Source organism: Paenibacillus borealis, assembly GCF_000758665.1.
Classification (GTDB): Bacteria; Bacillota; Bacilli; order Paenibacillales; family Paenibacillaceae; genus Paenibacillus_AQ; species Paenibacillus_AQ borealis.
In genome coordinates this window covers 5,132,568-5,190,238 of sequence record NZ_CP009285.1, presented here as the reverse complement: position 1 = coordinate 5,190,238, position 57,671 = coordinate 5,132,568, and the positions used below count along the sequence as shown (strand labels likewise).

55 protein-coding genes (2 of these 55 cut by a window edge) are annotated in these 57,671 nt (G+C 53.0%); 40 read left to right on the top strand and 15 right to left on the bottom strand.

Features of this window, described 5'->3' with window-relative positions; genetic code table 11:
* Both gyrA and PBOR_RS21985 read left to right on the top strand, forming a co-directional pair.
* Positions 1–514, top strand: the final stretch of a protein-coding gene (gene gyrA, locus PBOR_RS21995; RefSeq protein ID WP_042215379.1) for a DNA gyrase subunit A. Its footprint begins 1,928 nt before the window's first position; only the last 514 of its 2,442 coding nucleotides appear in the window; its start codon lies off the left edge, out of view; the stop codon is at positions 512–514.
* 334 nt (positions 515–848) lie between these two features.
* Complete coding sequence (locus PBOR_RS21985; protein WP_039309191.1) at positions 849–1,286, top strand: MarR family winged helix-turn-helix transcriptional regulator; 438 nt, start codon at positions 849–851, stop codon at positions 1,284–1,286.
* A gap of 57 nt (positions 1,287–1,343) precedes the next feature.
* Here the strand turns inward: PBOR_RS21985 and PBOR_RS21980 are convergent, their stop codons facing one another.
* Together PBOR_RS21980 and PBOR_RS21975 are read right to left on the bottom strand one after the other, a co-directional pair.
* Positions 1,344–2,090: an RluA family pseudouridine synthase gene (locus PBOR_RS21980; RefSeq protein WP_245647862.1), complete on the bottom strand. Its 747-nt coding sequence runs from the start codon at positions 2,088–2,090 to the stop codon at positions 1,344–1,346.
* Between the two features lie 3 nt (positions 2,091–2,093).
* Positions 2,094–2,957 carry a class I SAM-dependent methyltransferase gene (locus PBOR_RS21975; RefSeq protein ID WP_042215374.1) on the bottom strand — a complete coding sequence of 288 codons (864 nt, stop codon included), beginning with the start codon at positions 2,955–2,957 and terminating at the stop codon, positions 2,094–2,096.
* 418 nt (positions 2,958–3,375) lie between these two features.
* Between PBOR_RS21975 and PBOR_RS21970 the strand changes: the two genes are divergently transcribed.
* The 6 genes from PBOR_RS21970 to PBOR_RS21945 all read left to right on the top strand — a co-directional run bounded on the left by PBOR_RS21970 (position 3,376) and on the right by PBOR_RS21945 (position 7,083).
* Complete coding sequence (locus PBOR_RS21970) at positions 3,376–4,263, top strand: AraC family transcriptional regulator (RefSeq protein WP_042215370.1); 888 nt, start codon at positions 3,376–3,378, stop codon at positions 4,261–4,263.
* Positions 4,264–4,373: 110 nt separating this feature from the next.
* Entirely contained in the window at positions 4,374–4,748 is a 375-nt protein-coding gene (locus PBOR_RS21965) for a VOC family protein (RefSeq protein WP_042215367.1), read from the top strand.
* A gap of 3 nt (positions 4,749–4,751) precedes the next feature.
* Positions 4,752–5,147 carry a VOC family protein gene (locus PBOR_RS21960; protein WP_042215366.1) on the top strand — a complete coding sequence of 132 codons (396 nt, stop codon included), beginning with the start codon at positions 4,752–4,754 and terminating at the stop codon, positions 5,145–5,147.
* A 254-nt stretch (positions 5,148–5,401) separates the two neighbouring features.
* Positions 5,402–5,854 carry a flavodoxin gene (locus PBOR_RS21955; RefSeq protein WP_039309205.1) on the top strand — a complete coding sequence of 151 codons (453 nt, stop codon included), beginning with the start codon at positions 5,402–5,404 and terminating at the stop codon, positions 5,852–5,854.
* 2 nt (positions 5,855–5,856) lie between these two features.
* Complete coding sequence (locus PBOR_RS21950) at positions 5,857–6,636, top strand: hypothetical protein (RefSeq protein ID WP_052429596.1); 780 nt, start codon at positions 5,857–5,859, stop codon at positions 6,634–6,636.
* Between the two features lie 78 nt (positions 6,637–6,714).
* A complete protein-coding gene (locus PBOR_RS21945; RefSeq protein WP_042215362.1) occupies positions 6,715–7,083 on the top strand; it encodes a winged helix-turn-helix transcriptional regulator in 369 nt (122 codons plus the stop codon).
* Positions 7,084–7,127: 44 nt separating this feature from the next.
* Here PBOR_RS21945 and PBOR_RS21940 read toward each other — a convergent pair whose 3' ends face one another.
* From PBOR_RS21940 to PBOR_RS21930, 3 genes are all read right to left on the bottom strand, one after another.
* A complete protein-coding gene (locus PBOR_RS21940; protein WP_042215360.1) occupies positions 7,128–8,198 on the bottom strand; it encodes an SDR family oxidoreductase in 1,071 nt (356 codons plus the stop codon).
* A 221-nt stretch (positions 8,199–8,419) separates the two neighbouring features.
* Entirely contained in the window at positions 8,420–9,271 is an 852-nt protein-coding gene (locus PBOR_RS21935) for a GNAT family N-acetyltransferase (protein WP_042215357.1), read from the bottom strand.
* 12 nt (positions 9,272–9,283) lie between these two features.
* Positions 9,284–9,559 carry a GNAT family N-acetyltransferase gene (locus PBOR_RS21930; RefSeq protein ID WP_042215354.1) on the bottom strand — a complete coding sequence of 92 codons (276 nt, stop codon included), beginning with the start codon at positions 9,557–9,559 and terminating at the stop codon, positions 9,284–9,286.
* Positions 9,560–9,770: 211 nt separating this feature from the next.
* On the opposite strand from PBOR_RS21930, the gene PBOR_RS21925 reads away from it, so the two are divergent.
* From PBOR_RS21925 to PBOR_RS21885, 9 genes are all read left to right on the top strand, one after another.
* Entirely contained in the window at positions 9,771–10,673 is a 903-nt protein-coding gene (locus PBOR_RS21925; RefSeq protein ID WP_042215352.1) for an ArsR/SmtB family transcription factor, read from the top strand.
* Positions 10,674–10,892: 219 nt separating this feature from the next.
* Positions 10,893–12,662 carry an ABC transporter substrate-binding protein gene (locus PBOR_RS21920; protein WP_042215350.1) on the top strand — a complete coding sequence of 590 codons (1,770 nt, stop codon included), beginning with the start codon at positions 10,893–10,895 and terminating at the stop codon, positions 12,660–12,662.
* Positions 12,663–12,731: 69 nt separating this feature from the next.
* On the top strand, positions 12,732–13,685 hold the full coding sequence (locus PBOR_RS21915; protein WP_042219776.1) for an ABC transporter permease: 954 nt from the start codon (positions 12,732–12,734) through the stop codon (positions 13,683–13,685).
* Between the two features lie 15 nt (positions 13,686–13,700).
* Complete coding sequence (opp4C, locus tag PBOR_RS21910; protein ID WP_042215347.1) at positions 13,701–14,624, top strand: oligopeptide ABC transporter permease; 924 nt, start codon at positions 13,701–13,703, stop codon at positions 14,622–14,624.
* Between the two features lie 12 nt (positions 14,625–14,636).
* A complete protein-coding gene (locus PBOR_RS21905) occupies positions 14,637–15,620 on the top strand; it encodes an ABC transporter ATP-binding protein (protein ID WP_042215344.1) in 984 nt (327 codons plus the stop codon).
* A complete protein-coding gene (locus PBOR_RS21900) occupies positions 15,613–16,578 on the top strand; it encodes an ABC transporter ATP-binding protein (RefSeq protein ID WP_042215341.1) in 966 nt (321 codons plus the stop codon). Before PBOR_RS21905 ends, PBOR_RS21900 begins: the two co-directional genes overlap by 8 nt.
* Before the next feature lie 292 nt (positions 16,579–16,870).
* Entirely contained in the window at positions 16,871–17,485 is a 615-nt protein-coding gene (locus PBOR_RS21895; RefSeq protein ID WP_042215340.1) for a 50S ribosomal protein L25, read from the top strand.
* Between the two features lie 202 nt (positions 17,486–17,687).
* Positions 17,688–19,019, top strand: a complete 1,332-nt coding sequence (locus tag PBOR_RS21890; RefSeq protein ID WP_042215339.1) for a vWA domain-containing protein — start codon at positions 17,688–17,690, stop codon at positions 19,017–19,019.
* A gap of 312 nt (positions 19,020–19,331) precedes the next feature.
* Positions 19,332–21,170, top strand: coding sequence for a fibronectin type III domain-containing protein (locus tag PBOR_RS21885; RefSeq protein ID WP_047171602.1), 1,839 nt, complete (start codon positions 19,332–19,334; stop codon positions 21,168–21,170).
* A 374-nt stretch (positions 21,171–21,544) separates the two neighbouring features.
* Here the strand turns inward: PBOR_RS21885 and PBOR_RS38385 are convergent, their stop codons facing one another.
* A complete protein-coding gene (locus tag PBOR_RS38385; RefSeq protein ID WP_281191780.1) occupies positions 21,545–21,679 on the bottom strand; it encodes a hypothetical protein in 135 nt (44 codons plus the stop codon).
* A 361-nt stretch (positions 21,680–22,040) separates the two neighbouring features.
* Here PBOR_RS38385 and PBOR_RS21880 point away from each other — a divergent pair, with 361 nt between their 5' ends.
* The 3 genes from PBOR_RS21880 to PBOR_RS21870 are packed head-to-tail and all read left to right on the top strand — an operon-like array spanning position 22,041 to position 24,038.
* Positions 22,041–22,673: a YhbD family protein gene (locus tag PBOR_RS21880; RefSeq protein WP_042215338.1), complete on the top strand. Its 633-nt coding sequence runs from the start codon at positions 22,041–22,043 to the stop codon at positions 22,671–22,673.
* Positions 22,674–22,687: 14 nt separating this feature from the next.
* Entirely contained in the window at positions 22,688–23,374 is a 687-nt protein-coding gene (locus tag PBOR_RS21875; protein ID WP_042215336.1) for a hypothetical protein, read from the top strand.
* Positions 23,364–24,038, top strand: coding sequence for a hypothetical protein (locus PBOR_RS21870; protein ID WP_042215333.1), 675 nt, complete (start codon positions 23,364–23,366; stop codon positions 24,036–24,038). Before PBOR_RS21875 ends, PBOR_RS21870 begins: the two co-directional genes overlap by 11 nt.
* Before the next feature lie 10 nt (positions 24,039–24,048).
* On the opposite strand, the gene PBOR_RS21865 is transcribed toward PBOR_RS21870, so the two are convergent.
* Positions 24,049–24,675: a GyrI-like domain-containing protein gene (locus tag PBOR_RS21865; protein WP_042215330.1), complete on the bottom strand. Its 627-nt coding sequence runs from the start codon at positions 24,673–24,675 to the stop codon at positions 24,049–24,051.
* Between the two features lie 769 nt (positions 24,676–25,444).
* Here PBOR_RS21865 and PBOR_RS21860 point away from each other — a divergent pair.
* From PBOR_RS21860 to PBOR_RS21835, 6 genes are all read left to right on the top strand, one after another.
* Entirely contained in the window at positions 25,445–26,404 is a 960-nt protein-coding gene (locus PBOR_RS21860; RefSeq protein WP_042215328.1) for an ABC transporter permease, read from the top strand.
* A gap of 15 nt (positions 26,405–26,419) precedes the next feature.
* A complete protein-coding gene (locus PBOR_RS21855; RefSeq protein ID WP_042215325.1) occupies positions 26,420–27,313 on the top strand; it encodes a carbohydrate ABC transporter permease in 894 nt (297 codons plus the stop codon).
* A 30-nt stretch (positions 27,314–27,343) separates the two neighbouring features.
* Positions 27,344–29,185 (top strand): type 2 periplasmic-binding domain-containing protein, encoded by a 1,842-nt coding sequence (locus PBOR_RS21850; protein ID WP_042215322.1) that lies wholly within the window; start codon positions 27,344–27,346, stop codon positions 29,183–29,185.
* A 129-nt stretch (positions 29,186–29,314) separates the two neighbouring features.
* Positions 29,315–31,060 carry a sensor histidine kinase gene (locus PBOR_RS21845; RefSeq protein ID WP_042215319.1) on the top strand — a complete coding sequence of 582 codons (1,746 nt, stop codon included), beginning with the start codon at positions 29,315–29,317 and terminating at the stop codon, positions 31,058–31,060.
* Positions 31,053–32,465, top strand: a complete 1,413-nt coding sequence (locus PBOR_RS21840) for a response regulator transcription factor (RefSeq protein WP_042215317.1) — start codon at positions 31,053–31,055, stop codon at positions 32,463–32,465. Before PBOR_RS21845 ends, PBOR_RS21840 begins: the two co-directional genes overlap by 8 nt.
* Positions 32,462–34,171 carry an extracellular solute-binding protein gene (locus PBOR_RS21835; RefSeq protein ID WP_052429595.1) on the top strand — a complete coding sequence of 570 codons (1,710 nt, stop codon included), beginning with the start codon at positions 32,462–32,464 and terminating at the stop codon, positions 34,169–34,171. The genes PBOR_RS21840 and PBOR_RS21835 overlap by 4 nt, the downstream gene beginning before the upstream one ends.
* 145 nt (positions 34,172–34,316) lie before the next feature.
* On the opposite strand, the gene PBOR_RS21830 is transcribed toward PBOR_RS21835, so the two are convergent.
* A complete protein-coding gene (locus tag PBOR_RS21830) occupies positions 34,317–35,549 on the bottom strand; it encodes an MFS transporter (RefSeq protein ID WP_042215311.1) in 1,233 nt (410 codons plus the stop codon).
* A 2-nt stretch (positions 35,550–35,551) separates the two neighbouring features.
* A complete protein-coding gene (locus PBOR_RS21825) occupies positions 35,552–36,061 on the bottom strand; it encodes a YbaK/EbsC family protein (RefSeq protein ID WP_042215309.1) in 510 nt (169 codons plus the stop codon).
* A 156-nt stretch (positions 36,062–36,217) separates the two neighbouring features.
* Here PBOR_RS21825 and PBOR_RS21820 point away from each other — a divergent pair, with 156 nt between their 5' ends.
* The gene (locus PBOR_RS21820; RefSeq protein ID WP_042215304.1) at positions 36,218–36,862 is read left to right on the top strand and encodes a DUF1796 family putative cysteine peptidase; all 645 of its coding nucleotides are present in this window, start codon (positions 36,218–36,220) and stop codon (positions 36,860–36,862) included.
* Between the two features lie 105 nt (positions 36,863–36,967).
* Here PBOR_RS21820 and PBOR_RS38135 read toward each other — a convergent pair whose 3' ends face one another.
* Positions 36,968–37,411: a MarR family winged helix-turn-helix transcriptional regulator gene (locus PBOR_RS38135; protein ID WP_042215301.1), complete on the bottom strand. Its 444-nt coding sequence runs from the start codon at positions 37,409–37,411 to the stop codon at positions 36,968–36,970.
* A gap of 172 nt (positions 37,412–37,583) precedes the next feature.
* Here PBOR_RS38135 and PBOR_RS21810 point away from each other — a divergent pair, with 172 nt between their 5' ends.
* The 3 genes from PBOR_RS21810 to PBOR_RS21800 all read left to right on the top strand — a co-directional run bounded on the left by PBOR_RS21810 (position 37,584) and on the right by PBOR_RS21800 (position 40,610).
* Positions 37,584–39,038 carry an MFS transporter gene (locus PBOR_RS21810; protein ID WP_042215299.1) on the top strand — a complete coding sequence of 485 codons (1,455 nt, stop codon included), beginning with the start codon at positions 37,584–37,586 and terminating at the stop codon, positions 39,036–39,038.
* Positions 39,039–39,159: 121 nt separating this feature from the next.
* Complete coding sequence (locus tag PBOR_RS21805) at positions 39,160–39,606, top strand: carboxymuconolactone decarboxylase family protein (protein ID WP_042215297.1); 447 nt, start codon at positions 39,160–39,162, stop codon at positions 39,604–39,606.
* Positions 39,607–39,707: 101 nt separating this feature from the next.
* Complete coding sequence (locus PBOR_RS21800; RefSeq protein ID WP_081972399.1) at positions 39,708–40,610, top strand: sigma-70 family RNA polymerase sigma factor; 903 nt, start codon at positions 39,708–39,710, stop codon at positions 40,608–40,610.
* Between the two features lie 109 nt (positions 40,611–40,719).
* Here the strand turns inward: PBOR_RS21800 and PBOR_RS21795 are convergent, their stop codons facing one another.
* Both PBOR_RS21795 and PBOR_RS21790 read right to left on the bottom strand, forming a co-directional pair.
* A complete protein-coding gene (locus PBOR_RS21795) occupies positions 40,720–42,075 on the bottom strand; it encodes a PFL family protein (protein WP_245648288.1) in 1,356 nt (451 codons plus the stop codon).
* Positions 42,076–42,107: 32 nt separating this feature from the next.
* A complete protein-coding gene (locus PBOR_RS21790) occupies positions 42,108–42,377 on the bottom strand; it encodes an ACT domain-containing protein (protein WP_042215293.1) in 270 nt (89 codons plus the stop codon).
* Between the two features lie 228 nt (positions 42,378–42,605).
* Between PBOR_RS21790 and PBOR_RS21785 the strand changes: the two genes are divergently transcribed.
* The 4 genes from PBOR_RS21785 to PBOR_RS21770 all read left to right on the top strand — a co-directional run bounded on the left by PBOR_RS21785 (position 42,606) and on the right by PBOR_RS21770 (position 49,059).
* On the top strand, positions 42,606–44,240 hold the full coding sequence (locus tag PBOR_RS21785) for a GGDEF domain-containing response regulator (protein ID WP_042215290.1): 1,635 nt from the start codon (positions 42,606–42,608) through the stop codon (positions 44,238–44,240).
* Positions 44,241–44,287: 47 nt separating this feature from the next.
* The gene (locus tag PBOR_RS21780) at positions 44,288–44,659 is read left to right on the top strand and encodes a response regulator (RefSeq protein WP_042215287.1); all 372 of its coding nucleotides are present in this window, start codon (positions 44,288–44,290) and stop codon (positions 44,657–44,659) included.
* Complete coding sequence (locus PBOR_RS35635; RefSeq protein WP_052429594.1) at positions 44,646–47,909, top strand: ATP-binding protein; 3,264 nt, start codon at positions 44,646–44,648, stop codon at positions 47,907–47,909. The genes PBOR_RS21780 and PBOR_RS35635 overlap by 14 nt, the downstream gene beginning before the upstream one ends.
* A 175-nt stretch (positions 47,910–48,084) precedes the next feature.
* A complete protein-coding gene (locus PBOR_RS21770; RefSeq protein WP_042215285.1) occupies positions 48,085–49,059 on the top strand; it encodes an aldo/keto reductase in 975 nt (324 codons plus the stop codon).
* A gap of 123 nt (positions 49,060–49,182) precedes the next feature.
* Here PBOR_RS21770 and PBOR_RS21765 read toward each other — a convergent pair whose 3' ends face one another.
* On the bottom strand, positions 49,183–49,887 hold the full coding sequence (locus PBOR_RS21765) for a DUF421 domain-containing protein (protein WP_042215282.1): 705 nt from the start codon (positions 49,885–49,887) through the stop codon (positions 49,183–49,185).
* 202 nt (positions 49,888–50,089) lie between these two features.
* Between PBOR_RS21765 and lspA the strand changes: the two genes are divergently transcribed.
* The 4 genes from lspA (at position 50,090) to PBOR_RS21745 (ending at position 55,031) form a co-directional block, all read left to right on the top strand.
* Positions 50,090–50,545: a signal peptidase II gene (gene lspA, locus PBOR_RS21760; protein ID WP_042215280.1), complete on the top strand. Its 456-nt coding sequence runs from the start codon at positions 50,090–50,092 to the stop codon at positions 50,543–50,545.
* 259 nt (positions 50,546–50,804) lie between these two features.
* Positions 50,805–52,679 (top strand): assimilatory sulfite reductase (NADPH) flavoprotein subunit, encoded by a 1,875-nt coding sequence (locus PBOR_RS21755; RefSeq protein ID WP_042219769.1) that lies wholly within the window; start codon positions 50,805–50,807, stop codon positions 52,677–52,679.
* Positions 52,680–52,765: 86 nt separating this feature from the next.
* Entirely contained in the window at positions 52,766–54,481 is a 1,716-nt protein-coding gene (gene cysI / locus PBOR_RS21750) for an assimilatory sulfite reductase (NADPH) hemoprotein subunit (RefSeq protein ID WP_081972142.1), read from the top strand.
* A gap of 232 nt (positions 54,482–54,713) precedes the next feature.
* Positions 54,714–55,031, top strand: coding sequence for a hypothetical protein (locus tag PBOR_RS21745; protein ID WP_245647861.1), 318 nt, complete (start codon positions 54,714–54,716; stop codon positions 55,029–55,031).
* Between the two features lie 26 nt (positions 55,032–55,057).
* Here the strand turns inward: PBOR_RS21745 and PBOR_RS21740 are convergent, their stop codons facing one another.
* Both PBOR_RS21740 and PBOR_RS21735 read right to left on the bottom strand, forming a co-directional pair.
* Entirely contained in the window at positions 55,058–56,140 is a 1,083-nt protein-coding gene (locus PBOR_RS21740) for a glycosyltransferase WbsX family protein (protein ID WP_042215277.1), read from the bottom strand.
* Between the two features lie 60 nt (positions 56,141–56,200).
* The gene (locus PBOR_RS21735; protein WP_218918849.1) at positions 56,201–57,148 is read right to left on the bottom strand and encodes a glycosyltransferase family protein; all 948 of its coding nucleotides are present in this window, start codon (positions 57,146–57,148) and stop codon (positions 56,201–56,203) included.
* Positions 57,149–57,181: 33 nt separating this feature from the next.
* Here PBOR_RS21735 and PBOR_RS37750 point away from each other — a divergent pair, with 33 nt between their 5' ends.
* Together PBOR_RS37750 and map are read left to right on the top strand one after the other, a co-directional pair.
* Positions 57,182–57,349, top strand: a complete 168-nt coding sequence (locus PBOR_RS37750; protein WP_218918848.1) for a hypothetical protein — start codon at positions 57,182–57,184, stop codon at positions 57,347–57,349.
* 108 nt (positions 57,350–57,457) lie between these two features.
* Positions 57,458–57,671 carry the beginning of a type I methionyl aminopeptidase gene (map, locus tag PBOR_RS21730; RefSeq protein WP_042215272.1) on the top strand. It continues 533 nt past the right edge of the window, so the window shows 214 of its 747 coding nt (coding positions 1–214); it begins with the start codon at positions 57,458–57,460; its stop codon lies off the right edge, out of view.

The following is a 57,671-nucleotide window of genomic DNA, read 5'->3' as shown; positions in this document are numbered from 1 at the left end:
AGGCGATGAGATCATTACAGTGGCTCTGAGCAGCGGAGACAAGGACATCGTGCTTGTGACCCGCGAAGGGATGAGCATCCGTTTCCGTGAGAGTGAAGTCAATCCTATGGGCCGTGTGGCTACAGGGGTAAGAGGGATTCAACTGCGTGAAGGTGATGAGGTGGTCGCCAGCTTCTGGGTGGGTGAGGATGAAGGGGAGATTCTCGCGGTTACCGAGATTGGCTATGCCAAACGTTCGCTGCTTGTAGATTATCCTTCACAGAGCCGCGGAGGCAAAGGCATGCCGACATTCGAGTTCAAAGAAGGCAAGCGGGTTCGCCCGAACGGCAGCAGGCTTGCAGGGGCATTCTACTGCAAGGAACCACTGGAGCTGACCGCCATTACCCAGAGCGGCGCGGTTCACACCTTCTCCTCCGAAGCGGCACCGCTTGGTGAGCGCCGTTCCATCGGCAAGCAGCTGGTTGCTGTCGAGAAGAAGGATGAAATCATAAGCCTGTACCCTGCTGTTAAATAGCCGGGGCAGAGGCTTATAGTAGTGAATAACAAACGGCGTTCGGCTGCTCTGGTCTACAGAGCTCCGAACGCCGTTTATTTGTATGTGCCTTAGCCGGATTATTGATGTTGCTGATAAGAATTGAATGCCTAATGTTGTACGTGCTGTATTTAATACAACAATTCTGGATTAAGGCCGATATCATAAGGGGAATGCTCTATTTCGTGCAGGAATTATATAATGAAATGACCAGCGGTCGTGATTTTATTTTTTTCTTTTGCAGGAAATGGAATTTTTTTCGCGAAAATGTTTAGATATACCGGATAGAGATCCGCAGGGAAAGGAAGGAATAAGTGTGCACTCCACTGAATTCAGTAAAATCTGGCATAAGATATTAAAGGACTATAAGCTACATATGGATAGCAAGCTTGCCCCTACACTGACCGATGCCCAGCTTACCGTACTGGAATTACTGCAGGAACGTGACGCGATGAAACCTTCTGATTTGGCTCCGCATCTGGCAACCAGCCCGGCGGCTGTAACCATGCTGCTTGACCGGATGGAAAAGCATAATCTGATTATCCGTGAACGCGATGCCTCCGACAGGCGGATCGTCTGGGTAAGCATCACCGAGACAGGCAAGAATGAGACCTCACGCGGTCTGAAGATCCGCAGTGATTTTTTTGCCGAAGCGCTCGATCCCATTTCATCTCATAACCAGCAGCTGCTGCTCTATCTGATGGGGAAGATGGCGGTAGCTCCCGCTCCGGCTCCTGAAGGTTCGACTCCTTAATACATGTTCAGTGTTGACCTCATATATATGCATACACAGACAAAAGCAGGCTGTCCGTTAACGGATAGCCTGCTTTTGGTTCTGCGGGGTCCACAGATTCCAGGGATGGGTCTGCGGAGGCAGTGAAATCAATTCAACTTCCTCTTTGGTCACCGGATGCGGGAACCCGACCACTGCCGACCACAGTGCAATCTGCTGTCCGGGTCTGTTCACGGATGCCCCGTACTTCTGATCTCCATACAGCGGGCAGCCAATGCCGCTCAGCTGTACGCGGATCTGGTGGGAGCGTCCGGTAAGCAGGTCGATCTTGAGTAAGGTGTAGCCCTCAGCGCTGCCGAGCACCGTATAATCGAGAATCGCTTCCTTGCCGCCCGGTGTTCCTTTGCGGACAATACTGACCGTGTTGCTCCGCTCGTCCTTCAGCAGCGTATTAACCAGCCGGCCCTGGGATGCAGGGGGCTTGCCGTGAACCACAGTCAGGTATACTTTACGGAAGGCGTGGGTGCGGACGCTCTCAGACAGCCGCGAGGCTGCCTTCGAGGTCTTGGCGAAGATCATCGCACCGCCTACCGGCCGGTCGAGCCGGTGGACGAGACCCATGAAGACATTCCCCGGCTTGGCGTAACGTTCCTTCACATCTTCCTTGAGCAGGGTCAGCAGATCATCATCGCCTGTAGCATCCTCCTGCACCGGAATATTAACGGGCTTCACAATGCCGAGCAGATGGTTGTCCTCATACAGGATTTCAAACCGGGATTGTCCGCTGCCGGACTCCCCGGAAGTTCCCTTGTTCTGCATTCCCATGGCTTACGCCTCCCAGCGGCCCAGAATTCCGCAAGGCAGATTCATGCCGGAGGCTGTAATCGGCAGTCCGATCTCACCGGAGGTAAGCTTGCCGCCGTAGCGCTTGCCCATTGTCATTGACAGCATATTGCGCAGTACGGTAGGCGAAATGCCGGTAGTGTAGGAGTTAATCAGCATGAACAAAGGCCGGTCGCTCATAATCTCCATACAGCTCTCCAGGAACGGATAGAGACTGGCTTCGAGCTTCCACATTTCACCGCCCGGGCCTCTTCCGTAGGATGGCGGGTCCATGATAATTGCATCATATTTGCTGCCGCGGCGCTGTTCGCGCTGCACGAACTTGAATACATCGTCTGTAATGTAGCGGACCGGCTTATCGGCAAGTCCGGACAAGGCTACATTCTCCTTGGCCCACTGAACCATGCCCTTGGCGGCATCGACATGAACTACGGAAGCTCCGGCACTAGCCGCTGCAACGGTTGCTCCGCCGGTATATGCGAACAGGTTGAGCACAGAAATCGGGCGGTTAGCCGCAGCGATCTTGTCCATCATCCAGCGCCAGTTGGCGGCCTGCTCAGGGAAGAGACCCGTGTGCTTAAAGTTCGTCGGACGGAGATGGAACTTCAGCTTGCCGTAGCTGATTTTCCAGTCATCCGGAATGCTTTTCTTCATTTCCCATTGCCCGCCCCCGGCGGAACTGCGGTGATAGTGTCCGTGCACATCACGCCATTTGGCACTCTCGCTGGCCAGCGGCCAGATGATCTGCGGATCCGGGCGGCGCAGCATAATATCGCCCCAGCGTTCCAGCTTTTCTCCGCCGCCGGTATCAATCACTTCATAGTCCTTCCAGTCACTTGCTATATACATTATTAATCCATCCTTCAAAAAGTCATTTAGCCTTTATTGTACAACATATAAGCCTGCTGCTACAAACAAAATGGTTGCAAAGCTGCGACTATTCTCATTTTGGCCAAGAGTTCGTCTCTGTATAATAATACCAAAAAAGTATAGAAGAGCAGGCAAAGCCATGAAAATTACGAAGGCAAAGTCCCGGGTGACCGGGCCGGTAGTACTGCTGGCACTTCTTGCACTGATTGTGTATGATCAAATTACACTTCGGCCGGCGGAATTAGTTAAACAGTTCTTGGTAAATATCAGGCATAGTGACTAGATCAAACTAAATAGGGAAGTTACTACAGGTTATAAAATATATGAGCTTAGGCGCAGATGAACGGCTTATTCCGTCCTCTGCAGCCTGAGAATAACGAAGGTGAGGCCGGATGTTATGTTCAACCTCTCGGAGCTGTACTATCCGATCACAGCGAACCCGGCCGGGGGCGGCGAGTATCGGCCCGGCAGGCTGCTGGAGCCGTACATCCGCTGTTTCTGGGGTTCTGTATCTCCAACGGTTGAACCGCTGGAAGCTCAGTCCGCTGAAATTACAGAAGGGGATAACGGGGCGGATATAAGTGTTAATATTTTCCTTAACCGGACGGAAACGATCATACCGGATAGTTGTATGGACATCATATGGGAATGGGATGAGCATACAGGGGAGTCCGGCGGGATTTTTTGCGGCATTAACGATGCCCCGTTTGAAGTGGGACAAGCCCGCCAGCCTGCGGGGAAACAGCGTTTCGCCATCCGGTTTCACTTCTGGGCGGTTCACCTGTTCGCAGATGAACAGCTGCAGGATGTGCTGAATGTCCACGCTCCGGTGGAGCAATACTTCCGTTCGTTCCGTATGGAGCTGGGGGATAAGCTGCGGGGAACGCGCACGATGTCTGAACGCATCGCCCTCGCCGAATTATTCCTGCTGCGGAGGCTGGAGATTGCCGGCCGCAGCAGTGACGGGATGATGAACGCTGTCCACAGGATGCTTAAGTCCCGCGGAGTGGTGAGTGCAGGGGAGCTTGAGCTTAGCTCTGGCCTTAGCAGCCGCCAGCTTGAACGCCTGTTCCGCCGGCATATCGGACTTCCGCCCAAAAAGGTGGCAGATCTTGTCCGCTTCCAGAATGTCTGGCTGGAGCTGTACCGGACTCCGCTGCACAGAGGCGGATTGCAGGATATTGTATTTGCTTACGGTTACAGCCACCAGTCGCATTTCATCAACAATTTCCGGAAATTTGCCGGCAGAACGCCGCTGGACGCGCTGGGCTATGCGCGGAGCTGAATGTCGTTTTTTTGCAATACAGGCCCGGCAGGGCAGAAGTACAATGAGGTCATACAGGCTAATCACAGCCGGATCATATCACAGCTACTGAGCGGAAGGAGATTTAAATTATGATTTCAAGTTTTGACGGCATCAATCTGTACAGCAAGGACCCGGCGGCGCTCGCGGCATTCTATTCTGAGGTGCTGGGGATTCCCGTGCCGTTTGAGGGCTTCGGACAGTATGACGGCGCGAAGATTGGTTTCGACCGCAACCAGCCGGGGCTGATTATCTGGGACGAGAGCAAATGGGGCAAGCACACGACAGGAGTCGTTAATCTGGTATTCTCCTGCAGCAGCCTGGATGAAACCTATGAGCAGCTTAAGGGGAAAGGGCTGGATTGTCAGCCTCCGGTGACGATGGAATACGGCGGGAAAGAAATGAATTTCCGTGATCCGGACGGCAACGGCATTACCCTGCTGGAAGGCGGATATTTGGAGGTTTAGGGCATGAAGCTGGGAGCAATCGCCCTGTGCGTGGATGATATGGAGAAGATGGTCCGGTTCTACAGAGATTTAATGAGGATGGATCTGGACTATGACGGCGGCGGGTTTACGGGAGTCAGGACAGCAGAGGGCGTCTATTTCAATTTGTGTGAGCGTGAGCTGTTCGAGAGCCAGTTATCGAGAAAGTTTGACTATCCCCGCGGGCTGAACGGTACGATGGAAATCACTTTTGGTGTACCTCACTTTGCCGATGTCGATCTGGAATATAACAGGCTGATAGAGGCCGGCGTCCAACCGGTGTATCCGCCTACAACTGAACCGTACGGACTGCGAATCTGTTATATTGCTGATCCGGAAGGGAATCTGATCGAAATTTGTTCGGACGGCAGTGGAGAATAGGATAGGCCTTCTTCTACGCATTTCATCTGAAAATATGGATAGCTATCAGCGGCAGTCCCGGACAGCAGTTTAAGTCCGGAATTGCCGCTGATTGTGCTATCCGGGGCAAGTGTGCCTAAGTTCCCGGCACAGGGAGCTTTTAAAATATTGACAATGATAATCATTATCAAATAGAATGGGATTAGCAAAACATGGATGCCTTTTGAGACCGGCTATACAGAATAAATTCATATTTACCTTGGGAGGACAGAGTGATGGCTAAGGTGCTAGTGGCATATGCCAGCTTGACAGGCAATACGGAGGAAATCGCTGAACTGATTGTGGAAGGAATACGCCAGGCAGGCGGAGAGGCCGTACTGAAATCGGTCACTGACTGCAACGCGGATGAGATAAAGGCTTACGAAGCTGTGCTGCTGGGTGCGTATACATGGGGGGACGGCGAGCTGCCGGATGAATTCCTCGATTTCTATGAAGAGATGGATGAGCTGGATCTCAGTTCCTGCAAGGCTGCCGCCTTCGGAAGCGGGGATACCGGTTATGAAATCTACTGCGGAGCGGTTGACCAGATTGAAGAGAAGCTGAAGGAACGCGGTGCCGAGATCGTACAGGCCAGCCTGAAGATTGAGTACGGGCCGAATGCAGCAGAGAAAGATGCCTGCCGCAGCTTCGGACGCCAGTTCATCGAGACCTGCGCGGCGGTTTCTTAAGGATGGGCGCCGCGGCAGGATGCTTCACAGGAAAGCCGCTGGATGCTGAGATTGTCCGCTACAGCCGTCTGAATGATTTCCGTATGGAGCATATCATGCTGGGCGGAGCGGAGATGAACGGCAGCGGAGCTCCGGCGACGGGACTTCCCCGCTGGAGACAGCAGGTCCAATACGCGGTCGGACATACGCTCAATGACTTCTATAGTCTGCAGCCCGAGGTACGCCGGGAGACGCCTGTGCAATTTCTGCTGGAGCGCCGCTGGCCGCCGAAAGGCAGTGCTTTTCCTTCCCTGATGCATTATTGGGATGTCAAACAAGCGGTTGCCGATGAGCTGACGCGGATTGTTGCCGGCAATCACACCGGTGAGATTCCGGTGATGCTGTATGAGCAGTGGCATGTTCCTGTGCCGGAGCTTGCAATTGAACTGGCGATGATATTCCAGCTTGCCTGGAATTCAGTGCAGAAAGGACGATGCCTGAATATCCAGAAATTCATGGTGAGCGGGAATGAAGCTGTAATCACCGGCTTCCTGCACATGGCCAATGTTTTCTGTCATAAGGCCTATGGGGAACCGGCGGAAACGATCGGAATCTATTCGCTTCTGGATGGACGCCGGCATATCTTTGACGGATCAGGTATCCCTCTTCAGGAGTCGCTTGACTATGTGCGTCTGCTGTCTGTGTTCCTGGAACGGGAAGAGCTTGCGGAAGGCTGCGTGAAATACGGCAGCCGCCGGAATGACCGGGACGAATCCATTCTGCGGGGTTACGGGCTGATGTAGGCAGGAGAACTCCGGCGTAATACTTGCAGGGGGAGTTCAAAGAAGATATGGTTAAGCCAAAGGAGGTGTCCTTGGCTCATGTCTGAAGGAATCCGAACCTACAACACCGGAGTGGAAGCGACACTTGAAGTGATTGGGGGCAAGTGGAAGCCGGTCATACTGTTCTTGCTCACCTTTGGGAAGAAGCGCAACGGGGAGTTCATAAGTCAAATGCCGTTCATTACACAGAAGGTGCTGACACAGCAATTGCGGGAGCTGGAAGCGGACGGGGTAATCAAAAGAACCGCGTATAATGTGGTGCCTCCCAGAGTGGAGTATGAGCTGACCGATTACGGCTGGAGCCTTAAGGAGATTCTGCATCTGATGTGCAGATGGGGCGATACCCATGTCGATAGAGTATACGGGGATACGGCAGTCGTGCTCTCTCAACCGCAGAAGGAAGAATAGAACAGCCGGTCTCTGAATTTCAGAGACCGGCTGTTTGCGGCGGATCAAGGAATGATCCTGCGGTGGCGGAGATCCGCAAAGATGTCCATAAACATAGCTTCCGTATCCATAAACTCAAGGAACCCTGCCCGGCGTGATTTGGTGCTATCGGCAAAGAAATCATAGTCCCAGGAGAATACGAAATCCCCGAAGGCCCAGGAAGAGACACTCGCATAGCTGTTCTGCTCCAGCCCGTATTTCCCGACCATCCGGTTCCAGAGCGGCTCTTTGTCCTGCATGGCCTCAGACAGGGACATCTGGAGCGGGGGGGCCGTGTCCAGCCCGAAGCTGTAGGCAATCTTAGGCCACAGCTCGTTCCAGCGGAACAGATCGCCGTTGGTGATATTGAAGGCCTGATTGGCACAGCGCGGATCTGTTGCTGCCCACACCGTTGCTCGGGCCAGCAGGCCGGCATCTGTCATCTCGAGCAGGCTGTGATACGCGCCCGGCTTGCCGGGGAAGCGCAGCGGAATTCCCAGCTCCTTCGACATGGAGGCATAAACGGCGATTACCATCGCCAGGTTCATGGGATTGCCGAGCGCATATCCGCAGACGACGGAAGGCCGCAGCGCCGACCAGGTCCAGCTTTTGCCCGGCTGCTTCCCCTCCAGATAATCCTGCTGCGCAATATTAAATTCAGGCGGCATATGATTGGCGTCGGTTTCGCGAGCCGGTGTTTTGAACGGGCCGAGATGCGCGCCATATACCTTATATCCCTGCATGAGGCTGATGTGCTGCAGCCGGTGCGCCACAGGGTCGACCGCTTCAACCGCATGAACAAGCATAGCCAGATTAGGAGCGACCAGCTCCGCCCAGGTTGGCCGTTCCTGATAGGCGGCATAGAAAATATGCGTCACTTCCGCCAAGCCGCCAAGCTTCCGCCGGCTCTCCGAAGGGTCCAGTAAATCCGCGGCTATATAACGCACACGGTCAGTATCTGAACCTCCGCGGCGCGACACGCCGATAATATCCCAATCGGGAAGCGTAGCCAGATGATCAATCAGGTTGCGCCCGATGACGCCGTTCGCGCCGATTACAAGTGCTGTTTTACGTAAGTCCGAATCTAAAGGGTTCATGTGCAGTTCTCCTTCGCCATAGTATGCCATCATTATGTATTGCCGCAGGAGTACTGAACAGTACGCACTTTGAGGTCATATAGGTACCTTGAGGTAACATAAGGACAACAAAAAGCATCCTTTCCTGAAGGCTGATCCGGCCCGGAGGAAAGAATGCTTGGCAGTCAGATAACTGTAATTCGGAACAGTTCTTCAAGCGGCTTACAATGATGCTTCAAGGTTCAGAGCACAGCACGGTAGTAATCCTGCTGGTTCAGAATAACGAACCCGCAGCTCTCGTAGAGCTTCAGTGCATTAGGATTATCCAGGGCTACCTCAAGGTTCACACTGTTGTAATTCCGCTGTTCCCGCTCAATGGTCTGCATCAGGGCACTCCGGCCGATGCCGAGGCCCCTCAGATTCTTGTCTACGGTGAGGCCATAGATCCAGGTTTCGTTGTCCTCGGACCACAGCCGCATTTTGCCGGCTGGCTGGCCGTTCATCTCGATGATAATATGCTCCTGTGAGCCTTCAAGCTCTAGCTGCGCGTACGTTTCAGCGGCATCTTCCTCAGTCATGCTGAATCCGTCGCAGTCGAAGGCTATAAGCACAGGAGTCTCGTCAGCACGTGCAGGCCGGAGCATAACATTGTCTGAGGCTGAACTGGCTTCCGCGGCTCTGCGATTCCTGGCAGCGCCATCCCATTTCATCTGATACTCCGCATGGCTGAATTCCAGCGGCAGGGTCTTCAGATAAGCAGTACCTGAGGCTGAAGCGGCGGGTGTGTTCAGCAGCAGTGTCTTAATCCTGCTGCGGGAGATGAGGGTCTGAGCCCGCTGCCAGAGCGAGCTGAAGATGCCCCGGCGGCGGTATCCCGGCCGTACCATCCCGCAGACTTCCATATCCCCGCCGATCGAGTATAATCCGATGAACCCGACCAGCAGCTCATCCTCGTAGGTCACCAGCCAATCTACTCCGCCTGTACCCGCCGGCAGCCGCAGCATATCCCAATTCAGCTTGAGTGAGATTCCTTCATACTGCTCGCAGCGCTGCTGCAGTTCTTCTATTTCTTTCAGTGTATCAGCCGTTGTCAATCTTGTTTCCCCCTATTTCAGCAAATCCCGGTACTCCGCGTGCTTCTCGAACTGATGGGCCGCGTACGGGCACTCAGGCACAATTTTGACTTTCTCTTCCCGGGCCAGGTCAACGACCGCCCGCACAAGCTTCTCCCCGGCACCCTGACCGCGCAGATCTTCAGAGACATAGGTATGATCAATTACAAGGTTACCTGTAGACTCTTCTGTTCTGTATGTAATCTCGGCAAGGTCCTTACCGTCACCAGCTATATAAAAACGTCCTTCTCCCTTAGCAATCTGTTCCATGTTTCTTCACTCCATTCCGGTATATTCCCTTTATTTTACTACTCTCCCCGGCAAAAAGCGAGAAATGGCCGGGCCCGGATACCAAGAATATAACATGTATGTTACATAAGTGGTCAGTAAAATCGGAATGACTTGCGCATTGGCTTCCCGATGCCCTAAGATTAAGGCACTAACGCTGTAACGAATAGAAGTTGCATCAGGAGGAATAGCCATGAATTACGAGGTTGAGGTTCATTTTCAGCCGGTATATGAATTAATCAGCAGCATACATACGTTTATATGCAAGAAGGGCAGTAAAAAAATAGATCTGGGTACTCCCTGGGCTGCAGAAGTATCACGCGGCTTAAGCCCCGGGCTGCTGGATGCACTGGAGCAGACAGATCTCGACAATGACTGGAAGCTGCTTAATCTGCTGATCTATCTGTGTCCGGACAAAGAAAGTGTGGACAGTATGCTGGATTGGCTGGCAGGCTTATCCGTAGGAGAGATGTACGAGACGCTCGCAGGTCATGTCAGTATATTTCCTGTACAGATGGAGCAGTACCGCAGCCGCATGGTCTTCCTGCTGTCGGAGTGGAACAGCCAGTACTTCAGCCGCTGTAATCCAGATATCATGGTGAGACTGCAGCAGCATGCGGAGGAACGGAGACAGGTGCTGGCTGGCAGCCCGGTTGCCGAATTTGTAAACAAGACTACAAACGGATTCTATTTCATGCCGGATGAGGGTCTGCGCAAGCTCGTGCTGATCCCGCAGTTTCACTTCCAGCCGATCAATATTATATATAATTTTGGCCCGCTTACGATATGTCACTATGCTGCAAGAATCCCGGTCCCGGAAGAAGAAATTCCGCCGTCCATGCACCGTACGCTCCGCAGTTTGGGCGAGAAGAGCCGGCTAAAGATTCTGAAGTCGCTGGGCGGGGAGCGTAAATCCTTCACGGAAATTGCCAGGCAGGCGGGCCTGTCCAAGGGAATTGTCCATGATCATATCTCCAGTCTCCGGAGTGCCGGTCTGCTGAATGCTTATATCGAAGGGGAGAACGTCACCTCTTACAGTCTGCGGCTGGAGGGTATTCAGCAGATGAATGAGCAGCTGTTTGCTTATTTGAAATAAATTCTTACCTGGCCAGAGCCAAAGTCTTCCTGTTAAGGAGAAGATTTTGGCTTTTTTGCTGCGATCACCCAATAATTTTCTGTTTGTGAAGAATTAATTTCAAGTTCTCTCTTTACAGAACAACTTTTACTTTCTATAATGTGAACTATCGGTCTTTATTCATACTTAGTGGGTAGGAATTGTTAGCATTTATAAAATGGAGAGAAAAGAGATGATTTTATGAGAAAAAGTACGCTTTTATTATCCTCATTGCTGATTGCAGGTTCACTGCTGCTGTCGGCCTGCTCGGAGAACGGCAACACGGATGCGGCATCCACGGATACCCCGGCAAACACGGCAGCAACAGCAGATCCGGGTGCAGCGGCTGGCGGTACGGAAGCACCGGCATCCCCGGCGGTTGTGCCTGCCGGTGCGCTTAGTGAGCCTTTTACAGCAACCGATCTGACCAAGCTGCCTGCAGTTGCCCAGAAGCGCACCGATACGATCATCGTCGGTCTTACCGATCCGAGCGGTGCGTTCACCCCTTACTTCCAGGAGAGCGGCTATGACGGCAATGTATCCTCATTGCTCTATGCGTCTCTGGTGACGGTGGATGACAAGGGTGTGCCAACTCCGGAGCTTGCCGAGAGCTGGGATGTGTCGGAGGATCAGCTTACATATACGTTCCACCTGCGCAAAGACCTGAAGTTCAGCGACGGCTCACCGCTCACTGCGGATGATGTGGCGTTCACCTGGACGATCCAGTACGACAAAGCCTATGACGGAGGCTCATCACTTCCATCGCTGAAGGTGAAAGGCGGCGAAGCTTACAAAGCCGGAACTGCAGAAACTATAGAAGGCATTAAAGTCATTGATCCGCAGACGATCTCGGTTACCCTGGAACAGCCCAATGCTACAGCACTGGTGACTCTCGGCTCCAATGTCCTGTCGAAGGCTTATTATGGCAAGGACTATAAGTTCGGCCAGCTGGAGTACATCAAGAAGCTGCATGAGAAGCCGCTTGGCGACGGCCCTTATACACTGGAGAAATTCATTCCCGGACAAGAGGTCCGTCTCGTAGCCAATGAGAACTACTTTAAAGGCAAGCCGAAGACCGAACATTTCATCTACAAAACAACGACCGGCGATGCCTGGCAGTTCCTTGAAACGGGTGAGGTGGATTACGCTTCCTTCCCGGCTACAGAAGAGAATATCTCGAAACTGAAAGAGCTGGGATATGTGAACATTCTTCCTTATACTCCGAGCACTTACGGCTACATGCAGGTTAACCTGAAGCATGAACAGCTGAAGGATAAGCGGGTCAGACAGGCAATTGCCTATGGACTGGACCGGCAGAGCATCTATGTAGACGCAGCTGAAGGCGCGGGTGCTGTGGCCAACATTCCGGCTTCGCCGATCTCCTGGTCGTATACGGATGAAGGGATTAATCCTTACAAATATGATCCGGCACAAGCAAACAAGCTGCTGGATGAAGCAGGCTGGACCGTTGGGGCGGGCGGTATCCGCGAGAAGGACGGGAAGCCGCTGAGCATTCATTATCTGGCGAGTAAGAGCAAGAACTCGGATATTTTCATCGCGGTGGCCAAAGAGAACTTCGCTGCGCTAGGCATCGACTTCCAGCCGGAGATCTTCGCCGACTTCAACTCGCTGGTCTCCAAGACGGAGAGCGGCGATTACGATCTCGTATCCTACTCCACCAGCATGCTGACGGATCCGGCGGACGGCTTCATGCAGTTCTTCGACGGCGAAATCACCGATTATGAGAATCCGAAATTCGTGGAGCTGTATAACAAAGCGCTGGCGACCACCGATATTGAACAGCGCAAAGCAGTCTATAAAGAGCTGTATCAGCTGTTCAACGATGAACTGCCGATTATTTTCACCAATTACAAAAAAACGGTGTACGCCTATAACGGCCGCATCGAGAATCTTTCGGTCAGCCCGTTCATCGGTCTTGCCGGCAGCCTGCCGAACTGGACTCTGAAATAATGAATAGTTTGTCCCCTGCCTGCCTGTTATTTAAGAGGCAGGCAGGGGATGAATCCTAAGGAGCCGATCATGAGCACTTATCTGACCAAAAGAATGCTGTATATGCTGATCATCCTGTTTGCCGCATCACTGCTGATTTTCTGCCTGTATGCCCTTACCCCGGGTGATTTCATTACCGGAAATATTAAGCTGACTGCAGAACGTAAAGCGGAGCTGCGGGAGATTTACGGCCTGAACAAGCCGGTGCTGGAACGCTACGGGACATGGATGAAGAATGCTTTTCACGGGGATTTCGGATATTCACTTGCCCAGCAGAAGCCAGTGCTTCAGCTGTTTGGTGATTATATCTGGAATTCTTTTTTGCTGGCGGCGGTCTCTACATTCCTCACCTGGCTGATCGCAGTGATCATCGGCGTCATTTCCGCCTATAAGCAATACTCCTGGTTCGACACGCTGGTGATGGTTGCGATCTTCGCGGCGATGTCGCTGCCGTCGTTCTTCATCGGCCTGTTTCTGATCAAGATTCTGGCCGTAGACCTGAAATGGCTGCCGCCGGGCGGGATGATGACTACAGGCAGCAATGCTACCGGGTTCGCCTATTTCAAAGAAGTGGTGCATCATATGACCCTCCCGGTCATCGTCATGACACTGCTTGGGCTGGGTTCATTAACCCGTTACTTCCGCAGCAATATGATCGACGTGCTCAAGCAGGACTATATCCGTACGGCCAGAGCCAAAGGGCTGAAGGAGCGGAAGGTGCTGTTCACCCATGCACTGCGCAATGCGCTGCTGCCTGCGATCACTCTGGTCGGCTTCGAGCTGCCCGCACTGTTCGGGGGTTCGATTATTATCGAGCAGATTTTTAACTGGCCGGGCATCGGCCAATTGTATATGAAGTCCTTCGGGCTAAGAGATTACCCTCTGCTGATGGGCTTCACGATGTTTCTGGCTATTCTGACCGTAATCGGAACACTGCTCTCGGATATCCTGTACCGGGTGGCTGATCCGCGTGTCCGGTTATAGAAGGGGGAGGATCTTGTGGCAGCTGACAGCAGATTAAGCGAAATAACGGGACCACGGGCTAACCTGAGGAAATCTTCCCTGTTCCGGCAATCCCTGCGGAGGCTTCTGCACAACAAGCTGGCAGTGGCGGGCTTCGCGGTGGTCTTATTTATGTTTGTGTTATGTTTCATCGGCCCGTTCTTCTCGCCGTATACGGATAACAAAATCAATATGGCGATGATGAACAAGGCTCCGAATCTGAAGCATTGGCTGGGGACAGATGCGCTGGGACGGGATATCTTAACCCGGGTCATGCAGGCCGGGCGTATCTCTCTTACGGTGGGTCTGGCTTCAATGGTGCTGTCTGTATTCCTTGGAGCGCTGCTCGGTGCGGTTGCCGGATATTACGGCGGTCTGCTGGACCAGATCATTATGCGGATCGCCGATCTGCTGATGACCATTCCCGGCCTTCCGCTGCTGTTCATCTTCGGTGCACTGCTCTCGGAATGGAAGATTCCGACGGATTACCGGATGTACATCGTCATGCTCATGCTGAGCATGGTGAACTGGCCGGGGCTGGCGCGGATGGTACGGGGACAGATGCTCAGCCTGCGGGAACGGGAATTCATGCAGGCCGCTGTAGTGCTGGGTCTGCGCGACCGCAGGAAGCTGTTTGGCCATCTGCTGCCGAATATTGTACCGCTGCTGATCGTCATGGCAACGCTGAATATCGGCGGTGCGATTCTCAGTGAATCGGTGCTCAGCTTCTTCGGGCTGGGCGTTATGCCGCCTACGCCGACCTGGGGGAACATGATTGATGCGGCGAATAATATCCTCGATTTCCAGGACCGGCCATGGCTGTGGATTCCGCCGGGGTTATCGATTTTTGCCACGGTTATTGCAATTAATATCTTTGGTGACGGCCTCAGAGACGTGCTTGATCCTAAACAGAAGAGGTAGGTGGCCATAACGATGGAGCCTTTAATGAATATAGACCGTCTAAGCACCGTGTTCTTCACAGAGGACGGGAAGGTGACCGCGGTTGATGAGGTAAGCTTCAGTATCCGTGAAGGCGAGACCGTCTGCATTGTCGGTGAATCCGGCTGCGGCAAAAGCGTTACCGCGATGTCGGTTATGGGACTGGTGGAGGAGCCCGGAGGTAAGGTTGCCGGCGGCAGTATAAATTTCCGTGGAGAAGATTTACTCCGGCTCGACAAAAATACGCTGCGCAGCATCCGCGGCAACGAGATCGCCATGATCTTTCAGGAACCGATGTCGTCGCTCAATCCGGTCATGAAGATCGGCGAGCAGATCATGGAGCCGCTTACCGTACATCTCAGAATGAACAAGAAGCAAGCCCGGGCACAGGCTATTGAACTGATCACCCAGGTGGGGATTTCCCGTCCGGAACAGATTATGGACAGCTATCCCCACGAGCTGAGCGGAGGCATGCTGCAGCGGATCATGATTGCTATCGCAATCTCCTGCGGCCCCAAGTTGTTGATCGCCGACGAGCCAACGACCGCACTGGATGTGACGATTCAGGCGCAAATCCTTGATCTGCTGCGCGGATTCAAAGAGGACTCGGGTATGTCTATTCTGCTGATTACCCATGATCTTGGCGTAGTGGCCGAGATGGCCGATTATGTCATCGTCATGTACTCCGGCCAGATCGTTGAAGAGGGTGGTGTGGTGGAGCTGTTCCAGAATCCCAAGCACCCGTATACGAGGGGGCTGCTGAAATCGAAGCCGGTGATGGGCCAGCGCCTGGAGGAACTCTATTCCATTCCCGGCCAGGTGCCCAGTCCGCTTGCTCTTGAGCCTTCGTGCTACTTCCATGACCGGTGCGGACATTGCATGGACGTCTGCCGCACCCGCCAGCCGCAGCTGCAGGAAACCGGAAGCGGGCAGAAGGTAGCCTGCTGGTTGTATGAGGAGGCGGAAGTGTATGTCTGAACCGCTGCTGGAAGTTAAATCTCTGAAGAAGTACTTCCCGGTTAAACAAGGTCTGCTGGGCCGCACGGTGGGATATGTGAAGGCGGTGGACGACATCAGCATCACGCTCCAGCCGGGTGAGACCTTCGGCCTGGTGGGTGAATCCGGCAGCGGTAAGAGCACCGTGGGACGTACGGTGCTGCGGCTGACGGATAAAACGGACGGTGAGGTAAAGTTCAAGGGAGTGGATATCCACAGTCTGTCCGCTGCGGACATGCGCCTGATCCGGCCGCAGATGCAGCTGATCTTCCAGGACCCGTACAGCGCGCTCAACCCGCGGGTAAGAGTCGGCGACGCTATAGGCGAAGCTCTGCTGGACCATGGATTGTGCAGTAAGGCAGATGTGCGGGATCTGGTGCTGGAGGCAATGGCGGCCTGCGGCTTATCTTCCTATCATATCGACCGCTTCCCGCATGAATTCTCCGGCGGACAGCGCCAGCGGATCGGCATTGCCCGGGCGCTAATCCTGAATCCGGAGCTGATTATTGCGGATGAGCCGGTGTCGGCGCTCGATGTATCTATTCAGGCGCAGATTATCAATCTGTTCAGCAAGCTGCAGCAGAGCAAAGGCCTTACCTATCTGTTCATTTCCCATGATCTGAGCGTAGTGGAGCATTTATGCTCCAGAATAGGCGTGATGTATCTGGGATCGATGGTGGAGACAGCCTCCAGGGACGAGCTGTTCCTGCATCCGCTGCATCCGTATACGAAGGCGCTGCTGTCAGCTGTACCCGTGCCAATCCCCCGGCTTAAGCGGGAGCGGATCGTGCTGAAGGGCGATATTCCAAGCCCGGCGAATCCGCCGTCCGGCTGCAAATTTCATACGCGCTGCCCTTTTGCCGTAGAGGTCTGCAAGTCGGAAATTCCACTATTCCGGGACGCTGGCGCAGGCCATTTTGTAGCCTGTCATTTAGTATAATTTATATTAAATATGGATTTAAATTGAATATCCACCTATTTTGACTTGCCTACTTCCCAGTGCTATACTGATTCCACAGCAGGTAAATATGGTTAATAAGAGACTGATTAGACTTAAGACATCTAATTGGTCTTGTTTTTTATTACCTAAGCAACGAGGCAGTATTGTACGAAGCACCATCACTCACAGCTATGCTGACACCACTTGGCGGATGCTTGCAAGCCTGCTTTGTTCAGAATCAGAAGCAGCCCTTGGAAGTATGCACCGCTAAAAAACCTTTAGGAGGAATATCATGAATACCACAGTACGCTTGACAGAAAGATCCGGCTCTACCGCTTCCCAGCGCAGCAAAGGCCTTGTACCGGTCGTCGTCTACGGTGCAGGTTCAGATACCCAGTCCTTCACAGCAGAAGCCAAATCACTCAATGAGATTCTCGGCAAAAACCCGCGGGCCATCCTGAAAGTGGAATTCCCCGGTTCAGGCTCCAAAAATGCGGTTATTCAGGAAGTGCAGCGCCAGCCGTTGTCACGTGCCTTGCTCCATGTAGACTTGCAGCAGATTGACATGAAGGCAGAACTGGATACCAAGGTAGCCTTCCACTTCATCGGTGATCCTGCCGGTGTCAAGAACGGCGGTGTTCAGCAGGTTGAACTGTACGAGCTGGATATCCGTACCTTGCCCGACAAGCTGACCGCATCCTTCGAAGTGGATATCAGCGGCCTGGATATCGGTGATCAATTACTGGTCTCTGATCTGCCGAAGCATGAAGGCTGGGAGATCCTTACCCCTGAAGATACGCTGATCGTGCGGATCTCACCACCGCTTGTCCTTGAAGAGCCGGCGGATACAGATGCTGCTGAACCAGCAGCGGCAGAAGCGGCCGATGAAGGCAAGGCAGAAGAGTAACATATCCGTATATATAGTCCAGTTTATTGGACAAGCCGCATAGCACATAGTAGCCCGTTAAGTCCGGGAGATATGCGGATCATAAGCTTGATTAACCGGGAGCAGACATATCCTCATCAGGGAGTTGTCTGCTCCTTTTTGCTAAGTAGCGGAATTGTGCAATCATCTATTATACATTGTGAAAGTAAGGGAGAGTGCATTCATGAATCTGAATATCATTAAGCTGGTCACCGGCTCTAATGCCAAGCTGGATGAAGCCTCGCCGTTGGCAACGGTGAAGATCTCCTGCAGCAGTTCGCCGGCGGAGCTGGATATCAGCTGCTTCATGGTCGGGGAGAACGGCAAGGTTATGTCTGATGATTATTTTATCTTTTACAACCAGCCTGCTGATCCCAAGCGGATCGTAGAGTTCAATGCGATCGACAAGTACAGCGGTGAGTTCGCGATTAACCTGCATGCGCTGCGGCAATCCGCCGTTGATAAATGTGTCTTCGCGGCCACACTGGACGGGCCGGGGACTTTTGCCGATGTCAGGGGCTGCAGAATCAGTGCGGCTGCGGCCAACACGGAGCTGGTGTATGAGATTAATGAGAGTAATGCCGAGACCTCGCTGGTGCTGGCAGAGTTATACCGTCACGGTGAAGTCTTCAAGCTGAGAGCCGTCGGCCGGGGATTTCACGGCGGCCTGAAGCCGCTGGCTGAAGCTCACGGAGTCGAAGTGGAGGATGAAGAGGCGGAGAACAGCAGTAAGACAGAGACTGCAGTTATGCAGGGTCACACGGAAGCTGCTGCTACATATAGCGGAGCCCAGGGGAGCATGGCGCAGGAAACGGCTTCCCGGCCCCCGCTGAACTTAACGAAGATAGACCTGCTGAAGCAGAAGGTCGGGATCTCGCTGCGCAAGAAGAATCTGGAACAGGAGAAAGCCCGGGTAGCTGTTGTGTTCGATGCATCGGGTTCCATGTCCGGGCTGTATGCGAAGGGTGTTGTCCAGCGGGCATTCGAGCGGATCCTGGCCGTAGCGGCCAGCATGGATGACGACGGGAGGCTGGATGTCTGGTTCTTCGCGACCAAGAGCAAGCGTATGCCAAGTGTAGATGAGCACGGGTACGAGGATTATGTGAAGAGAACATACCCGGGGCCGAAGATGTTCGGAGGACTGGGTATCGGCAATAATGAGCCGGTTGTCATGGCTGATATTATCAAGAAGTACACGAAGGAAGAGCCGGGCGCGCTGCCCGCTTACATTGTGTTCTTCAGTGACGGCGGGATTTACGAGACACCGAAGATCTCGAAGCTGCTGATCCAAAGCTCAAAGCATAACATCTTCTGGCAATTTGTCGGGCTAGGCAACGCCGATTATGGTGTGCTGCGTGAACTGGATGATCTGCAGGGCCGCTATGTGGACAACGCCGACTTCTTCGCGCTGGATGATCTCGACGAGGTCAGTGATGAGGATTTATATGACCGCCTGTTCAATGAGTATCCTAGATGGCTGCGTGAAGCGCGGGAGAAGGGTGTCGTGCGCTCATAGAGCGTAGCTGGAATGAGAGTAAAGAGTAAAGCTCCGGAGCGTTAATCAACATTCCGGGGCTTTTAAGCATGCCTTGCTGCCAAAAAATGCATATTAACGAATTTCGCAGAAATCTTATCAGGACTTTCGTTTTGTCGAAAAAAGGGGCGAACAGGTGTTTCGCCTCATTTAGTAAAAATGTCCTAGTTTTAGATTGACGAAAGCGCTATCAGAGCTGAAAATGAGGTTAAATACCATGGTATGGCATCGCTTTATCCGCTTTTCAGCCCTTTGAAAACGCTTTAGTAATAGACCGACCAAGGAGGAATATGGATGAAAAGAAAGCTGATTCTCGTCCTGATGACCGCAGTGCTGATTCTGGGCGCTTCGCTGCCCGCTGCCGGTATTGCCCGCGCGGATGCTGTGAGTGATGCGTCGAACCGGGCGCTGACCTGGCTGCAGGTGCAGCAGGATGCAACGGCCGGATATGCTTTTGACGGATTGGTTGACAGCTTCGAGGATTTCTGGGGTCCGAACAATCCCAAGCAAATCGTCTACACGTATGATCAGGCCGTCGCAGCCATCGCTTTCATCGTCAAAGGGGAACGGACCCGGGCGGAGAAGGTGCTGAACAAGATGCGTGACATTCAGGACCCGTCCGGCTATTGGCTGAACTCCTACTGGTATAACAACGGTTACGGGGAAGAAATCCGCAAGCATGTCGGACCTGTATCCTGGATGGCCATGGCCGCTATGGCTTATGAGAAGCAGTATAATGATACCCGCTATCGTCCGATGGCGCTGAAGGCGCTGGACTGGTGCCTGACCTATGCCAAAGCAAACGGCGGCATTGCCGGAGGCTGGAGCGCGTGGAGCAACTCAGATGAGCCGTGGAGCTCGACTGAGCATAATATCGATCTGTACCGCGTGCTGCAGTACTATGCTTCTGTTGATTCCAGCAAAACGGCATCCTATACGGCTGCGGCTACGGGTGTTAAGAGCTTCCTGGATAATGTGGTCTGGGATGATGCGGCTAAGCGCTTCAAGGGCGGCTGGAAGAATGATACGAACCTGATCGATCCCAAAATCCCGCTGGATGTGAATCCCTGGGGTGTGCTCGCCCTCGGACTGAACGGAACGCGCAACTACGGGGCAAGCCTGACCTATGTGGAGAATGCAGCCGGTACACCGGGAACACTGGCCAATCCGCGTTATAAGCAGACTCTGACCTATAACGATGCCGGAAATACACTTTCCGGGTATGATTTTGACTGGACGGATGAAGTGCTCCCGGCTTATGACGACAACGGCAATCAGATTGGCAATACGGGGGCGGATGTGTGGCTGGAGGGAACGGCTTTTATGTCGCTGGCCTACTACATGCAGGGAAATACAACGAAAGCGAATGCCATCAACACGGAGATTATCAAAAAACAGGGAACCAGCGGCCCGTCTCTCGGCGGAATCCCGTATTCCCTCAAGGGTACAAGCAACAGCTACTGGGTAATGGCCCAGCAGAACTGTGTATCGAGCACCGGGTGGCTGATCCTCTCGCTGCACCGTTTCAACCCGTTCACCGGCCAGTATCTGACGGGGGGCAGCAATCCAGGTGATACTACAGCACCAACGGCACCTGCGGGTCTGTCATCTACAGGCAAAACGGACACAACGGTCAGCCTAAGCTGGTCGCCATCGACGGATAACACCGGGGTTACCGGTTATTACGTGTACCGAGGCGGCACCCAGGCAGCTTCCGTTACCGGAACTACAGCAACCGTCAGCGGACTGACTGCTTCAACGGCATACACCTTCACGGTAAAAGCGGCCGATGCCGCAGGCAACCTCTCCGCTGCAAGTAATGCCGTTACGGTAACGACGAACAGCTCCGGCGGCAGCGGGAATCACGTGACAGCGGATTATACGGCAGGCGTTACAAAGGTGTCAGCCTCTGAGGCCAGCATCTTCATCACACCGGTCACGTCAGCCTTGTACGTCGATGTTCACTATAAGGTGAACGGCGGCGCACAGCTGAATTACCGCATGACGCTTACTTCGGGAACCTGGCGCCAGACCGTAAGCGGACTCAGCACGGGCAGCAGCATTGAATATTGGTTCACCTACGAGAAATCCGGCCCGCAGTATGATTCGCCGCATTACACTTATGTGCAGTAAGCTGCGTTACCGCGCTGCAGAAATAGAGCTAGTGTTATGAAGTAAGCAGAAGAAGCCGGGCAGCCAGTGGGTTGCCTGGTTTTTTTGATGATGTAGAAACTATATAAGACGCACGAAAAAAATAACAAAAAGCGAAAGAAGCGGAGGGGGAACTTGGAACTGTAGAAGCGATAGCCCTCACCTTTGTCACCGGATTTCCACAGCGAACAGCGGCAATAATCAAGAAATCTGGGGGCGAGCTGCGGCCGGAAGTCCAAATGTTCACCGCAATGACGTCTAAATTGCACTTCCGGGCGGCGGCTATAGTTGCGGGATTTTCCCGGTTTATCCGTTTTCCGCGGCAGGGGGCTGATAGCTTCTCCTAGCGGCCTTTCCTAGCTGGATATTTCTAAAATCCTGTACATAATACAACATTCCCCTCCATATACCGGCCCAAATCCAACATTGTTGTTAAAATGCAGGATTTCTCCTGATTCAAGCGGCTTAGCGGGAGGATTGTTGTATTTCATACAACAATCCTCCCGAACACCCGGCTATTCAGGAATCAAAGTTGCAATACGTACAACATTTACGTCTACACGTCTACAGTGCTTCCTGACTCCAAGAAGTCTCAAGTCAGCCGATAAGTAATTAAGTGTTAAGGTTGAAATTTACGTATTCTTCCAGCTCAACTGTGATTATCCGGCAACTTGTACTGACAGGGAAAATGGTGGTGAATTTCGGAACTGGAGGAGCGGGGTGTCAGTCTTTGTCTGCTGGATTTCATTGTGAACCGCAGTATGAATTCAAGAAAGTATATAAAGCGAGAGTGATGCTTGTTTATTTACAACGTAACAGTGTTATGTTACGATGATCGCAAGGAGTGATCGTATGGAAGAGGAGCTAATATCCAAGAAGGACCTGCTGGATGAAACCGGCATCTCATACGGCCAGTTATACCGCTGGAAGAGGAAGCAGTTGATTCCTGAGGAATGGTTCATCCGCAAATCTACCTTTACCGGACAAGAGACCTTTTTTCCGAGGGAACGGATACTGGGGCGGGTGCAGCATATTTTGCAGAAGAAAGATGATCTTTCTCTCGATGAACTCGCTGGAAAGCTGTCAGAGCCTTTGTCTCAGCATCAGGTCATATTAACAGTAGCGCAGCTAAGGGAACGTAACATTGTTTCGGATAGTAGCCTGGAGCGGTTCGGGAGACCGGACAGTGAAGGGATGCTGCTAACCTTTGAACAGATCCTGAACTTATTCGCTGTAGATTTGCTTCTGAGTAAGGGCGAACTGAATCTGGAGGAGGCAGACCGGCTCTATCTGACACTTGGAACGCATACGCCGGGGTTTGCGGGAAGGAACTGGGAGCTGTTCTTTGTAAGGAAGATGGGGGTTAGTTTCTATCTGATGGCGCTGTCCGGGGCAGAGCTGGCCTTCGATGAAGGAGTCCGGGTAGTCAGCAGGCTCAGTCTTGCCGATCTGACGGAACAATTGAAAGTAAGATTAATAAGCTAACGGGAGGACTGGCAATGGAGAAGAAGGAGCTGCCGGATTTGCAGATGGATGGGGTCAATACTGCCGCCGGAGGCAAGTATAACAAGGTGAATATTAACGGCGTCAGCAAGATCAACGGGGCGCTGAGCGCGCATACCTATAAATGTGACGGCGTAATGAAGATGAACGGTGATCTTGCAGCGGAAGAGATCGAGATTAACGGTAATTTCAGACTGAAGGGTGACCTCCAGGCAGGTGTAATGAAGCTGAATGGTGTGCTGACCGGAGATGGCAGTCTGCGCGGAGAGAGCTGTGAACTGGACGGCATGCTGAAGCTCAAAGGCAACTGCGAGGTTGAGGAGATGATCGGTCAAGGGGTATTTACGATTGGTGGACTGCTCAGTGCGGGACGGATAGAATTCGGGCTAAATGGTTTGGCAGAGGCCGGTGAAATCGGGGTGGAAAGCCTGATTATCCGCAAAACGGGCTCTGCAGCCTGGGGCAGGCTGCTAGGAGGGATCATTCCCAAATTCAAGCTGGAGCTGCGGGCCAAGCTCATTGAAGGCGATTATATAGATCTGGAATACACGGCAGCGGATGTGGTCCGGGGCGGCACCGTTATTATCGGGGAGGGCTGCACCATCGGCCGGGTCGAATATAGAACAGGACTGACAGTGCATCCCGGAGCCCGTGTTGAGAAGGAGGAGAAGCATGGTGCATAATGCCATAACGCGCAATGATCTGAAGATATTGGGGACGTCCAGTTCTGTTGGCGGGTATTTTAAGGATGTTAAAGTGACCGGAGAATGTAAATTTACCGGGGATGTGGATTGCCTGAAATTCAGCCAGACCGGAGAGATCCGTGTGGACGGAAATCTGCGGCTGCAAAATATGAAGATTACCGGAGAGTGTGAGGTTAAGGGGCGGATCGACGGAGACAGCCTGCGCGGACAAGGCCAGCTTACAGCAGGCGGCGGGCTGCGGATTGAAGATATCAGACTAACCGGCGGGATTATTGTTAACGGAGATTGCGAGGCAGAAGAGCTACAGATGACCGGAATTATTGAGGTGAGCGGTCTGCTTAATGCGGGGAAGCTCGAACTGGGATTGTTTGGCCCCTGCCGGGCGGATGCGGTCGGCGGCAGCAGCATTTCCATCAAACGCAGCCGGACCGGAGCCTTGCTGAAGCCCGGACAAGTCAAGAAAATGAGCTTTCAGGCCCGGCTGATTGAAGGAGACCAGATTGAGCTGCAAAGTACGCAGGCGCAGACTGTGCGGGGCGGAAGGGTTATTATCGGCGCAGGCTGCGAGATCGATACGGTAGAGTACCGCGAAACACTGGAAATCCATAAGAGTGCTGTTGTGAAAAATCAGGTGAAATTATGAAATTGCCACACTAATCCTTCATGAATACCTTGAAGCGCAGCACGGTTTTGAGCTTCTCGGGTGAGACCTTGCGGGCATCTGAAATATAAATTTCGCGGTGAAGAAGAGATATCCGCTGCAGCCCCTGATCCGCACAATATTGCTCCATCCTTGCGAAGCTGTGCGGCTCATCATCATAGGAGCCGATATGCAGCATTTGTACACTGAGGCCGTCTTCGAAGCTATCGAAGGCGGCTTTGTGCAGCAGCGGATGCGGTTTGCTGCGCTTGACCTTCTCCAGAACTTCAGCGGCAAGCTCCGGGGTTACAAAGTCCGGCTGCCGGATCATCAGGGTGTAGACCAGTTCGTCTTTATCGAGGACAGCTTTCTTACGGCCGGCTTCGCTGAGATCCCACACGCCTTCCAGCGGGTAAACCGTATAGTCGGAATACCCATCCGGTTCAGGCCCTTTTTTGGGCAGCATCTTAATGGCATAAGAGAGGGAGTACAGTACGCCGACGGCTTCAGCGAAAGGCGCAGCATTCGGATTGCCTTCTCCCTGCAGGATGAAATAATTATAGGCGGGCACTTGAATCAGCGCGGGTTCGGCAGCGGGCAGGTAGAGCGCCTTGTCTTGTTTTCTCCATTCAATTTTCAACCGGGTCACCTCATTCAATATTATTCTGCTAAATGAAGGATACCATGCTGAACTGGACAGGTGTATGTCATATTGGCAGGCAGCGGGTAGTACAAATAGCGCTGCGAAGGCAAGAGCCCGGAGGAGCTGGAGCGCTGGCCGCTGGCCGGCGGGTTGTTCAAGATTAAGCCGGGTGTGAAGGGCGTGGCGGGGAACCGCTGTGCAGTCAATGCGGATAGTATAACATCAGATTTTAACTTGTGAGAACACTTTGGTAAATCGCTTGCTGAGGTTTTGCAGTGACCCTGGTTACGGTATATTCGGTAGGCTTAACTGCACTTTGTACAACTAAAACATCTGATTTACATCCGGTTATCCGTTTAGTTGTATTTCGTGCAATTAAACTGCCATATGAAGAGTCGTTCTCACCCATTCGGGAGATTTAGTTGTACAGAATACAGTTATAAGATACCAGCAAGCTTTTTCGGTGTTTTTAATTGCACATTTTACAACTATTACATGCTGCGATATTGGATCAACATCAACTCACTTTTCTAGTTCTGATGTTGGGCTATTCAGGTAAGATCAGGTGTTGTTTATCGGCAGGAAGCTGCTGATAAACAACACCTTTTTTGCTTCTGCTGTGTGAAAATGGTCATCTGCGCTGTGAAAATGGTCCGATAGCGTCCTACCGCTGTCACGCACCGTGAACCGTTCCTCCCTCCTGATAGCGCGGGGCTTTCTGCTAGACTGAAAGCGTAAACAAAATCTGGATATAGGAGATTTCGATATGGGAGTACCCTCTGGCGAATTGCTGCCCGGTGTGGAGCCGGTCCCGCCGCCCCGCAGGAAGCTGCAGAACAAATACAAGCTGTTTTTCATGGCGCTTCCGTTTCTGGCGGTAACTTTTATTTTCTATTATTTGCCGATAAGCGGATGGATTTACGCCTTCTATGATTTCATTCCCGGCATTCCCCTGTCGGACACGCCCTTTGTCGGCCTGAAGTGGTTCAGGACCATTGTAGCTAATCCGACGCAGACGGCTGAGGTGCTGCGGGTGCTGAAGAATACGGTAGCGATGAGCTCGCTCGGGCTGGTAACCTCGGTGTTTCCCGTGATCTTTGCGATTCTGCTGACCGAAGTCCGGTCAGGCTGGTACCGCAAGCTGGTGCAGACGCTGACCACGATTCCGAACTTCATCAGCTGGATTCTTGTCTATGCGCTGGCCTTCTCGCTGTTCTCCGTGGACAGCGGCGTAGTGAATCACCTGCTGGTCCAGTTCGGCTTCGCGGATGAAGGCTTCAACTTCCTGGCCTCCAGCTCCCATGTCTGGATCACGATGATCGCCTGGTACTGGTGGAAGTCGCTGGGCTGGGGAGCGATCCTGTACCTTGCGGCGATTGCCGGCATTGACCAGGAGCTGTATGAGGCAGCGGAGGTGGATGGAGCCAGCCGGTTCCGCAAAATCTGGCATATCACGGTGCCCGGCATCATTCCTACGTTCTTCGTCCTGCTGCTGCTCTCGATTGGAAACTTTGTGAATAACGGCATGGAGCAGTATTTCGCCTTCCAGAATGCGATGAACAAGGACACGATCGAGGTACTGGACCTCTACGTGTACAATATCGCTTTTGCCAACAACTTTCCGTTCGCAACGGCGGTCAGCATGCTGAAGTCGGTGGTCAGCGTTATCCTGCTGTTCGCGGCCAATACACTCTCGAAGATTGTGCGTGACGAATCCATTATTTAAGGGCGGTGATTCCGCATGCGGAACAAGCTTAAACCGGGCAATGCCCTCTTTCAGGGAATCATCTATCTGCTCTTCGGATTATTCACCCTGAGCTGTATTTATCCGTTCTATTATCTGTTCATCAACACGATCAGCTCCAATGATCTAAGTGCCGGAGGGTATATCAAGTTCTATCCGCGGCAGATTCATTTCGACAACTACTTCAAGGTCCTGCGGATCAGCGGGCTAAGCCATGCGGCACTGGTCTCGGTCTACAGAACAGTTGTGGGCACGTTCCTGACAGTCGGGGCGTCTGCTTTTCTAGGGTATCTGTTCACAAAGAAAGAAATGTGGGGCCGGCAGTTCTGGTACCGCAGCATTGTAGTTACGATGTATTTCAGCGCGGGGCTCATCCCCTGGTACATCACGATGCACAATCTGCATCTGACCAACAATTATCTGGCCTATATTCTGCCGACGATTATTACCCCATTCAACATTATACTGGTCAAAACCTTCGTGGAGGCGATCCCGCCTTCCCTGGAGGAATCCGCATCGATGGATGGCGCAGGATACCTGCGTGTATTCTGGAGCATCATTGTGCCGCTAACCACGCCGATTCTGGCGACGATTACGATTTTCTCGGCGGTCAACCAGTGGAACTCCTTCATTGATACAGCGTTCCTGATGACCGACACGAAATATTACACGCTGCAGTTCCTGCTCTGGCGGTATTTGAACGAATCCAGCTCGCTCGCCGCGCTGATCCGCAATTCACCGGATATGGCGGCCAGCATCCAGAATATGCAGACTCCGACGTCGGTACGGATGACGGTCACCATGATCGTAGTGATGCCGATTCTGATTGTGTATCCGTTCTTCCAGCGTTTCTTCGTCAAAGGCATCATGATCGGGGCCGTCAAAGGCTGACCGAACTAATATATCAGGGGGTATGAAGCAATGAGATTCAGATTTAGACAAGTATCGCTACTTCTGCTAAGCATGATAATGGTGCTGGTTCTGGCAGCCTGCGGCGGCGGAAATTCGAACAATTCAGGTACGGCGGCCAGCACGGATAAGCCAGCGGCCGAAGCCACGCCAGCCGCAGGCACAGAGACCACAACGGCTCCGGCAGACGGGGCGCTGGACCATTCCAAGCCGCTCAAGCTGACGGTATTCTCAACAACGGCCAATTACGCCGGTCCGCAAATCGGCTGGTTCGCCAAAGTCATCAAGGACAAATTCAACATTGAGCTGGATATTGTCGCCTCCAACCTGACCGGCGGGGATACCAAAATCTCGGCCATGATGGCCTCCGGCGACCTCGGCGATGTCATCATCTTCGGGGATGATAAGAACCATTATCCGAACGCGATCAAAGGCAAGCTGCTGCTGGACTGGACGCAGGACGGCCTGCTGGACAAATACGGAGCGGATATCGTGAAGCAGTTCCCCAAAGCGGTAGAGAAGGCTAAAGTGGCCTTTGGCGGCGGAAGCTCTGTCTTCGGTATCGGCAACAACGTGGCGACCAACCCGTCGGGACCTTCTGAGGGCAAGGATATGACCTGGGGACCCGACCTGCGCTGGGATCTGTATCAGCAGCTTGGTGCACCTGAAATCAGCAAGATCGAGGATTATCTCCCGGTGCTGAAGCAGATGCAGGAGCTGGAGCCGAAGAATGAGCAGGGGAAGAAAACCTATGCGTTCTCGCTGTGGTCCGACTGGGACGGCAATTATAAAATGACGCTGGCGAAGCAATTCGCCAACATGATGGGCTATGACGAAATCGCCGATACCGCGCTGTATGTCAAGGCGGATGAAGAGAAGTACTATGACTTCCTCTCCGAGGACAGCTGGTATATGAAATCGCTCAAGCTCTACTTCGAAGCGAATCAGATGGGCCTGCTTGACCCGGACTCGCTTACCCAGAAATTCGATGATGTGGTAGCGAAATACAAGGACGGCCGCCTGCTCTTCTCCTGGTTCCCGTGGCTGGGCGCAGCCAACTACAATACACCGGAGAGAACCGCAGAAGGCAAAGGGTTCGCGCTTGTACCGTTCAAGGATGAGCTGATGTACTCCACAGGCTTCAACGTATACGGCGGCAACGGAATTATCGCCATCGGCGCCAAGGCCAAAGAGCCGGCCCGCATCATGGAGTTTATCAACTGGATGTACACACCGGAAGGCGCAATGATCTCGGCAGGCAGCGGAACGGCAGTCTCCAATGGACCGCAGGGACTGGCCTGGGATATTGACAGCAGCGGCAAGCCGGTCGTGACCGACTTCGGCTGGAAGGCTTATGCCGATCAGCAGAACACGCAGGTTCCCGAAGAATACGGCGGCGGTGACTACTATTACGGCTCGAATCAGATGAACTTCTCCTTCGTGGTTCCGGCGATGGTGAATCCGGCTACGAATGAGCCGTATGACCACAATCTGTGGCAGACCACACTGGAACGCAATCCGTCGAAGCTTGACAGTGACTGGAGAGCGAAGATGGGCGTGCTTACCGCCAAGGAATATTTCGAGAAAAATAATCTGCTCGCCGTAGCTCCACAGGGCTTCACCGGCAAAGAGCCGCTGACGATGGACAAAACGCTGGAGCAGAAGAACAAGCAGATCGGTACCGTGATCCAGCAGATTTCCTGGAAGATGGTCTTCGCCAAGAATCAGGCGGAATACGACAAGCTGAACAAAGAAATGCATGACAAAGTTAACGGACTCGGCTATCAGGACGTGATGGACTTCTCGGTGAAGAAAGCGGAAGAGCTGTTCGAAGCCCGCAAAAGTGTGAAGTAAGCGTAAGCGGATAGGGAATAGGCAGGGCAGCGACCGGGCTGTTCTGCCTTCTTATTTTCAGAACAAGAAAAATCTGGTATTCTGATGCTATAGATTGAAACGCTTACATTAAGAGATGAGGTCCGGCCCATGCCTGGAAAGAAGCAAGCAGGCCATCCGCCGAAGGGGAAGTCCCTGCGGACTACTTTGGTGATTTATTTGCTGATCGGTACGCTGCTGCCGCTGCTGATCGTCGGCTTCATATCCTACACTTCCATCTATTCCATCCTGTCCGGCAAAATCGGCAGCGGCATCAGTGCCAGTCTGCGCCAGGAAGCGCTGAGCCTGGAGAATGCCATCGACAATCTGGATTTCGCCTCCAAGCAGTTTGCGCTGGACGGACAGATTGTGGAGGAGATGTCTTCTTTTCTGCAGGAGAAGCAGATCTACCGCAAGTCGCAAATGATGAATTCGATTAATCAGAAGATCAATCTGGTCAATTTCACCAATCCCTATATCGGGTTGACCGCCTACATCATGCCTGGAAGTGAAGATCCGGTGCTGTTCACCAATATGAGCACACGGCGGGGCTTCGATATCAGCAGACTGCCTTCCTTCATGCGCTATAACGGGGCTGATTATTATGGTCCGCATGGCACGATGTATGCTGTCGGCGATAATGTCGTCTTCTCGGAGCGGCGGATTGTGCGGGTGAACGGCCAGCATGAGCTGTATATCTATCTGGAGACCAATTACAGTCTGCTGCGCAAAATTTTCAATCAGGAAGCCTACGGGATGAAGGTCAATCATCTTCTGGTGAATCAGAGCGGTACCCTTACTCATGTCATTGACGGTGAATTACCGGAGAGGATCGTGAAACAGGCCGGCCGGAGCGGGGGATCTGCGCATGAGGTGCTGGATGGCTACCATCTGTTCCGCTATGAGAGCCCGCAGGGCTGGAAGCTTGTAGCCGTGGTCAAACGGTCGGTGTTCAACAGCGAGATTTACACCTGGATCTACAAAATGATTCTGCTGGCGCTGTTCACCCTCCTGTTCGCGGGATTTCTGGCCTGGCTGATCTGGAGGCGGATTTATGGTCCGCTGCGCAAGGTCAATCTGGAAATTATCCGCATGGCGGAGAATGTTACCACCCCGGTAGCGTTCACGAACGTAGAGGAGTTTGATTTCGTACTGAGCAACTTTCAGCAGATGAAGGATCAGGTCAACGAGCTGATTCAGGCTGTAGCCCGCAATGAGAAGCAGAAAAGCCAATTTGAAATTGAGAAGCTGCTCAGCCAGATCAATCCGCATTTCCTGCACAATACGCTCAATACGGTGCAGTGGCTTGCCCGGCTGAACGGACAGAAGGAGATTGACAAGCTGGTCACCCTGCTGGTAAAGGTGCTGCATTATAACCTCGGCAAGCAGAGCATCATCGTCACCATCGGCGAGGAGATTGAAGCGATCCGCAACTATATGGAGCTGCAGCGCATCCGTTATGATTACGAATTCGAGTTCAATGTAGAGGCCGATCCGGAGGTGCTGTCCGCTGCGGTTCCCCGGTTCCTGCTGCAGCCGCTGGTCGAGAATTCCATCTATCACGGACTGAGTGACAACGGCAAGGTGGATGTCATCATTACCGCGCATGGGGCAGGTGAAGTGCAGCTCATTGTACAGGACAACGGTGCGGGCATGGATCAGGCGAAGATTGAGGAGCTGCTCGCGGAGGAGACCGTGCGGAGGCGGGGCCTTGGCATCGGCTTCGCTTATGTTATGCGGATGCTGCGCATGTATTACGGGGAGCACATGATCCTGGAGATTCTCAGCGGGGAGAGCGGCGGGACAACGGTATCGATCATCATACCCATTATGGGCAAGGAGGACTTCAATGATTAAAGCTGTGGTCGTGGATGACGAGCGGCTGGTGCGCAAAGGCTTCATCTCGCTGATTGACTGGCCGTCCTTCGGGGTGGTGATCACCGGTGAGGCCGGAGACGGCAATGCTGCACTGGAACTGCTCCGCCAGCAGGAGACGGATCTGCTGTTCGTGGATCTTACTATGCCGGGCATGACCGGGTTCGAGCTGATCCGCCAGGTCAGGCTGCGGTTTCCGGCTGTCCGCTGTGTGGTGCTTACCTGCCATCATGAATTCGATTATGTGCAGGAGGCATTGCGGCTGGGAGCGGTCGATTACATTGTGAAAACGCTGCTGGAGGTGGAGAATGCCGACGAAACCATCCGCAGGCTCGTGGAGCGGATCAGGTGGGAGGACGGGAACAGGGGCGCTTTGGCACCCGGCGAGCTGAAGGTTATGTCTGCGGGCAAGGCTCTGCTCTATCTGCCGCTGGAGCCTGAAGGAAACGAAGCGGATCTGTTTGAGCTGTCACTCGTGAAGAACCATCCGCTGATCTCCTTCCAGAACCTATGGCTGACCCCGCTTCCCGGCCGTGTGCCGGTGGATGAAATCCGGCGTGAGCTGGGGGCTGTGCTGGGGGCAAGCTGGGCCACTGCACTTGTGGAAGGCGTGCGTGATCAGCCGCTGAAGGAGCTGGAGGAGGTTCTGGAACGGACGGTTCCGCAGGCGCTGTTCTATGATTCCGGAGGCGATGTGCTCCCGAGCCTGAACTATGTTGAACTGAAGGCGCTGGCCGGAAGGCATCGTCCCGCTGATGCTGCAGAGCATGGGGAGCCACTGGTGAATGCAAGGAATCTCCGGTGGACGCTTGATCGGGGAGCCTGGGATAGTTTCACTGCAGCCGTGCGGTCTGAGCAGCCGCGCCAGGAGGAGGTTGAAGGGTTTGGAAGGGAGCTGCTGCGCAACTGGAGCAGACTGCTGATTAAGCCGGACGAAGCGGCGGAGCTGGAGCTTGCGGCGCTCCGTAACCGGACCTGGTGCCAATGGAAAAGCTGGCTGCGCCAGTTCTCCGGTCATGTCCAGCAGCGGATGATTGAGCTGGGGCTCAGCAAGGAAGTGATGTTCTGCCTGATTAGCGCTGTCGACTATATGAAAAGCCATGCAGGGGATAAAATCAATCAGGGCGACGTAGCCGCCGCCATTAATATGAGCCGCGGCTATTTCAGCCAATGCTTTGCCAGGTTTGCCGGAGAGACCTTCGGGGATAGCCTGCGGAGCATGCGGCTGGAGCTGGCCAAATCACTGCTGCGCGAAACTCATGCTCCAGTGTGCGAAATCGCCTGCAGATCCGGGTTTGAGGATGACCGCTATTTCAGCAGGCTGTTCCGGGAACATGTAGGCAAGCTGCCCAGCGAATACCGTGCAGAAGGGATGGCGGAGCGGTGAAAAGGATCTTTAGAGTTGCGCTTCCAGTACTGCTGCTGTTCTGTCTTGCCGCCTGCCGCAGCAGCGGTGCCGGAGAATCCGCGAATGAAGGCCCGCCACAAGATGTCCAAGCGGCAGATGATGTTGCTTACGGCCGGTATGAGGAGCCGGTCGTCATGCGGATCGGCTTCAAGGTGCCGGATTCCCGGCTGACTACAGGCGACAGCAATGATAATAATCCGATCTCCCGTTATCTGGAGAGCCTGACGAACATCAAGGTCATTCATTCCTGGGAAGCGAAAGGGGAAGAGCCCTTCACGCAAAAGGCTCAGCTGGCCATTGACAGCAATGACCTGCCGGATGCGATGGTGGTGGACCGGGATCAGCTCAGCAAGCTGATCGCAAGCGATATGATTGAGGATCTGACGGATACTTATGAGCAGTACGGCTCTGAGCTGATTAAGGACATGTATGATTCAACTCACGGTGAAGCCCTCGCCGACGCGCAGCGGGGCGGAAGATTGTATGGACTGCCGAATGTAGCCATTCATGCAGATTCGACCTCCCTGCTGTGGGTCCGCCAGGACTGGCTGGACCGGCTGGAGCTGCCGGCTCCGCGGACGCTTGGGGATATAGAGGCGATCGCCAGAGCCTTTATCGACAAGGATCCGGACGGCAACGGCAAGCGCGATACGGTGGGCATCAGCGCCTACAAGAATATTGTGTATGGGACCAAGCCGTATGTGAACGGTCTGGATGCGGTATTCAGCTCTTTTCATTCCTTCCCCACCAACTGGATCAAGGACAGCAGCGGAGCCGTAGTCTACGGATCAGTCACCCCGGAGACACGCCAAGCACTGGGCAAGCTTGCCGCATGGTACAAACAGGGGTTAATTGATCCTGAGTTTGCGCTGTACAAAGAAACCCAGGAGCCGATTATTGCCGGCAAGGCCGGAATCTTCTTCGGCCCTTGGTGGATGCCCTTCTACCCTTTGTCAGAGGCGGTTGCACAGGATACCAAAGCGGAATGGCGGGCTTATGCCGCGCCGCTGGATGAATCCGGCAAATTCGTGGCCCATATGGCTCCGGTCACGGACCGGTATCTGGTTGTCCGCAAAGGCTACGCGCATCCCGAAGCTGTAGTGAAGCTGCTGAATGTATTTACCCGGCTGGAAAGAAGGCGCGATCCGAATGTGGAGAAGGTCGGGAAGCTGGATGATTTCGCAGCACAGACCGGTATTCAGCCGCGGGCGTATTATCCGTTCGATCTGCTGATTGACTATAGCGATGCCATCGAGAAGCATTATGCGGATATTCAGCAGGCGCTGCACGGCAAGATTGACCCGGATGCGCTTGATCCGGATACCCGGCTGATCTATGATCGCTGGCTCGCCGAGGAAGAGCAGCCGAAGAAGAATCTGGAGGGCTGGAAGGCGGCCAACGCCTACAAATACGGGGTAGCCGTATTGTCCACAACAGCCGTTGAGGGAGTGCGCAGTGTGTATTACGGAAGTACGCTGCATATGGGGACTAAGTGGCCGGCTCTGCAGAAGCTGGAGAGTGAGACCTTCCTTAACATTATCGTCGGCGATGCGCCGCTGAGCTCGTTTGACGAGTTCACTACGAAGTGGAAAAGTTTGGGCGGCGAACAAATCACGCGGGAGGTTGCGCAAATTGTGAATATCCGGGATGCAGAGAGCAACCCGGCTAACAGCAGCAGCCAGTAAACAGGAATCGTAAGCAGGAAACGGTGAACAGGCATCAGCATATCCGCAAAAGATACAGATAACATAAATAAGGCCGGAGTCCTTCACAGGATTTCGGCCTTATCGTTATAAGCGGCAGTATTTCAAGGATAAGTCTGCGGATTCATCAGGCCGATTTGCCAATTTCGGCCGCAAGTCTATGCTCCGACTTATCGTTGCGGGTGGACAGATAGCTAAGCCAGGCGCCGCACAGGGCCAGAACGGCAAGTCCCGAGGCCAGCCGTGGAATGGAGGCGATGCCCAGTGTGTTGATGGTTACTCCGCCGAGATAAGCTCCGGCTGCATTGCCCAGATTCAGCGCCGAGTGGCTGGAGGTGGTGGCCAGCAGCGGTGCTTTATGCGCCAGGTTCATGATGCGCAGCTGAATGCCGGGCATGATGCCGAAGGCGGCGATTCCCCAGAGAAAGACGTTGACAATGGCAAGGACCGGATGATGCAGCGTCAGCGGGAACAGCGCGATAATGCCGGCCAGTACGGCGAAGTTGACGATCAGGGAAGGCATGAGCTTCCAATCGGCCAGCTTGCCGCCGGCGATATTTCCGAGCGTAACGCCGAGGCCGAACAGCACCAGAATCCAGGTGACACTATGCTCGGCGAAGCCGGTAATGTCCTCCAGGATTGGTGTGATATAAGTGAACAAGGCAAACAGGCTTCCGCAGCCCAGTGCTCCCGTAAGCAGAATCAGCAGTACCCTGGGATTCACCAGCCCGCGCACCTGTTCGGCAAGGTTAGCCGTCTGCTCCTGAACGATGACCGGAATGAAGCGGATAATGCCGAAGAGGGAGATGATGCCCAGTACGGTAATGGCGCCGAAGGAAGCTCTCCAGCCCAGCTGCTGGCCGATAAAGGTTCCGAAAGGCACGCCGATAATATTAGCGACAGTAAGCCCGGCCAGTACAATGGACACGGCGCCTGCCCGTTTCTCCGGCCGGACCAGCCGGGCTGCGATAATCGTCCCGACCCCGAGGAAGGTTCCGTGGGCGAAGGCGGTTAATACCCGGGCAATAATCAGCAGCGGATAGGTCGGCGCAATTACGGATACAGCATTGCCGAAGATGAAAATACCCATGAGGATGACGAGCAGTTTTTTCTGCGGCAGCCGGTGGGTGAAGACCGTCAGCACAGGCGCTCCGATCGCCACACCCAGTGCGTAGCTTGTAATCAGCTGGCCGGCCTGGGAGATGGTGACTCCGAGATCACTGGCTACATTGGGCAGCAGTCCCATGATGATGAATTCGGTCATGCCGATGGCAAAGGCGCCAAGTGTAAGCACAAGCAGGGATAAAGGGAAACGCTCCTTGCCGGGGGAGGGTACAGGCTTAGTGATATCGTGCTTCATAATCAGGTGGTTTCTCCGATCTGAGATCTTATAGGTTCTTCATTCCAGCCTTTGCAGACGTCCACCCATGCCCGGCTTCCAGAGTACTCCGCAAGTTCACCGCAAGTCAATTCAATGGCGGAATTAGTGCTGCCGCAGGCTGGGAAAAGCGTGCTGAACCGCTTCATGGACTCATCCAGATATACCTCCAGCGGACGGGCCAGCCCGAAGGGACAAACCCCGCCGATCTCATGTCCCGTCTGTTCAAGGACCTCATCGGGATTCAGCATTCTCGCTTTGAACCCGAAGGTCTCTCTGAATTTCTTGTTGTCAATCTTGGCATCTCCAGCCGCAACGATGAGAATAGCGTCTTCCTGAACGCCGCGGAAGGAGAGGGTTTTGGCAATTCTGGCCGGAATGACGCCAATCACAGCGGCTGCCATCTCTACAGTAGCACTGGAGGCAGCAAACTCCTGTACATCCTGCTCGCGGGAGAACTTACGGAAATGTTCTTTTACCTTGGCTATCGACATGGTTTTTGCTCCTTTTCTGAAATTTCATGGTTTTCATATTGGGTTACATTCTAACCTGTTTTACCAGACTCTGCAAAACATTCTTCATCTATCATCCAAACTTTTCTCTTACCTGCGGCATTTAATATACAAATAATTGGCGAGAGGTGAGCGCAGATGAAATTTGAAGAAATCAGGGGAGGATATGATTGCATCGTCAGTCTGGGAAGCTCATGTGAGCCGGCGGCCCATTTGCGCCGGAGGGGCCTCCGGGTATTCTCTTCACCACTGGATTGGGTGGTGTCTTTATCGCTTACGGATGTGAACCGGCTGCTGGGTAAACGGTTCTCGGGGTATATGGAGCTTCCGAATATGGGGGTGATCGACGGCAATGATGTGTTTGTGGACAATGAAGTCGTTCAGCCGGTCAAATCCTATTTCGTGAAGGATTATCATTATAATGTTATCTCGGTGCATGACTTTCCGGTGCTGGAGGGGCTGGAGTGGAGCCATGTCTACCCGGATTTCAAGCAAAAAATCAACATGCGCTCCCAGCGACTGCTGGACACCCTGTATATGAGCCGGAAGGCGCTGTTCATCCGCTGGGGCAGTACGTATGAGGAAGCCTGTGAGCTTCAGATGGTGCTGCGAACATTAACCGGCGGAGATTTCCGGATTCTGATTGTAAACGGTGTCGATGGTCTGGAGTCCGTGGTCGACCGTGAATGGCCGCTCCCCGGCATTGCGTCTCTCGGAATTCCAAACCTTGCAGGGGATGCGGAGAGCTGGGATTATATTCTGGATGGTGTATATCTGGTGTAGGGATTATTAGTGAGTTGTCAATATAAACTAAATAACAGAGCAGCGGTTCTCAAGGAAGCGGGAGAATCGCTGCTCTGCTGTGTGTTTCCGGAGGATAAGCATACTTTAATTCTGCCCGTTCAGCTGATCTGAATTCCGCGTGACCTTATGGAGCAAAGTAATGAGAGTGTCAATTTCTTCACCGGTCAGGTCCGCAGACAGCTTGCGGTTGAAATCATTTAACAGCGACTGGAACACCGGGGCGAATTCAAGCGCTTTGGCCGTCGGATACAGCAGGGAAGAACGGCGGTCCCTGGGATCGGTCCGGCGTTCGATATATCCCGAGGCCTCCAGATGTTTCACGGAGCGGGCGGTGGTTGCTTTATCGCATCTAATTTCATTAGTCATCTGATCCTGTGTGATGCCCGGGTGGCTCAGAATCAGCTTAAGGAAGCTATGCTGTCCTCCGCTGCCGATCCCATAGGGCAATAGCTCCTTGGCCAGGATTTTTTGATTCTGGCGGTGCAGATGGGAGATCAGCTTGCCGATCGGTTCTTTGTTTAAAGTCAAGAATGGACACCTCTCAGGAAATAATGACGGTTTCCGTGTACAAACAATACCGTCTGCCTCACATACTACAACAATATGGTTGCGCACGCAACTAGTTTGCAGTACACTGGGAATTGTTAATTTGTTGCGTGTGCAACTAGTTTTGAAATTTGAGGCAAGAGGGTGTTTGCAGATGAGCAGTATAGGTGCTACATACCAGGAGGATGCAGTGATCCAGAAGAAACGCTGGATTATCCTGATTGTCCTGAATTTATTTACTTTTATGTCTACTCTGGATGGAAGCATTGTTAATATTGCGCTGCCGGTGCTAGTGAAGGAGCTGCAGCTGCCGGTTGCTCAGGTTGAATGGGTGACTACAGGGTATTTGATGGCTATCTGCTCAGTCATCCTGTTCTTCGGGAAGCTGGGGGATATCGCCGGCAAGATCAGGATTTTTAAATTGGGCATGATTATATTTACCATCGGCTCCCTGCTCTGCGGGCTAAGCCACAGCCTGCCGCTGCTGATTGCGGCGCGCGTAATCCAGGCGGTTGGCGCTTCGATGACTATGGCGAACAGCCAGGGAATTGTTACGGATATTTTCCCGTCAACGGAACGCGGCAAGGCACTGGGACTGATCGGGACCTTCGTGTCGCTGGGCAGTATAGCCGGGCCGAGTCTCGGGGGAATCATTGTTTCTACTATGGGCTGGGAATATATTTTCTGGGTAAATTTACCGATTGGACTGATTGCGATTGTGCTCGGCTGGAAGGTGCTGCCGAAGGATCTGGTCCGGGTGAAGTCCAGAATCGATCTTCCCGGCAGCATGCTGTTTGCAGTCTTTATCGTAACGTTATTCGCCGGACTGCTGCTCGGCCAGCAGCTGGGATACGGGGATAACCGGATACTGGCCTCCCTGATCGCGGCAGCTATAACCTTCATTGCCTTCCTCATTGTGGAACTGCGCCGCAAGCAGCCGCTGCTCCAGCTGTCGCTATTCAAGAATCCGCTGTTCTCACTGAGTATTTTCTGTGCTTTTCTGGTGTTTGTCTCGAACTTCTGCTTCAACATTATCGCGCCGTTCTATGCGCAGAATATGCTGAATATGTCGCCCTTCAGTGCAGGCTTCCTGCTGATGCTCTTCCCGATCTCCATGGTCATAGTCGCACCGCTTAGCGGAGCGTTGTCCGACAAGATTGGTTCAGAGCTGCTGACCTTTTCCGGGCTGATCGTCATGGTCATTGCCCAGTTCGGCCTGGCCCGGCTGCATGAAGGCAGTCCGGTTCTGCTGGTCGGCACATGGATTGCGATGCTTGGAATCGGCAGTGGCTTATTCGGTTCACCGAATAACTCGCTGGTGATGTCGACCGTGCCGCGAACCCAGCTTGGTTCCGCAGGCAGTGTGAATTCACTGGTCCGCAATGTAGGAATGGTCGTGGGGATCACAGTTGCAACGTCCATACTGTTCAACGTCATGAGCAGTAAGGCTGGCTACCGGGTGACCGGACTGATCGAAGGACGCCCGGATATTTTCCTCTCGGGGATGCATGTAGTCTTCCTGACCTCGTCTTGCATCTGCCTGTTATCGGCGCTGCTGACCGGCTGGCGGCTGTTCTCGTCCCGTAAGGCTAAGAGATTGAGCGTTTAAAGTTTTCATTAGAGGCAGGAATGTGAATTTTGCATTTCTGCTTTTTTTTTAGATAAACCTGTCACAAACCACAGCCCCGTCTTGTCTACAGGTTGTAGAACATAAATGGAGGCGATTGGACATGAGTCTGAGAATGAATTATCGTGAGGTTAACGCGCCGGCTTTCCGGGCAATGATGGCCCTGGAGCAGCATGCAGGAAGCCGCAGCAAGGATAAAGTACTGTATGAACTGGTCAAAATAAGGGTCTCCCAAATCAACGGCTGTGCGTTCTGTCTGGATATGCATGCCAAGGATCTGATGAAGCTGGGCAACTATGCGGATCATATTCTGCTGCTGAGTGTATGGCGTGAAGCGCCGCTATTCACAGAGAAGGAACGGGTGCTGCTGGAATTCGCCGAGCATGTGACCCTGATCAGCCAGGCAGGTGTTCCGCCGGAGCTGTATCATAAAGTATTGGAACATTTCAGCGAAGAGGAAATGGTAGACTGGATTATGGCGGTCAATACAATCAACAGCTGGAACCGGATTGCAATTACCACCGGGATGTTCCCCGGATGCTTCAGCTGAACTTGAATTAGCATAGCGTGAAGGTGAAGGAGGGGCAGCGTGTGGAGGTCCGGGATAAAGAAAGCGTTGATGTTGAGAGTCCGTCTGCTGAGAGTATCAGCATGGAGGAGTTGTATCAGAACTATAAAGGGTATGCATTCTCCATTGCCTACCGGATGTTAGGTGTGGTTGCGGATGCGGAAGATGCTGTTCAGGATACATTTGCCGAGCTCCAGCGCCGGGACCGGAGCGATATCCATAATTTCAAAGCCTATGTGGCCAAGGGCGTAACCAACCGCTGCCTGAATAGGCTGAATTCTGCGCGCAGCCGGAGAGAGACCTACATCGGGGAATGGCTGCCTGAGCCGGTCAGCGAAGGGGATGACGGACCGGAAGCAGAGACGGTGCGGAAGGATAGCATTTCTTATGCTTTTCTGGTGCTGCTGGAACGTCTGGCACCAACGGAGCGGGCCGTATTCGTACTGCGTGAGGCTTTCCAGTATGACTACGAGGATATTGCCGGGATGGTGGGCAAGACGGAGAGTAACTGCCGGCAAATCTTCAGCCGGGCGAAGCGCACGCTGCAGGCGGAGCGGACTGCTGCATCGCCTGACCCCTCTCCCGGTTACGGAGCCGTCAAAGAGAAGCTGCTGCGGCGCTTCGCGGCTGCGTTCACCTCCTATGATGTCGGCGGCATGCTGAAGCTGCTGGGGGAACATCCTGTGCTGGTTGCGGACGGCGGCGGACAGGAAGTGCATACGATTCTCCGGCCGATGACCGGACGCAAAGGCGTGCTGGCGCTGCTGACCTCGCGCAGGGTGATGCACTATCTGCGGGAATGGGAGCAGCACTATGGAATAGTCAATGGCGAGCCAGGCCTGATCTTCACCCAGCAGGGTGAGGTCAAAGGGGTGATCTGTCTGATCCCGGACCGGAGCGGCGAGCAGATCCAGAACATCTATCTGATGATGGACCCGGCCAAGATGAGCCATATTACGGTGGCCCAGGAGATACCGGGGAGTTAATCCGGAGGCGAAAACCCAAAGACACGTTACCCATCCCTGCCGGGAGAGGTAACGTGTCTTTATGTTCGTATGGGAGGTGCTCATTCAGCCGTCCGGTCTATCAGGTGTCCTAGTTCTTGAAGCTGTGAATCGGCGCAGGAATACGTCCGCCGCGGTTAACGAAGCCTGCACAATTGAACGGGTTGACCGCCATGACCGGTGCATAACCCAGCAGGCCGCCGAACTCAACCATTTCGCCAACCTCTTTGCCGATAACCGGAATGACGCGGACAGCGGTTGTCTTGTTGTTGACCATGCCGATCGCCGCTTCATCAGCGATAATGCCCGAGATGGTCTCTTTGCTGGTGCTGCCCGGAATGGCAATCATATCGAGGCCTACGGAGCATACGCAGGTCATCGCTTCCAGCTTCTCCAGTGTCAGCGCACCGCGCTGAACAGCCTGGATCATGCCGTGGTCTTCGCTGACCGGGATGAAGGCGCCGCTTAAGCCGCCGACATAGGAGGAGGCCATGACCCCGCCTTTTTTGACATTGTCGTTGAGGATGGCCAGTGCAGCCGTGGTGCCGGGAGCTCCCGCTTCTTCAAGACCCATGACCTGGAAGATCTCGGCAATGGAGTCGCCGATTTCAGGCGTAGGGGCCAGCGACAGATCGATGATGCCGAAAGGCACATTCAGCCGCTTGGAGGCTTCCTGGGCAACGAGCTGCCCGACGCGGGTAACCTTGAAGGCGGTCCGCTTAATGGTCTCGCACAATGTTTCGAAGTCCTGTCCCTTAACTTCTTCCAGCGCACGCTTAATTACTCCGGGACCGCTGACGCCTACGTTAATGACACATTCCCGTTCGCCTACACCGTGGAAGGCTCCGGCCATGAACGGGTTGTCCTCAACGGCGTTGCAGAAGACCACCAGCTTGGCGCAGCCGATGGAATCGCGGTCTTTGGTGCGCTCTGCAGTCTGGATGATAATATCGCCCATCAGCTTCACGGCGTCCATGTTGATGCCGCTGCGCGAGGAGCCGACATTCACGGAGGAGCAGACGCGCTCTGTCACCGCCAGCGCTTCCGGGATGCTGTCGATCAGGATACGGTCACCTTTGGTGCAGCCTTTCTGAACCAGCGCGGAGTATCCGCCGATGAAGTTGACGCCAACCTCCTTGGCCGCCTTGTCCAGAATTTGTGCCACAGGAACATAAGTATCGGTATGTACGGCGCCGGCAGCGATGGAAATCGGAGTTACGGAAATCCGTTTGTTCACGATCGGCACGCCGAATTGACGCTCCAGGTCCTCACCCGTCTTCACGAGCTTCTCGGCGGAGCGGGTAATTTTGTCATACACATTGCGGTTGAAAATCTTCATATCCGTATGAGCGCAGTCCATCAGACTGATACCCATCGTAATGGTGCGTACGTCCAGGTTCATTTCCCGGATCATTTTATTGGTTTCCTGTACTTCCCCGATTGAGATCATGTATGGTTATTCCTCTCTTTGCCGCCCGGCTAGATCCGGTGCATAATATTGAAGATATCTTCATGCTGAAGCTTGATTTCCACACCGATGTCTTCACCGACATGCTGCAGATCCTCTACGATTTCCTCAAAGGACTTAGCGGGTGTGGAAATGTCCACAATCATCATCATATTGAAATAGTCCTGCACAATCGTCTGGGAAATATCCAGAATATTCAGATTGTGTTCTGCGAGGTATGTACATACTTTGGCAATAATCCCTACTTTGTCTTTTCCCAGTACCGTAATAATCCCCTTCAATTGAAAAGCCTCCTATTATAGATTCCTCTGTATTCTCCGCCCATCGCCGCTTTAACGGAATGAACTGTTTCAATTATTATGTCAAATGAATAGAAGGTTATCAACCAAAGCTTTTTTGTAGGGCTGATCAGGACAAAATGGTATTAAAATTGACACCGCCTTAAAAATATGATTAATTGAAGTTTTGAAGGAAATGTTTATTTGAAGGAACGAATTGAAGGAGCTATTATGACGACGAGAAAATATAAAGAGCTGGTTGAACAGCGCACCAGACAAACTTTGCAGAAGTGGTCGGAACAGCCAACAGTTGAGGAAAGGGATATCTACCGCTTTTTGCATAATTTAAAAGGCACCTCCGGTACAGTGGGCCTTGACGCGGTGGAGGCATTCTCCGGCAACTCTCTGCTCTATTTCTCGGATGATAACCTTAGAAGCTGGACGGAAGCCGAGTGGGGAGATTATTTATATCCGCTGCTGGAGCTGTTTGATGAGCCTGAAATTACAGGGGCAGTGCCTCCCCAGGTTCCGGGAATTGCGTTGTCCCATGGCAGCATCCATCAGCAATACGAGATTCTGATTATTGACGATGATGTGGAGCTGGTGGCCTTTCTGCGGGAGTCGCTGGAGAAGCAGTCCTATTATGTAAGCATCGCCTTGTCCGCCGAACGCGGATTTAAGATTTTTTATGAGTCTAAGCCGGATTTAATTCTGCTGGATATCCTGCTGCCGGACCGCAGCGGAATCGATGTGCTCAACCAGATTATCGGCAAAGCCAAGAAAGAGCGGATTCCGATCATGATCATCAGCGGGGAGCATTCCAAGGACATCCAGAAATATGCCTATTCGCTCGGTGTGATGGATTACATCCAGAAGCCGGTGGATATCGGCCTGTTCCTGGTACTGATCAAGAACCGGTTTGAACTGAAAAAAGAATGGCAGAAGTCCATTATTGTAGATGAGCTGACGGGTGCTTTTAACCGTAAATATTTCAATCAGACGATGAAACAGCTGACATCAGACTTCAGACGGACGAGCCGGACGTTCTCTCTTGCGCTGCTGGATCTCGATCACTTCAAGCATGTCAACGATACTTATGGTCATCTGGTGGGCGATGAGGTGCTGCAGACCTTTTCGGAGCTGGTGAGACAATCGATTCGTGTTGAGGATACGTTCTGCCGGTATGGCGGAGAAGAATTTGCCCTGTTTATGCCTAATACCTCTGCGGAATCAGCACTGCTGGTTATTGAACGGATTCAGGAGAAATTTGCCTCCAGGGAATTCCTGGCCAAACGGGAGAGCTTCCATGTATCCTTCTCCTGCGGCATTACAGAGATAAGCGAACAGCAGCAGGAGACCGATAAACTAATAGACGAGGCAGACCAGGCTTTGTATTCCAGCAAATACAGCGGACGAAACCAGACAACTCTGTATAGCGAAGGACTGTTAACGGGCCGGCGGGAAACGATACTCAATGTGATTATTGTTGACGATGATCCGCTCATCCGCAGAATTATTAGCGGTAATTTCGCCGCCTGGAAGCCGGGTAATATGGCTGAGGTTAAGGTGAACAGTTTCGCCGACGGTGCGCTTTTCCTGAATTCGGAGTGGTATGTTCCCGAGGAGAAGTACATTATCCTGCTGGACGGGGTGATGCCCGGCCTCGATGGGCTTGAGGTTCTGGAGAAGATACGCAGCAACTACCCCGAGGTGAATATACTCGTGATTATGCTGACGGGCCGCACTGATCAGCGTGATATAATTCATGCCCTGCAAATGGGTGCGGATGATTATGTAATTAAACCGTTCTATCTGCCGGAGCTGCTGACACGGATTGAGCGGCTGGCCCACAGATTTCTGTTCTAATTGCAAGGAAGCTTCAATGGATGAATTGAAAGTGAGAGTGAGTATTGATGCAAAAAATTCTGATTGTGGACGACGAAGATGTGCTGCGCATGCTGATTGAAGATACGCTGGAGGATCTGGAGGATGTGGAGATTCGTACTGCCGAGAATGGAGCCGAGGCGCTCACGCGTCTGTCCTCAGACCGCTACGATCTCGTGATTCTGGATTATATGATGCCGGAGATGACCGGAATTGAAGTGCTCGGTGAGCTGGATGAAGAGCTGAAGAGTACGACTCCGATTATGATGCTGACAGCCAAAGCACAGGAAATGGACCGCAATAGAGCGAGGGAAGCCGGAGCACGTTTTTTCATGCCTAAGCCGTTCAGCCCGATGGAGCTGCTGCAGATCGTGGAGGGCATCCTTAGTGAGAAACCATAAGCTTGCGGATGCGAGCATTAAGACCAAGTATTTCCGGATTATCTTTATCCTGTTTATTGCAATTATGTTATCTGGTACCGGTCTGTTCTTCTACGTCAATAACCAGCAGGACAAGCTGAAGAATGACCGTGATGTGCTGCAGCATAAGACAGAGACCATCAATGAGCTGGCGGCAACGCTGAATGATGTCTTTTTCCGGGCCAGAGGGTATGTTGCGCTTAAAAGCGACGGAGAGCTTAAGCTGCTGAACAATGCACTTACGGGTCTTGACGGGATTCTGGAGCAATATTCCCGGCTTAATCTGTCGCCTGAAGAAGCGAAGTACAGAGATGATCTGAAATTATTCTACGAACAGTACAAGACCAAGACCCTGCCTGAGGCGATCCGCCTGGTGGAGAATGATGATTATGAGGGAATCCGCAGCCTCTCCCAAGGCGGGAGTACCCAGGCTGTGAATGAATTTCTGGGCTATACCAAAGAGTTCAAAGCGAACTCCGACAGCAAGCTGAACACGATGGCGTCCCAGTCCATCAGGCAGGCGGACACCTTCACTTTTATCGCCTTCGGGCTAAGTGCTGGACTGCTGTTATTCTTCACACTGATGATCTGGCGGATGCTCCGAATTGTACTGGATCCGATTGTGAAGCTGGAAGAGGCAACGAATTCGCTGGCGGCAGGTGAGGCTGTGCTGCTCGGCAAGCTGCATAAGCAGGATGAGATCGGCCGTCTCTATGAAGCCTTCCTGAACATGGCCCGGAGCATCCAGGATAAAGAAGAAGAGCTGATGATGCAGAATGAAGAGCTGCATGCCCAGCAGGATGAGCTGCAGGATCAGCAGTTCAGGCTGGAGCGTTCGCTCAGTGAAATTGAAAGCATGATGAAGGCGCTGAACCAGACCTCCGCTGTAGGCATTCTGTCCAGCAAGGGAGTATTCACGTATGCCAATGATAATCTGAGCGTATACACCGGATATAAGAACTCCGAGGTTATCGGTTACACCTTCCGGCTGTTCGAACTGCATAATATCTCGGACAGTCAGGTACAGCAGATTATTCGCAAGCTGTCGACTGGCGGCGTATGGAGCGGTGAGTCGCAGATTGAGGCCAGGGATGGATCTTCTGTCTGGCTTCAGCTGACGGTCATGCCGTATTTGAATGATGAAGGCCAGATATACCAGTACATTCTAATTGCCAACAATATTACCTCCATGAAGAGTGTGCAGCAGAAGCTGGCTGAAACGCTGAAGAGCACAGAGCAGACCACCATTATGCTGGAGCTTAACAACCAGCTTAATCATGAAATTACCTACACGCTGGACAAGCAGGAATTTGCCGAGAAATTCAGCAGGTTCATGAACCGGCTGTACTTGTTCGACAGCAGTCTTTTCCTGCTGGTCAAAGATAAGATCTCTGTGGTTAAAGGGGTTCCGCAGGAGAATGTGGAGCGCTATATCAACGCCAACAGCAAAGATATGCTGTACCGGATGAGTACGGAGAAATCATATATTGTCAAAAGGACTGGAGTACCCAGAGAGCAGGGGATCTCCCCCAAGGAAGTCTATTGCTATGATTTCTATACAACTGTAGTCAATGCCGAGGATGAGATCCTGGCGATCTTCTGCGGTACGCGGATCGGGCATTCCTTCACCGAAGAGGAAATCAGTGAAATTCAAGGGATGATGAACCGGGTGGCTCTGGCCATCGAGCGTTTGTTCATGTATGAGGAAATAGAGAATGGCCGCAAGCTGAACCGGGATATTGTCAACAATGTCAATGAGGGTATCCAGTTCGTCAACACGGAAGGCGTCATCCAGCACATCAACAAGGCTCTCAGCCAATTGTTCGACTATGATGAATGGGCCGAGGGGATGCTGATTCCCAAAGAGCGCTGGATGGACCACTTCATAGAGCGCGTTAATGAATCGGAAGAGATGGGGCAGTTCTATCAGAAAGCGATGTCCTTGCATTCCGTGGATTCCAGCACGATGAAGTATTCCCTGGGCCAGGAAGCGATGAAGCATGTCGACGTCTATGCGATTCCGGTATTCCGCCGCGAGGTGCGGGTGGGAACTCTGTTTGTACACCGCGATATCACCCGTGAATATGAGCTGGATCTGATGAAGTCGGAGCTGGTCAGTACGGTCAGCCACGAGCTGAGAACACCGTTGTCGAGTGTTCTGGGCTTCACCGAGCTGCTGTTATCCAAGACGATGAAGCCGGAGAAGCAGCTGAAATACCTGGAAACGATTCACAAGGAAGCCAAACGTCTGACTGAGCTGATCAATGATTTCCTCGACCTGCAGCGCATGGAATCCGGCACACAGCTGTACAATGCAGAGCAGGTTAATCTCAGCGAGACCGTTCTTAGTGTAATTGACCAGTACAAGCTTAGCGGTACCCACCATATCCTTCTGGAGGATGAGGCGCTGAATGCCGAGGTCGAGGTGGATAAGGACAAGATTATCCAGGTGCTGACTAATCTGCTGAGCAACGCCATCAAGTTCTCCCCGGGCAGTAATGAGATCAGGGTGACGCTGCATAATGAGCGGGGTTCGGTTATGGTCCGGATTCAGGACCATGGACTCGGGATTCCGAAGAATCAGATCGGGCAGCTGTTCCAGAAATTCCGCCGGGTGGATAACAGTGCATCCAAGCGGATTGGCGGAACGGGCCTCGGACTTGCGATCTGCAAGGAGATTATTGAGAAGCAGAAGGGTGCGATCGGAATCGATTCGGTTGAAGGCGAGGGCACCACGGTGTGGTTCAGCCTGCCGGTCCTCCATGCGGAGAGCAGCCGTCATGAAGAAGAGCCGCATAAATGGAGCGCCGACAAGGAACAGAAGCCGAATGTGATGATCGTTGAGGATGATTACAGCTTGTCCCTGCTGCTCTCGGAGGAGCTGAAGGGCAAGGGCTTCAGGGTCACTCACCATTATCATCCGCAAAAAGCATTCGATCAGGCGGTGAAGACGCCTTTTGTAGCGATCGTCGTGGATCTGATGCTTGGCGAAGAGCTGGATGGCTGGGATCTGATCCGCATGCTGAAGAATGATCCCCGCACGGAGAATGTGCCGATTGTCATCTCCTCCGCGCTGGATAAGGAAGATAAGAGCATGATGGATAATGTGCAGAAATATCTGACCAAACCTTATCCGCCGGGCGAGCTGTCGAATACCTTGCAGGATCTGGTGCAAATCAAGCTGAAGACGGGTGAGGTTCTGTTCCCGGATAGCGGGGGAACGGAGCAGTAGGCTTATAATATATTCATTGAACAAGTCCTTCTTCGCGGAGGGCTTGTTTGTTGTCCGCCCCGGCGGTACTGTATCTTTAAGTTTGTCCAACAAAAAGCTTGCCTTAGAGTAGGCTCTAAGGATTATAGTGAACTCGATGCAGACAACCTAACAGAAATGAAAGGGAGGAAATGCGATGAAGTACAGTTATTTGGGTAAATCCGGTTTGAAGGTCAGCCAGTTATGTCTTGGCACGATGAATTTCGGGCCGGAAACTGAGGAGAAGGAAGCGTTCCGGATTATGGATGCCGCACTCGATGCGGGAATTAATTTCTTCGATACCGCTAATGTGTACGGCGGACAGGAGCGCCGCGGCTGGACCGAGGAAATTATCGGCCGCTGGTTCCAGCAGGGGGGCGGACGGCGCGAGAAGGTTGTGCTGGCCACCAAGGTGTATGGTGACATGTTCGACGAGCAGGATGGTCCGAATTCCGGCTCCGGCTTGTCCGCTTACAAAATCAGACGGCATCTTGAAGGCTCACTGAAACGTCTGCAGACGGATCATATTGAATTGTATCAGATGCATCACATTGACCGGAATGTATCCTGGGAAGAGCTGTGGGGCGCATTTGAAATTCTTGTATCCCAAGGCAAGGCCGGATATATCGGTTCCAGTAACTTTGCCGGCTGGCATATCGCTGTTGCACAGGCTAAGGCTAAAGAGCGCCATTTCCTCGGCTTAGTGTCCGAGCAGCATCTGTACAACCTGCTGGAACGTACTCCGGAGCTTGAGGTACTCCCGGCTTCCAAGGAATTGGGCCTGGGTGTCATTCCGTGGAGTCCGCTGGCCGGAGGTCTGCTGGGCCGCAATGCCCTGTCCAAGACCGGTGCGCGCAGCGCCCGTTCAGGCAAGCTGGAGCAGCACCGCAGTCAGCTGGAGCAGTTCTCCGCACTGTGCAAGGAGCTTGGCGAGCATGAAGATCAGGTCGCCTTGGCTTGGGTACTAGCTAACCCGGCAGTAACGGCGCCGATTATCGGACCGCGTACGATAGAGCAGTTCGAGGATTCGCTGCGTGTTACTGAGATTGTACTGGATGAAGCCGCGCTGAAGAAGCTGGACGAGATCTTCCCCGGACCGGGCAAGCCGGCACCGGAAGCTTATGCCTGGTAAGATTGTAACTGCCAGAATGCAATACAAATTCATACGAATATAATACAACCGGCCGGACTGTCCCCGAGAGGATCATCCGGCCGGTTTTTTGTATTCGCTCTTTGATGCGTTGCCTGCTGCCGCTCAGAATTCACCGGGCTTTGCCTGATGCGGGGCGGCTTCGATGACGCACAGTTCCCCGTCTTCATTCAGTTCGGCATATGCTACTGACGCAAGATCAGGATAACCCTTCTTCCGCAGCTCCTGCAGCAGCCAGCTTTCGGGTTTGCCGAAGCTCTCCAGCACCGGACGCTGAATGATACCGGACTCGACAAGGCTTTGCGGAAGGCGGACGTCCTTCCCGGTGATATCCAGGTCTTTGCGGATTACCGGTTCATATTGCGGCTTCTTCAGAATGCTGAGCGAGCCGTTCGTCTCATAGATCGCATAAGCAACCTCGTTAATGGAGAAGGTATCCTTCGCCCGCAGCATCATCCGCAGCTGCTCGAAATCCAGATTATTACTGCGAAGCTTCCGGAGATCTATTTTACCATCCCGGATGAGAATCTCCGGTTCGCCTTCCAGCGGCTTGCGCAGCTTGCGGACATGCATGGTAATCTTCTCGAAGGTGATGGACAGTACTGTCCAGACGGCCAGTGTGAACAGCAGCATCAGTACTGAATTCTCTTTCTCGTAAATCGTATTGCCGACCAGATCCCCCAGAATAACGGCGGAGATGAAATCGAATGGGGTAAGGGCGGAAATCTCTTTTTTGCCCAATAAACGGGTCATCGCCCATAGTCCGCCAAACCCGGCAATTAATTTAACCAATATTGATCCGTACTCCATTGGCTACCACCCTCCAGGTGTATGAAAGAATCTAAGAGTGTTTAACCAATGTGCCTTTTACTGTAACAAGCAACATCTCCCTGTTCATTATCAGATACTCTACCGGGTCTTGCGGGATGAATCCCTGCTCCGACCTGTGATAGACTGGAGGATGAGCAGTGGAATAATGACGGCGAATAGCAGGGGAACGAGGTGAGGATCAATGCTTTTTTATCTGATTTCCATATTGGTAGTGCTGGTTGACCAAACCGCCAAATGGCTGGTCCGCACCCACATGGAGCTGGGCGAGAAAATACCCTTCTGGAGTCCGCACCTGCAGTTCGTCTACTATGAGAACAGCGGGGCAGCCTTCAGCTCATTTCAGGGTTACGGGAAGTATTTCTCCATAATCGCTGTTGTTTTTGTAGCAGCAGTGTTCTATTACCGGCGGCAGGGCAGGATTCGCGGACCTTTACTTGAGGCAGCCAGCGGTTTTCTGGTCGGCGGAGCGCTCGGGAATGCGATTGACCGTGTCATCTACCATCAGGTAACGGACTTTCTTGTGTTCGGAAACCGTGGGGGAATTCTCAATCTGGCCGATCTGGCGATTAATGCCGGGGCAATTTTGATTGTTGTCTACCTGCTGGTCGACCACTTTGGACACAAAGTTGCCCGATGAGGGGAAGAAAAGCGGTATTCAGGCTAGTCCGGTTTATCATTTTATCTAATACAAGTTATCATTATTTGTAATGAACCCGCCTAAATCAGAGCTTTTTACTATGATTTAGGCGGGTTTTGTGTGTTTTATACCTATATTATGATTTATAACCATAAAATGTCTATTATCTGCTTCGTTGATCGTTTCTTATTAATGTGTTAGCCTGAATTCATGATGTTAAGAGGATAGAAGATTGCATGTTAAGGAGAGGTCGATATTGTTGCAACTACAAGTTACGAACAGTCCTTTTAATGAGAGCCAGGCAGGGCTTCTGAACCAGCTGCTGCCGACGCTGACCCATTCGCAGCAGGTCTGGTTAAGCGGCTATCTATCCGCGTTATCGCTGCTGGGAGACAACGGACAAGCAGCAGGCACAGCGGTGCTCCCCCTTGCTGCTGAAGCGGCAGCAGCCGGGACACTTTCCACAGCCGCAGTGCCGCAGCCGGCGGTATCCCGTGAGGTAACCGTATTATTCGGTTCCCAGACCGGCAACTGCCAGCGGCTGGCAGCGAGCCTTGCACGCAAGCTCGAAGAACAGGGCTTCAAGGTTACTGTTGCCGCGATGAACAGCTTCAAGCCCAATGGACTTAAGAAGATTGAGAATCTGCTGCTGCTCGTCAGCACCCATGGCGAAGGCGAGCCGCCGGATAATGCCCGCGCCTTCCATGAATTTCTCTACAGTAAAAGAGCGCCGCAGCTTCCGCAGCTGCGTTTCTCGGTACTTGCACTTGGCGACACTTCCTATGAATTCTTCTGCCAGACCGGGAAAGATTTCGATCAGAAGCTGGAAGAGCTGGGCGCACAGCGCTTAACCCCGCGTGTGGATTGCGATCTTGATTACGATGAGCCTGTAGCCGAATGGTTCGAACATGTTATCCGCTCGCTAAGCGGCTCCGGTTCACAGCAGGCTGCGGGTATGGCGGATGAGGCAGTGCTGGCTGCGGAGAGAGCAGAATCGCTGGAATCGGCATATTCACGGAATCATCCGTTCCATGCCGAGGTGCTGGAGAATCTGAATCTGAACGGACGCGGCTCAGACCGTGAGACCCGCCATCTGGAGCTGTCGCTGGCCGGCTCGAATATTACCTTTGAGCCGGGCGATTCTCTCGGGGTATATCCGGAGAACCACCCGCAGCTCGTGGAAGATATTATTGCCGCCATGGGCTGGAATGCAGATGAATCCGTTCCCTTCAACAAGAAGGGTGAGGAAGGCACGCTGCGTGAAGCGCTGCTGCGGCATTATGAAATTACCGTACTGACGAAACCGCTCCTGGAGCAGGCAGCCAGGCTGAACTCTGCACCTGCCCTGCAGGAGCTGCTGTCCCCGGACCGGCAACAGGAGCTGAAGAATTATATCCATGGACGTGATCTGCTGGATTTGATCCGGGATTTCGCACCATGGGAAGTTCCGGCCCGCAGCTTCGTGACGATTCTGCGCAAGCTGCCGGCAAGACTGTATTCCATCGCAAGCAGCTACAATGCCAACCCGGATGAAGTACACTTCACGGTACGGGCTGTGCGATATGAATCGCATGGACGTGAACGCTACGGGGTCTGCTCCGTACATTGTGCGGAACGTGTACAGCCGGGTGCTACTCTGCCGGTCTACATCCAGAGCAATCCGAACTTTAAGCTGCCGGCCAATTCCGATACGCCGGTGATCATGATCGGTCCGGGCACGGGCGTCGCCCCGTTCCGCTCCTTCCTGGAGGAACGGGAAGAGCAGGGGGCACAGGGCAAGTCATGGCTGTTCTACGGTGACCGTCATTTCGTCACAGACTTCCTCTACCAGACAGACTGGCAGAGAATGCTGAAGGACGGCGTACTGAGCAAGCTGGACGTCGCCTTCTCGCGTGATACGGACGAGAAGGTTTACGTACAGCACCGCATTCTGGAGAAGAGCCGGGAGCTGTACACCTGGCTGCAGGAAGGTGCACATGTCTATGTATGCGGAGATGAGAAGCATATGGCCCATGATGTACACTCTGCGCTGATTACAGTAATCCAGCAGGAAGGCGGGCTGAGCCCGGAAGGGGCCGCCGCTTATCTGGAGACACTGCAGCAGGAGCAGCGTTATCAGCGTGATGTCTATTAAGCGGTATTCAGCGGAGGCTCCTCCGGCTGCGACTTAAAATATACAATTCTTGAAGAACGAGGCAATGCGGAAGGAGAGGATCAATAGTGGCAAACAATGAACCAGCGGTGAAGCCGATTGGCGGACCCCCGAGTGATGTTGAACATATTAAGCTGGAGAGCAATTATTTACGCGGTGCGCTTGTAGAAACCCTCAGCAACCCGATCACCGGAGGGCTGCCGGAGGATGACAACCGCCTGCTGAAATTCCACGGCAGTTATATGCAGGATGACCGGGATCTGCGCAGTGAACGTGAGCGCTCCAAGCTGGAGCCTGCTTTTCAGTTCATGCTGCGTATCGTAGCGCCCGGCGGAGTGGCAACACCGGCGCAATGGCTCGTAATGGACGATTTGGCCCAGAAATACGGCAACGGCACCCTGCGGATCACGACAAGACAGGCTTTTCAAATGCACGGAGTGCTTAAGTGGAATCTGAAAAAGACGATCAAGGCGATCAATGATACGCTGATGACCACACTCGCGGCCTGCGGGGATGTCAACCGTAATGTGATGAGCGGACCCAATCCGTATCAGTCGGAGGTCCATGCTGAGGTTAACGAATGGGCCAGAAAAATCAGTGACCACTTAGCCCCGCGCACCGCTGCTTACCATGAAATCTGGCTGGATGGGGAGAAGGTAGTGGACAGCAAGGTCGTTGAACCGATTTACGGGCCGGTGTACCTGCCCCGCAAGTTCAAGATCGGCCTGGCTGTGCCGCCTTCCAATGATGTAGATGTATTCTCCCAGGACCTGGGCTTCATTGCCATTCTGGAAGACGGGAAGCTGGCCGGATTCAATGTCTCGGTCGGCGGCGGTATGGGCATGACGCATGGTGATCCCAGCACCTATCCGCAGCTGGGACGGATTATCGGCTTCTGCCGTCCGGAGCAGATGATTGATCTGGCGGAGAAGACCGTCACCATTCAGCGCGACTACGGCAACCGCTCGGTCCGCAAGAACGCCCGCTTCAAGTACACGATCGACCGCCACGGTCTGGACTGGTTCACGGGCGAACTGCATGAGCGGCTGGGCTGGACGCTCGAGCCGGCACGTGAATATCATTTCGACCACAACGGCGACCGCTATGGCTGGGTGAAGGGGTACGACGGCAAATGGAATCTGACGCTGTATATCCAGAGCGGACGGGTTCATGATACCGCAGGATATCCGCTGATGACCGGCTTGCGGGAGATTGCCAAGATTCACGGCGGGGATTTCCGTCTGACGCCGAATCAGAATCTGATTATCGCCGGAGTCAGCAATGCGAAGAAACGTAAGATATCCGAGCTGGCCAAGCAATACGGGCTGACTGATGGAGCCCATCATTCCGCGCTGCGGAGAAGCTCTATGTCCTGTGTGGCGCTGCCGACCTGCGGCCTCGCTATGGCAGAGGCTGAGCGTTATCTGCCGCTGCTGCTGGATAAGCTGGAAGTCATCATAGATGAAGCCGGCCTGCGTAATGAAGAGATCGTCATCCGTATGACCGGCTGCCCTAACGGCTGCGCCCGGCCTGCGCTTGGCGAGATTTCGTTCATCGGCAAAGGCCCTGGCAGATACAATCTGTACCTGGGTGCCGGCTTTACCGGAGACCGGCTGAACAAGCTGTACAAGGAAAATATTGACGAGAAGGAAATACTGGATACGCTTGAACCGATTATCCACCGTTACGCCAAGGAACGCAGCGCCGGTGAGCATTTCGGGGATTTCGTTATCCGCAGCGGCTATGTCAAAGCCGTAACTTCGGGACTTAACTTCCACGACTAAGTTTGCCTGTTCTCCATATACGAAAGAACCTGTTCCCTAATAACTTAGGGACAGGTTCTTTATTTTTTCTATGAAAATGTATGGTTGTACCATGTCCACTCACTATAGATTACATATAATATAGTATCACTGATTGAAAGGGATGATAGCCTTGCCAACCTTCGATAGTATACTTGTCACAGGGAACCAGACAATTCAGCAGGACCTGCAGGTCAACGGAAATCAAACAATAATGGGAGCTTTAAACATTGTTGGCAATGAAACAGTTTCGGGGGATATGCAGATTAACGGCAACCAGTCCATTGTCAACAGCCTGGCAACCGGCGGAGATGTCGATGCAGGCGGGAATGTGCTGGCGGTAGGCCGGCTGTCAGCGAGTAACCAGCCCGCCTTACCTTCGGGCGTGGCAGCAATCCAGCAGGTCAGACATTATATTCTGCCTGTGCCGAATCAGCCGGGTCTGGTGTTAAAGGGCACTGATGGTCTGGATTATGTTGTTTTTATCGATGTCAGCAGCGGAACACCGAGCCTGGCTATTCATCTGGCGTAGTGTAATACAGGCTGCCTGAGCCGGTCTTACGGGTTGCCGGAATTCACGGAAGGAAGGCTTCCCGTCTGTTCCAGCGCTTTCTTGACCTCTTCGAGATAACGGAAGCGATGCTGCTGGTCCGGCTCCAGAAATGCGCCTTCAGCCCATTCATTCCATGCATTAATGAAGAGGAACTCACTCTGATACAGGGTTCTGGCTCTCTCGATCTGCTTCGCTAGATACCAGCCGAACTTGTGCGGCGAAGCCCCTATACAGCTCTGTCCCCTTTTGCCTAGCCGCGGGGTGTTATCCCAGTTCACGTAGGCTCCCGGAAATATCTTGCCTCCGTTCCGGTGGGGAGAGCGGCTCAGGATCGACAGCCAGACCTGGTCATAGTCGAAGACGAGATGCTCCTGACCTTCGATGATCATGTAGTTCCACAGACGTTCTGTGTTGCCGTGGGCAAAGGTGTAATGCGGCTCGAATTCCACATTGGCCTCAAAGCCCCCCTGGCCCGGAATGTCGAAACCGCCCAATGTGCGGACAAAATAAATGCCTTCCAGACCATTCTGCAACGCGAGAGAATTCCAGAAACGCAGCATCTCTTCACAGCGGGGAATGTTTCCCGGTCTATATATGATGAATAACGGTTTGTTGCCGATGCGGATATAACGCTTATCCCTGAAGGCGCCCAGCAGCTCATGAAAGTGATTCTCCCAATCCGGTTCATCTCCATAATCCTGGCGGATCAGCACTTCATGCTCTCCGCCGTCCCATTTCCGGGTCCAGGATTCATTCGCCCAGGAGAGGCAGAACGGAAAGTCCGGCTCGCCGGATTTCATAATCTGCTTCAGGGGCTGCTCCAGCAGCGGCTTGCCCTTGAACCAGTAATGGTAGTAGCAGAAACCATAGATGCCGTAGGCTTTGGCTACTTCTGCCTGCCAGTTTCTCGCTGCAGCGTCTGTCAGGTCATAATAATACTGTTCGAGCGGTTCCTTGGGCTGTTGATGTCCTGAGTAGAGCGGAACAGCTTTCCTGGTGTTGGTCCATTCTGTGAAGCCTTCCCCCCACCACAGGCTGTTCTCGGGAATAACATGAAATTGCGGCAATAAAAAAGCGATGAGCTTCAATCCACCTACCTCCCAATTCTGCTGCAGATAATCACTGGTTATAGTTGCAGGCTGCCCCGTTTAGCTGTTAAAAACAGTATGCAGCAGTTTCGCCGTTATTTGCATAAATGAGTAATCATAGGTGCTCCTCCACAAGGCACGGGTAGCCACCGTCCTTGCGGACTCCGGGTGATCTCGGTAGTAGCTGAGCTTCTCACTCAATTCCCGGCTGGTGTGATATGTGATGATGTCTTCACCGGGATTCATATATGCATACAGATTGGGATGATCTTCTGCCAGCTGGACAGCGCCGCAGGAAGCGATTTGAAAAGCTCGAAGCGGCGGCTGCCCCCAGTGGATAATGATCTCGGCCCCATTGTAATAATCCTGCAGCTCTGTACCAGGAGACACCAGGGTAATTTCGGGATATTCCTCCCAGCCTTTGCCGGCTGCATAAACCTTACAACCGCTGAGCTGCGGAGAGAGTTCGTGAAAGTAGGCTATTCCGGCTGGAAGTACGTCTCCAAGCAGCAGCAGGTCACAGCGGTAAGCGTCATCCACATATTTGGGGCTGAAGATGTTCCGGTCCGCAGCAAAAGGCAGATAATTAACAGAACTGCTGCCGGAGTGCTGATAAAAAGGGATATGATACATGTTTTGCGTAAATACATAGTTAAACAGAGCTGCCAGCCGGCCGGTGGAGCTGCTCGTGCCGGAGCTGTCGGTGAGCCAGATTGCTTTTTTGAGAGTGGCTCTGCGGATTACCTCCAGATCATTGTCCGAGAAGTCTGCATCGCTGCCCACGACCAGCAGCAGATCCGGATTGAGCTGAACCAGCGCTGTAGAGAAGCTCTGGTATGCCTTGATGGCTACAACTTCTTTGGTAAGCAGCCTGAACTGGTCGGCAATCAGCTGTTCGGTCTGCCACAGCTCCTCTCCCGACATGGAGGATACGAGTAGAATCCGCAGTTTTTTGAACTCAACGGCCCTGGCAGGCTGCGGAAGATTAGCGGATGATTGCTGCTGCATTATATTTATATTTTTGAGTGCCCGGATCACCGTATGAGCAATAAGCTTTCTGGATCTGGGATGCAGCCGAATGGTTTTGCCGGTGGTTCTGATACGGTGTTTCGTTTTCTTGTTCATGCGCTGCTGGAATCCCTCCTTACTCAACCCTGCACTGTTTTATTTTATGAGAAAGCAGTAAATTTGCTACAATTCAAAGAATGAATTTGGATTTCCGGCGGTTTTCTTACATAATATAGAGTAGCACTACAAAATCATAACCAAGAGCCATTACCTGCGGGCAATGGATTCTGTACAGAAGAGGCGAATTTAATGATCATCATGAAAACGATGGAAGAGATTGAGAAAATGCGCGCAGCCGGCAAAATATTGGCTGAGTGCCACCGGCAAATCGCTCAGATGCTCAAGCCCGGAATTACGACCTGGGAGATTGACCAGTTTGCTGAGAAGTTCATTCTCTCCCAAGGCGCTACCCCTGAACAAAAAGGCTATCATGGATATCCATATGCGACCTGTGCATCCGTGA

Bases quoted from the DNA above. Each gene is read 5' to 3' on its own strand.
- PBOR_RS21980 (WP_245647862.1), bottom strand. From the start codon at position 2,090: ATGGGAATGCAGAACAAGGGAACTTCCGGGGAGTCCGGCAGCGGACAA.
- PBOR_RS21975 (WP_042215374.1), bottom strand. From the start codon at position 2,957: ATGTATATAGCAAGTGACTGGAAGGACTATGAAGTGATTGATACCGGC.
- PBOR_RS21970 (WP_042215370.1), top strand. From the start codon at position 3,376: ATGTTCAACCTCTCGGAGCTGTACTATCCGATCACAGCGAACCCGGCC.
- PBOR_RS21965 (WP_042215367.1), top strand. From the start codon at position 4,374: ATGATTTCAAGTTTTGACGGCATCAATCTGTACAGCAAGGACCCGGCG.
- PBOR_RS21960 (WP_042215366.1), top strand. From the start codon at position 4,752: ATGAAGCTGGGAGCAATCGCCCTGTGCGTGGATGATATGGAGAAGATG.
- PBOR_RS21955 (WP_039309205.1), top strand. From the start codon at position 5,402: ATGGCTAAGGTGCTAGTGGCATATGCCAGCTTGACAGGCAATACGGAG.
- PBOR_RS21950 (WP_052429596.1), top strand. From the start codon at position 5,857: ATGGGCGCCGCGGCAGGATGCTTCACAGGAAAGCCGCTGGATGCTGAG.
- PBOR_RS21945 (WP_042215362.1), top strand. From the start codon at position 6,715: ATGTCTGAAGGAATCCGAACCTACAACACCGGAGTGGAAGCGACACTT.
- PBOR_RS21940 (WP_042215360.1), bottom strand. From the start codon at position 8,198: ATGAACCCTTTAGATTCGGACTTACGTAAAACAGCACTTGTAATCGGC.
- PBOR_RS21930 (WP_042215354.1), bottom strand. From the start codon at position 9,559: ATGGAACAGATTGCTAAGGGAGAAGGACGTTTTTATATAGCTGGTGAC.
- PBOR_RS21925 (WP_042215352.1), top strand. From the start codon at position 9,771: ATGAATTACGAGGTTGAGGTTCATTTTCAGCCGGTATATGAATTAATC.
- PBOR_RS21920 (WP_042215350.1), top strand. From the start codon at position 10,893: ATGAGAAAAAGTACGCTTTTATTATCCTCATTGCTGATTGCAGGTTCA.
- PBOR_RS21915 (WP_042219776.1), top strand. From the start codon at position 12,732: ATGAGCACTTATCTGACCAAAAGAATGCTGTATATGCTGATCATCCTG.
- PBOR_RS21905 (WP_042215344.1), top strand. From the start codon at position 14,637: ATGGAGCCTTTAATGAATATAGACCGTCTAAGCACCGTGTTCTTCACA.
- PBOR_RS21900 (WP_042215341.1), top strand. From the start codon at position 15,613: ATGTCTGAACCGCTGCTGGAAGTTAAATCTCTGAAGAAGTACTTCCCG.
- PBOR_RS21895 (WP_042215340.1), top strand. From the start codon at position 16,871: ATGAATACCACAGTACGCTTGACAGAAAGATCCGGCTCTACCGCTTCC.
- PBOR_RS21890 (WP_042215339.1), top strand. From the start codon at position 17,688: ATGAATCTGAATATCATTAAGCTGGTCACCGGCTCTAATGCCAAGCTG.
- PBOR_RS21885 (WP_047171602.1), top strand. From the start codon at position 19,332: ATGAAAAGAAAGCTGATTCTCGTCCTGATGACCGCAGTGCTGATTCTG.
- PBOR_RS38385 (WP_281191780.1), bottom strand. From the start codon at position 21,679: ATGAAATACAACAATCCTCCCGCTAAGCCGCTTGAATCAGGAGAAATC.
- PBOR_RS21880 (WP_042215338.1), top strand. From the start codon at position 22,041: ATGGAAGAGGAGCTAATATCCAAGAAGGACCTGCTGGATGAAACCGGC.
- PBOR_RS21875 (WP_042215336.1), top strand. From the start codon at position 22,688: ATGGAGAAGAAGGAGCTGCCGGATTTGCAGATGGATGGGGTCAATACT.
- PBOR_RS21870 (WP_042215333.1), top strand. From the start codon at position 23,364: ATGGTGCATAATGCCATAACGCGCAATGATCTGAAGATATTGGGGACG.
- PBOR_RS21860 (WP_042215328.1), top strand. From the start codon at position 25,445: ATGGGAGTACCCTCTGGCGAATTGCTGCCCGGTGTGGAGCCGGTCCCG.
- PBOR_RS21855 (WP_042215325.1), top strand. From the start codon at position 26,420: ATGCGGAACAAGCTTAAACCGGGCAATGCCCTCTTTCAGGGAATCATC.
- PBOR_RS21850 (WP_042215322.1), top strand. From the start codon at position 27,344: ATGAGATTCAGATTTAGACAAGTATCGCTACTTCTGCTAAGCATGATA.
- PBOR_RS21845 (WP_042215319.1), top strand. From the start codon at position 29,315: ATGCCTGGAAAGAAGCAAGCAGGCCATCCGCCGAAGGGGAAGTCCCTG.
- PBOR_RS21840 (WP_042215317.1), top strand. From the start codon at position 31,053: ATGATTAAAGCTGTGGTCGTGGATGACGAGCGGCTGGTGCGCAAAGGC.
- PBOR_RS21830 (WP_042215311.1), bottom strand. From the start codon at position 35,549: ATGAAGCACGATATCACTAAGCCTGTACCCTCCCCCGGCAAGGAGCGT.
- PBOR_RS21825 (WP_042215309.1), bottom strand. From the start codon at position 36,061: ATGTCGATAGCCAAGGTAAAAGAACATTTCCGTAAGTTCTCCCGCGAG.
- PBOR_RS21820 (WP_042215304.1), top strand. From the start codon at position 36,218: ATGAAATTTGAAGAAATCAGGGGAGGATATGATTGCATCGTCAGTCTG.
- PBOR_RS21810 (WP_042215299.1), top strand. From the start codon at position 37,584: ATGAGCAGTATAGGTGCTACATACCAGGAGGATGCAGTGATCCAGAAG.
- PBOR_RS21805 (WP_042215297.1), top strand. From the start codon at position 39,160: ATGAGTCTGAGAATGAATTATCGTGAGGTTAACGCGCCGGCTTTCCGG.
- PBOR_RS21800 (WP_081972399.1), top strand. From the start codon at position 39,708: ATGGAGGAGTTGTATCAGAACTATAAAGGGTATGCATTCTCCATTGCC.
- PBOR_RS21785 (WP_042215290.1), top strand. From the start codon at position 42,606: ATGACGACGAGAAAATATAAAGAGCTGGTTGAACAGCGCACCAGACAA.
- PBOR_RS21780 (WP_042215287.1), top strand. From the start codon at position 44,288: ATGCAAAAAATTCTGATTGTGGACGACGAAGATGTGCTGCGCATGCTG.
- PBOR_RS21770 (WP_042215285.1), top strand. From the start codon at position 48,085: ATGAAGTACAGTTATTTGGGTAAATCCGGTTTGAAGGTCAGCCAGTTA.
- PBOR_RS21765 (WP_042215282.1), bottom strand. From the start codon at position 49,887: ATGGAGTACGGATCAATATTGGTTAAATTAATTGCCGGGTTTGGCGGA.
- lspA (WP_042215280.1), top strand. From the start codon at position 50,090: ATGCTTTTTTATCTGATTTCCATATTGGTAGTGCTGGTTGACCAAACC.
- PBOR_RS21745 (WP_245647861.1), top strand. From the start codon at position 54,714: ATGGGAGCTTTAAACATTGTTGGCAATGAAACAGTTTCGGGGGATATG.
- PBOR_RS21735 (WP_218918849.1), bottom strand. From the start codon at position 57,148: ATGCAGCAGCAATCATCCGCTAATCTTCCGCAGCCTGCCAGGGCCGTT.
- PBOR_RS37750 (WP_218918848.1), top strand. From the start codon at position 57,182: ATGAGCAATAAGCTTTCTGGATCTGGGATGCAGCCGAATGGTTTTGCC.